The sequence below is a fragment of the Modestobacter sp. VKM Ac-2985 genome (assembly GCF_026967925.1).
In the GTDB taxonomy this organism is placed as follows: domain Bacteria; phylum Actinomycetota; class Actinomycetes; order Mycobacteriales; family Geodermatophilaceae; genus Modestobacter.
In genome coordinates this window covers 629,289-684,605 of record NZ_JAPVBI010000001.1, presented here as the reverse complement: position 1 = coordinate 684,605, position 55,317 = coordinate 629,289, and the positions used below count along the sequence as shown (strand labels likewise).

General features: G+C 74.2%; 60 protein-coding genes and 3 tRNA genes (2 of these 63 running past the window's edge). 21 read left to right on the top strand and 42 right to left on the bottom strand.

Annotated elements, in window-relative coordinates; genetic code table 11:
- The 9 genes from glmU to O2V61_RS03115 form a co-directional block, all read right to left on the bottom strand.
- A protein-coding gene (gene glmU / locus O2V61_RS03155) for a bifunctional UDP-N-acetylglucosamine diphosphorylase/glucosamine-1-phosphate N-acetyltransferase GlmU (protein WP_269181878.1) crosses the window boundary here: on the bottom strand, positions 1 to 54 show its 5' end (the start). The gene continues 1,479 nt to the left of window position 1, outside the view; the window shows 54 of its 1,533 coding nt (coding positions 1-54); the start codon lies at positions 52 to 54; the stop codon falls past the left edge of the window.
- Positions 55 to 105: 51 nt separating this feature from the next.
- Positions 106 to 181 (bottom strand) — tRNA-Gln (locus O2V61_RS03150).
- Between the two features lie 115 nt (positions 182 to 296).
- Positions 297 to 1,265, bottom strand: a complete 969-nt coding sequence (locus O2V61_RS03145; protein ID WP_269181877.1) for a 4-(cytidine 5'-diphospho)-2-C-methyl-D-erythritol kinase — start codon at positions 1,263 to 1,265, stop codon at positions 297 to 299.
- 67 nt (positions 1,266 to 1,332) lie between these two features.
- Entirely contained in the window at positions 1,333 to 2,187 is an 855-nt protein-coding gene (rsmA, locus tag O2V61_RS03140) for a 16S rRNA (adenine(1518)-N(6)/adenine(1519)-N(6))-dimethyltransferase RsmA (RefSeq protein ID WP_269181876.1), read from the bottom strand.
- A 61-nt stretch (positions 2,188 to 2,248) separates the two neighbouring features.
- Positions 2,249 to 3,349, bottom strand: a complete 1,101-nt coding sequence (locus O2V61_RS03135) for a resuscitation-promoting factor (RefSeq protein ID WP_269181875.1) — start codon at positions 3,347 to 3,349, stop codon at positions 2,249 to 2,251.
- A 345-nt stretch (positions 3,350 to 3,694) separates the two neighbouring features.
- The gene (locus O2V61_RS03130) at positions 3,695 to 4,528 is read right to left on the bottom strand and encodes a hypothetical protein (protein ID WP_269181874.1); all 834 of its coding nucleotides are present in this window, start codon (positions 4,526 to 4,528) and stop codon (positions 3,695 to 3,697) included.
- An 87-nt stretch (positions 4,529 to 4,615) separates the two neighbouring features.
- Positions 4,616 to 5,485, bottom strand: a complete 870-nt coding sequence (locus O2V61_RS03125; RefSeq protein ID WP_269181873.1) for a TatD family hydrolase — start codon at positions 5,483 to 5,485, stop codon at positions 4,616 to 4,618.
- 37 nt (positions 5,486 to 5,522) lie between these two features.
- Positions 5,523 to 7,343, bottom strand: a complete 1,821-nt coding sequence (gene metG / locus O2V61_RS03120; protein ID WP_269181872.1) for a methionine--tRNA ligase — start codon at positions 7,341 to 7,343, stop codon at positions 5,523 to 5,525.
- Between the two features lie 46 nt (positions 7,344 to 7,389).
- Complete coding sequence (locus O2V61_RS03115) at positions 7,390 to 8,034, bottom strand: hypothetical protein (RefSeq protein WP_269181871.1); 645 nt, start codon at positions 8,032 to 8,034, stop codon at positions 7,390 to 7,392.
- A gap of 153 nt (positions 8,035 to 8,187) precedes the next feature.
- Between O2V61_RS03115 and O2V61_RS03110 the strand changes: the two genes are divergently transcribed.
- Positions 8,188 to 9,297, top strand: a complete 1,110-nt coding sequence (locus tag O2V61_RS03110) for a magnesium and cobalt transport protein CorA (protein ID WP_269181870.1) — start codon at positions 8,188 to 8,190, stop codon at positions 9,295 to 9,297.
- Between the two features lie 64 nt (positions 9,298 to 9,361).
- Entirely contained in the window at positions 9,362 to 10,396 is a 1,035-nt protein-coding gene (locus tag O2V61_RS03105; protein WP_269181869.1) for a DUF559 domain-containing protein, read from the top strand.
- 108 nt (positions 10,397 to 10,504) lie between these two features.
- Here O2V61_RS03105 and rsmI read toward each other — a convergent pair whose 3' ends face one another.
- Positions 10,505 to 11,344: a 16S rRNA (cytidine(1402)-2'-O)-methyltransferase gene (gene rsmI, locus O2V61_RS03100; protein ID WP_269181868.1), complete on the bottom strand. Its 840-nt coding sequence runs from the start codon at positions 11,342 to 11,344 to the stop codon at positions 10,505 to 10,507.
- Positions 11,345 to 11,398: 54 nt separating this feature from the next.
- On the opposite strand from rsmI, the gene O2V61_RS03095 reads away from it, so the two are divergent.
- A complete protein-coding gene (locus tag O2V61_RS03095; protein WP_269181867.1) occupies positions 11,399 to 12,922 on the top strand; it encodes a dolichyl-phosphate-mannose--protein mannosyltransferase in 1,524 nt (507 codons plus the stop codon).
- Between the two features lie 30 nt (positions 12,923 to 12,952).
- Here O2V61_RS03095 and O2V61_RS03090 read toward each other — a convergent pair whose 3' ends face one another.
- The 6 genes from O2V61_RS03090 to O2V61_RS03065 form a co-directional block, all read right to left on the bottom strand.
- Positions 12,953 to 15,769, bottom strand: a complete 2,817-nt coding sequence (locus O2V61_RS03090) for a PQQ-dependent sugar dehydrogenase (protein WP_269181866.1) — start codon at positions 15,767 to 15,769, stop codon at positions 12,953 to 12,955.
- A 202-nt stretch (positions 15,770 to 15,971) separates the two neighbouring features.
- Positions 15,972 to 16,045: transfer RNA gene (locus tag O2V61_RS03085), tRNA-Ala, on the bottom strand.
- 74 nt (positions 16,046 to 16,119) lie between these two features.
- A complete protein-coding gene (sepX, locus tag O2V61_RS03080) occupies positions 16,120 to 16,824 on the bottom strand; it encodes a divisome protein SepX/GlpR (protein WP_269181865.1) in 705 nt (234 codons plus the stop codon).
- A gap of 179 nt (positions 16,825 to 17,003) precedes the next feature.
- Complete coding sequence (locus tag O2V61_RS03075) at positions 17,004 to 17,555, bottom strand: GNAT family N-acetyltransferase (RefSeq protein WP_269182987.1); 552 nt, start codon at positions 17,553 to 17,555, stop codon at positions 17,004 to 17,006.
- Between the two features lie 67 nt (positions 17,556 to 17,622).
- Positions 17,623 to 19,110, bottom strand: a complete 1,488-nt coding sequence (gene glp, locus O2V61_RS03070) for a molybdotransferase-like divisome protein Glp (RefSeq protein WP_269181864.1) — start codon at positions 19,108 to 19,110, stop codon at positions 17,623 to 17,625.
- A gap of 106 nt (positions 19,111 to 19,216) precedes the next feature.
- Positions 19,217 to 20,161 carry a UTP--glucose-1-phosphate uridylyltransferase gene (locus O2V61_RS03065; protein ID WP_269181863.1) on the bottom strand — a complete coding sequence of 315 codons (945 nt, stop codon included), beginning with the start codon at positions 20,159 to 20,161 and terminating at the stop codon, positions 19,217 to 19,219.
- A 27-nt stretch (positions 20,162 to 20,188) separates the two neighbouring features.
- Here O2V61_RS03065 and O2V61_RS03060 point away from each other — a divergent pair, with 27 nt between their 5' ends.
- The 4 genes from O2V61_RS03060 to O2V61_RS03045 all read left to right on the top strand — a co-directional run bounded on the left by O2V61_RS03060 (position 20,189) and on the right by O2V61_RS03045 (position 24,449).
- Positions 20,189 to 20,764 (top strand): 5-formyltetrahydrofolate cyclo-ligase, encoded by a 576-nt coding sequence (locus tag O2V61_RS03060; protein ID WP_269181862.1) that lies wholly within the window; start codon positions 20,189 to 20,191, stop codon positions 20,762 to 20,764.
- Positions 20,765 to 20,832: 68 nt separating this feature from the next.
- The gene (locus O2V61_RS03055; RefSeq protein ID WP_269181861.1) at positions 20,833 to 22,074 is read left to right on the top strand and encodes a CaiB/BaiF CoA transferase family protein; all 1,242 of its coding nucleotides are present in this window, start codon (positions 20,833 to 20,835) and stop codon (positions 22,072 to 22,074) included.
- Positions 22,071 to 23,588, top strand: a complete 1,518-nt coding sequence (locus O2V61_RS03050; protein WP_269181860.1) for a carboxyl transferase domain-containing protein — start codon at positions 22,071 to 22,073, stop codon at positions 23,586 to 23,588. Before O2V61_RS03055 ends, O2V61_RS03050 begins: the two co-directional genes overlap by 4 nt.
- 138 nt (positions 23,589 to 23,726) lie before the next feature.
- Positions 23,727 to 24,449 (top strand): AAA family ATPase, encoded by a 723-nt coding sequence (locus O2V61_RS03045; protein WP_269181859.1) that lies wholly within the window; start codon positions 23,727 to 23,729, stop codon positions 24,447 to 24,449.
- A 24-nt stretch (positions 24,450 to 24,473) separates the two neighbouring features.
- Here O2V61_RS03045 and O2V61_RS03040 read toward each other — a convergent pair whose 3' ends face one another.
- Complete coding sequence (locus tag O2V61_RS03040; RefSeq protein WP_269181858.1) at positions 24,474 to 25,502, bottom strand: LLM class flavin-dependent oxidoreductase; 1,029 nt, start codon at positions 25,500 to 25,502, stop codon at positions 24,474 to 24,476.
- A 42-nt stretch (positions 25,503 to 25,544) separates the two neighbouring features.
- Complete coding sequence (locus tag O2V61_RS03035) at positions 25,545 to 26,027, bottom strand: MarR family winged helix-turn-helix transcriptional regulator (protein WP_269181857.1); 483 nt, start codon at positions 26,025 to 26,027, stop codon at positions 25,545 to 25,547.
- 177 nt (positions 26,028 to 26,204) lie between these two features.
- On the opposite strand from O2V61_RS03035, the gene O2V61_RS03030 reads away from it, so the two are divergent.
- From O2V61_RS03030 to mscL, 3 genes are all read left to right on the top strand, one after another.
- A complete protein-coding gene (locus O2V61_RS03030; RefSeq protein ID WP_269181856.1) occupies positions 26,205 to 26,603 on the top strand; it encodes an FmdB family zinc ribbon protein in 399 nt (132 codons plus the stop codon).
- A gap of 110 nt (positions 26,604 to 26,713) precedes the next feature.
- Positions 26,714 to 27,370, top strand: coding sequence for a Flp pilus assembly protein CpaB (gene cpaB, locus O2V61_RS03025; RefSeq protein ID WP_269181855.1), 657 nt, complete (start codon positions 26,714 to 26,716; stop codon positions 27,368 to 27,370).
- A 46-nt stretch (positions 27,371 to 27,416) separates the two neighbouring features.
- Complete coding sequence (mscL, locus tag O2V61_RS03020) at positions 27,417 to 27,836, top strand: large conductance mechanosensitive channel protein MscL (RefSeq protein WP_269181854.1); 420 nt, start codon at positions 27,417 to 27,419, stop codon at positions 27,834 to 27,836.
- Between the two features lie 7 nt (positions 27,837 to 27,843).
- Here mscL and O2V61_RS03015 read toward each other — a convergent pair whose 3' ends face one another.
- Together O2V61_RS03015 and O2V61_RS03010 are read right to left on the bottom strand one after the other, a co-directional pair.
- Positions 27,844 to 27,993, bottom strand: coding sequence for a hypothetical protein (locus O2V61_RS03015; RefSeq protein ID WP_269181853.1), 150 nt, complete (start codon positions 27,991 to 27,993; stop codon positions 27,844 to 27,846).
- A gap of 20 nt (positions 27,994 to 28,013) precedes the next feature.
- Positions 28,014 to 28,571: a YbaK/EbsC family protein gene (locus tag O2V61_RS03010; protein WP_269181852.1), complete on the bottom strand. Its 558-nt coding sequence runs from the start codon at positions 28,569 to 28,571 to the stop codon at positions 28,014 to 28,016.
- Between the two features lie 103 nt (positions 28,572 to 28,674).
- Here O2V61_RS03010 and O2V61_RS03005 point away from each other — a divergent pair, with 103 nt between their 5' ends.
- Genes O2V61_RS03005 through O2V61_RS02995 form a run of 3 tightly spaced genes read left to right on the top strand, consistent with a single transcriptional unit; the run spans position 28,675 to position 30,301 of the window.
- On the top strand, positions 28,675 to 29,034 hold the full coding sequence (locus O2V61_RS03005) for a VOC family protein (protein WP_269181851.1): 360 nt from the start codon (positions 28,675 to 28,677) through the stop codon (positions 29,032 to 29,034).
- Positions 29,031 to 29,432, top strand: a complete 402-nt coding sequence (locus O2V61_RS03000; protein WP_269181850.1) for a PaaI family thioesterase — start codon at positions 29,031 to 29,033, stop codon at positions 29,430 to 29,432. The genes O2V61_RS03005 and O2V61_RS03000 overlap by 4 nt, the downstream gene beginning before the upstream one ends.
- Complete coding sequence (locus tag O2V61_RS02995; RefSeq protein WP_269181849.1) at positions 29,429 to 30,301, top strand: phosphotransferase; 873 nt, start codon at positions 29,429 to 29,431, stop codon at positions 30,299 to 30,301. Before O2V61_RS03000 ends, O2V61_RS02995 begins: the two co-directional genes overlap by 4 nt.
- Before the next feature lie 8 nt (positions 30,302 to 30,309).
- Here the strand turns inward: O2V61_RS02995 and O2V61_RS02990 are convergent, their stop codons facing one another.
- Genes O2V61_RS02990 through O2V61_RS02970 form a run of 5 tightly spaced genes read right to left on the bottom strand, consistent with a single transcriptional unit; the run spans position 30,310 to position 33,165 of the window.
- Positions 30,310 to 30,699 carry a VOC family protein gene (locus O2V61_RS02990; RefSeq protein WP_269181848.1) on the bottom strand — a complete coding sequence of 130 codons (390 nt, stop codon included), beginning with the start codon at positions 30,697 to 30,699 and terminating at the stop codon, positions 30,310 to 30,312.
- Positions 30,696 to 30,983, bottom strand: a complete 288-nt coding sequence (locus O2V61_RS02985; protein ID WP_269181847.1) for an ArsR/SmtB family transcription factor — start codon at positions 30,981 to 30,983, stop codon at positions 30,696 to 30,698. The genes O2V61_RS02990 and O2V61_RS02985 overlap by 4 nt, the downstream gene beginning before the upstream one ends.
- 11 nt (positions 30,984 to 30,994) lie before the next feature.
- The gene (locus O2V61_RS02980; protein WP_269181846.1) at positions 30,995 to 31,966 is read right to left on the bottom strand and encodes an MSMEG_6728 family protein; all 972 of its coding nucleotides are present in this window, start codon (positions 31,964 to 31,966) and stop codon (positions 30,995 to 30,997) included.
- A 57-nt stretch (positions 31,967 to 32,023) separates the two neighbouring features.
- Positions 32,024 to 32,323, bottom strand: a complete 300-nt coding sequence (locus tag O2V61_RS02975; RefSeq protein ID WP_269181845.1) for a biopolymer transporter Tol — start codon at positions 32,321 to 32,323, stop codon at positions 32,024 to 32,026.
- Entirely contained in the window at positions 32,320 to 33,165 is an 846-nt protein-coding gene (locus tag O2V61_RS02970) for an NAD-dependent protein deacetylase (protein ID WP_269181844.1), read from the bottom strand. The genes O2V61_RS02975 and O2V61_RS02970 overlap by 4 nt, the downstream gene beginning before the upstream one ends.
- A gap of 186 nt (positions 33,166 to 33,351) precedes the next feature.
- On the opposite strand from O2V61_RS02970, the gene O2V61_RS02965 reads away from it, so the two are divergent.
- Entirely contained in the window at positions 33,352 to 34,359 is a 1,008-nt protein-coding gene (locus tag O2V61_RS02965) for a potassium channel family protein (RefSeq protein WP_269181843.1), read from the top strand.
- Between the two features lie 13 nt (positions 34,360 to 34,372).
- Here the strand turns inward: O2V61_RS02965 and O2V61_RS02960 are convergent, their stop codons facing one another.
- The 10 genes from O2V61_RS02960 to O2V61_RS02915 all read right to left on the bottom strand — a co-directional run bounded on the left by O2V61_RS02960 (position 34,373) and on the right by O2V61_RS02915 (position 40,855).
- Positions 34,373 to 34,819 carry an SRPBCC family protein gene (locus O2V61_RS02960; RefSeq protein ID WP_269181842.1) on the bottom strand — a complete coding sequence of 149 codons (447 nt, stop codon included), beginning with the start codon at positions 34,817 to 34,819 and terminating at the stop codon, positions 34,373 to 34,375.
- Between the two features lie 23 nt (positions 34,820 to 34,842).
- Positions 34,843 to 35,223, bottom strand: coding sequence for a hypothetical protein (locus tag O2V61_RS02955; RefSeq protein WP_269181841.1), 381 nt, complete (start codon positions 35,221 to 35,223; stop codon positions 34,843 to 34,845).
- Positions 35,224 to 35,308: 85 nt separating this feature from the next.
- Positions 35,309 to 36,019: a response regulator transcription factor gene (locus tag O2V61_RS02950; RefSeq protein WP_269181840.1), complete on the bottom strand. Its 711-nt coding sequence runs from the start codon at positions 36,017 to 36,019 to the stop codon at positions 35,309 to 35,311.
- A gap of 110 nt (positions 36,020 to 36,129) precedes the next feature.
- Positions 36,130 to 36,945 carry an ABC transporter ATP-binding protein gene (locus O2V61_RS02945; RefSeq protein WP_269181839.1) on the bottom strand — a complete coding sequence of 272 codons (816 nt, stop codon included), beginning with the start codon at positions 36,943 to 36,945 and terminating at the stop codon, positions 36,130 to 36,132.
- Positions 36,942 to 37,940 (bottom strand): FecCD family ABC transporter permease, encoded by a 999-nt coding sequence (locus O2V61_RS02940; protein WP_269181838.1) that lies wholly within the window; start codon positions 37,938 to 37,940, stop codon positions 36,942 to 36,944. The genes O2V61_RS02945 and O2V61_RS02940 overlap by 4 nt, the downstream gene beginning before the upstream one ends.
- Before the next feature lie 74 nt (positions 37,941 to 38,014).
- On the bottom strand, positions 38,015 to 39,064 hold the full coding sequence (locus O2V61_RS02935) for an ABC transporter substrate-binding protein (RefSeq protein ID WP_269181837.1): 1,050 nt from the start codon (positions 39,062 to 39,064) through the stop codon (positions 38,015 to 38,017).
- Positions 39,065 to 39,198: 134 nt separating this feature from the next.
- Positions 39,199 to 39,681 (bottom strand): SRPBCC family protein, encoded by a 483-nt coding sequence (locus tag O2V61_RS02930; RefSeq protein WP_269181836.1) that lies wholly within the window; start codon positions 39,679 to 39,681, stop codon positions 39,199 to 39,201.
- Positions 39,678 to 40,016: an ArsR/SmtB family transcription factor gene (locus tag O2V61_RS02925; protein WP_269181835.1), complete on the bottom strand. Its 339-nt coding sequence runs from the start codon at positions 40,014 to 40,016 to the stop codon at positions 39,678 to 39,680. Before O2V61_RS02925 ends, O2V61_RS02930 begins: the two co-directional genes overlap by 4 nt.
- A gap of 44 nt (positions 40,017 to 40,060) precedes the next feature.
- Positions 40,061 to 40,357 carry a hypothetical protein gene (locus tag O2V61_RS02920; protein WP_269181834.1) on the bottom strand — a complete coding sequence of 99 codons (297 nt, stop codon included), beginning with the start codon at positions 40,355 to 40,357 and terminating at the stop codon, positions 40,061 to 40,063.
- A gap of 54 nt (positions 40,358 to 40,411) precedes the next feature.
- Positions 40,412 to 40,855 (bottom strand): hypothetical protein, encoded by a 444-nt coding sequence (locus tag O2V61_RS02915; protein ID WP_269181833.1) that lies wholly within the window; start codon positions 40,853 to 40,855, stop codon positions 40,412 to 40,414.
- Between the two features lie 142 nt (positions 40,856 to 40,997).
- Between O2V61_RS02915 and O2V61_RS02910 the strand changes: the two genes are divergently transcribed.
- Both O2V61_RS02910 and O2V61_RS02905 read left to right on the top strand, forming a co-directional pair.
- Positions 40,998 to 42,368, top strand: a complete 1,371-nt coding sequence (locus tag O2V61_RS02910; protein ID WP_269181832.1) for a TrkH family potassium uptake protein — start codon at positions 40,998 to 41,000, stop codon at positions 42,366 to 42,368.
- Positions 42,361 to 43,023 (top strand): potassium channel family protein, encoded by a 663-nt coding sequence (locus O2V61_RS02905; protein WP_269181831.1) that lies wholly within the window; start codon positions 42,361 to 42,363, stop codon positions 43,021 to 43,023. The genes O2V61_RS02910 and O2V61_RS02905 overlap by 8 nt, the downstream gene beginning before the upstream one ends.
- 229 nt (positions 43,024 to 43,252) lie before the next feature.
- Here O2V61_RS02905 and O2V61_RS02900 read toward each other — a convergent pair whose 3' ends face one another.
- The 5 genes from O2V61_RS02900 to O2V61_RS02880 form a co-directional block, all read right to left on the bottom strand.
- A complete protein-coding gene (locus O2V61_RS02900) occupies positions 43,253 to 43,585 on the bottom strand; it encodes a DF family (seleno)protein (protein WP_269181830.1) in 333 nt (110 codons plus the stop codon).
- 176 nt (positions 43,586 to 43,761) lie between these two features.
- Positions 43,762 to 43,837: transfer RNA gene (locus O2V61_RS02895), tRNA-Arg, on the bottom strand.
- Positions 43,838 to 43,987: 150 nt separating this feature from the next.
- Complete coding sequence (locus O2V61_RS02890) at positions 43,988 to 44,914, bottom strand: glycine betaine ABC transporter substrate-binding protein (protein WP_269181829.1); 927 nt, start codon at positions 44,912 to 44,914, stop codon at positions 43,988 to 43,990.
- A 99-nt stretch (positions 44,915 to 45,013) separates the two neighbouring features.
- The gene (locus O2V61_RS02885) at positions 45,014 to 46,012 is read right to left on the bottom strand and encodes an ABC transporter permease (RefSeq protein ID WP_269181828.1); all 999 of its coding nucleotides are present in this window, start codon (positions 46,010 to 46,012) and stop codon (positions 45,014 to 45,016) included.
- Complete coding sequence (locus O2V61_RS02880) at positions 46,005 to 47,264, bottom strand: quaternary amine ABC transporter ATP-binding protein (protein ID WP_269181827.1); 1,260 nt, start codon at positions 47,262 to 47,264, stop codon at positions 46,005 to 46,007. Before O2V61_RS02880 ends, O2V61_RS02885 begins: the two co-directional genes overlap by 8 nt.
- A 681-nt stretch (positions 47,265 to 47,945) precedes the next feature.
- On the opposite strand from O2V61_RS02880, the gene O2V61_RS02875 reads away from it, so the two are divergent.
- From O2V61_RS02875 to O2V61_RS02865, 3 genes are all read left to right on the top strand, one after another.
- Positions 47,946 to 48,266: a GNAT family N-acetyltransferase gene (locus tag O2V61_RS02875; RefSeq protein WP_269181826.1), complete on the top strand. Its 321-nt coding sequence runs from the start codon at positions 47,946 to 47,948 to the stop codon at positions 48,264 to 48,266.
- A gap of 42 nt (positions 48,267 to 48,308) precedes the next feature.
- Complete coding sequence (locus O2V61_RS02870) at positions 48,309 to 49,676, top strand: cryptochrome/photolyase family protein (protein WP_269181825.1); 1,368 nt, start codon at positions 48,309 to 48,311, stop codon at positions 49,674 to 49,676.
- A 106-nt stretch (positions 49,677 to 49,782) separates the two neighbouring features.
- The gene (locus O2V61_RS02865) at positions 49,783 to 50,592 is read left to right on the top strand and encodes an Fpg/Nei family DNA glycosylase (protein ID WP_269181824.1); all 810 of its coding nucleotides are present in this window, start codon (positions 49,783 to 49,785) and stop codon (positions 50,590 to 50,592) included.
- A 71-nt stretch (positions 50,593 to 50,663) separates the two neighbouring features.
- Here O2V61_RS02865 and O2V61_RS02860 read toward each other — a convergent pair whose 3' ends face one another.
- Complete coding sequence (locus tag O2V61_RS02860) at positions 50,664 to 50,975, bottom strand: putative quinol monooxygenase (RefSeq protein ID WP_269181823.1); 312 nt, start codon at positions 50,973 to 50,975, stop codon at positions 50,664 to 50,666.
- Positions 50,976 to 51,057: 82 nt separating this feature from the next.
- On the opposite strand from O2V61_RS02860, the gene O2V61_RS02855 reads away from it, so the two are divergent.
- Together O2V61_RS02855 and O2V61_RS02850 are read left to right on the top strand one after the other, a co-directional pair.
- Positions 51,058 to 52,455 carry an FAD-dependent oxidoreductase gene (locus tag O2V61_RS02855; protein ID WP_269181822.1) on the top strand — a complete coding sequence of 466 codons (1,398 nt, stop codon included), beginning with the start codon at positions 51,058 to 51,060 and terminating at the stop codon, positions 52,453 to 52,455.
- A gap of 34 nt (positions 52,456 to 52,489) precedes the next feature.
- A complete protein-coding gene (locus O2V61_RS02850; RefSeq protein ID WP_269181821.1) occupies positions 52,490 to 53,620 on the top strand; it encodes an aminotransferase-like domain-containing protein in 1,131 nt (376 codons plus the stop codon).
- A gap of 95 nt (positions 53,621 to 53,715) precedes the next feature.
- Here the strand turns inward: O2V61_RS02850 and ppc are convergent, their stop codons facing one another.
- On the bottom strand, positions 53,716 to 55,317 hold the 3' portion of the coding sequence (gene ppc, locus O2V61_RS02845) for a phosphoenolpyruvate carboxylase (protein ID WP_269181820.1). It continues 1,203 nt past the right edge of the window; only the last 1,602 of its 2,805 coding nucleotides appear in the window; the start codon falls outside the window, past its right edge; the stop codon is at positions 53,716 to 53,718.

The following is a 55,317-nucleotide window of genomic DNA, read 5'->3' as shown; positions in this document are numbered from 1 at the left end:
GACGACGACGGCGCCGACGGCGCCCTCCGTGGCGGCGGTGTCCTGCAGGGTCACGAACGAGCTCCTCGCGGTGGCGACGGGATGGCGGCGCGCGTCGGCGCCGACTGGCTGGGGGACTCGGACTCGAACCGAGACTGCACGGCTCCAAAGGCCGGCGGGCTGCCGATTACCCCATCCCCCATCGCGGTCCGCCGGGGAGAACCGCGACGGCCGCACGCCAGCCTAGGGCCGCCGCCGGAGGTGGGCATCCAGGGTCACCCCGGCCGGGTCGGGGGCAGGGCGTCCGCCCGACTGCCTCAGCCCACCAGGCGAGCGCCGTGGACCGGCCCGTGCACGACCTGGACGGCCCGGAACACCCCGGACCCGGCGAGCTCGGCGGCCAGCCGGACGGCGCCGTCCTCGTCCTCGGCCAGCGCGGCCACCGTCGGACCGGAGCCGCTGACCAGCGCCGCCCGGGCCCCGGCCTCGGTCGCGGCCTGCAGCGCCCGGTCGAGCTCCGGACGCAGCAGCACCGCCGGCGCCTGGAGGTCGTTGCTCAACGCGGCCGCCAGCGCCGACGCCGGCCCGCTGCGCAGGGCGGCGAGCACCGGCTCGGTGGAGGTCATCCGTTCGCCGTCCGGGAGCACCCCGGCCGCCCGCTGGGCGTCCAGCTCGCCGTACACCGTGGGGGTCGACAGCCCCTCCCCGGCGATGCCGAGCACCCAGTCCCAGCGCCGGCGGGCCAGCACGGGCGAGAGCCGCTCACCGCGCCCGGTGCCCAGTGCCACCCCGCCGAGCAGGCTGAAGGGCACGTCACTGCCCAGCTGGGCAGCGAGCGTGGCCAGGTCGCCACGGGTGGCGCGGGTCCCCCACAACGCGTCGAGCGCGACCAGCGTCGCCGCGGCGTCCGCACTGCCCCCGGCCAGCCCGGCCGCGGCCGGGATCGACTTGTCGACCTCCAGGTGGGCGTCGGGGCGTACCCCGGCGTGCCGGGCGAGCAGCTCGGCGGCCTGCCAGACCAGGTTGCGCTGGTCGGTGGGCACGCTCCCCGGGCCGGCGGCGTCCCCGGCACCCTCGCCGCGGACGGTGAGCGACAGGCCCTCGGCGCGGCGCACGGTGACCGTGTCGAACAGCGACACGGCGAGGAAGACGGTCTCCAGCTCGTGGAAGCCGTCGGCCCGCAGCGGCCCGACCGCGAGGTGCACGTTCACCTTCGCCGGGGCCCGCGCCGTGACGGCGCCGTTGCCGGCGAGCCGGCCGGGGCCGCCTGCGGTCGCGTTGCTCACCCGGTCATCCTGCCCGCCGGTCCACCGTCGTCCACCGGCTCAGCCTGCCTGCCGGGCGCGTCGCGCGCTACCGCCCCTCCGGGTCGACCGGGTCGGTGGCGGCGAGCCGGGCGAAGTCGGTGACCGACAGCTGCTCCCCCCGCGTGGTCGGGTCGATGCCGGCCGCGCGCAGCCGGACCTCGGCGGCGGCGGGGCTGCCGGCCCAGCGGGCCAGCGCGGCACGCAGGCCCTTGCGCCGGGTGGCGAAGGCCGCGTCGATGACGGCGAAGGTGGCCGCCCGGTCCCCGGCCGGGGCCGGACGGCGGGTCAGCGCGACCAGCCCCGAGTCGACGTTGGGGACCGGCCAGAAGACCGGCCGCGGGACGTTGCCGGCCCGGCGGACGTCGGCGTACCAGGCGGCCTTGGCGCTGGGCACCCCGTAGGCGGAGGTGCCCGGTGCGGCGGCGAGCCGGTCGGCGACCTCGGCCTGCACCAGCACCAGCGAGGTGCGGATCGTGGGCACCAGCTCCAGCAGGTGCAGCAGCACGGGGACGGCGATGTTGTAGGGCAGGTTGGCCACCAGCGCCGTGGGCGGCGGCCCGGGCAGCTCCCGCACCCGCAGGGCGTCCGCGGTCACGACGGTGAGCCGATCGGCCACGTCCGGGGCCCGCTGGGCCACGGTCACCGGCAGCTGGTCGGCGAGCCGGGGATCGATCTCCACGGCCGTGACGTGCGCACAGGCCGGGAGCAGCCCCAGCGTCAGCGACCCCAGGCCCGGGCCGACCTCGCAGACGACGTCGTCGTCCCGCAGGTCGGCCGTCCGGACGATCTTGCGGATCGTGTTGGCGTCGTGCAGGAAGTTCTGCCCGAGGGTCTTGGTCGGTCGCAGGTCGAGCTGTTGGGCCAGCTCGCGGATCGCGGACGCACCGAGCAGGGCCGTCATCTCCGGCCTCGCTGCAGGGACCCACCGCGAGCCTGCGCGTGGCGGGGCCCTCCCCCCGCCATCAGCCGAACAGGCGGGGGCCGCAGTGCGGCCACTGCCCCGCACCGGAACGGGCGTACAGCATCTGCGCCCGCATGGTCTGCTCCTCCGCCGACGCGGCGGCCGGGTCACCGCTGCCCCCGACGGCGGCCCAGGTGCTCGTGGAGAACTGGTACATGCCGCGGTACTTGCCGGTGCCGCTCACCGCGGTGGGCCGGCCGCCGGACTCGCAGGCCGCCAGGGCCGCCCAGTTCAGTCCGTCGGCGCTGACCACGGCCGCCGGTGCAGCCGGCTTCTCCTTGGTGCCGACCGCCACCTGCTGGTCGACCGGGGGCGTGCTGACCACGACGCCCAGCTGTTCGCGCGCGGTCTCCACGCCGTCGGTGACGGTGACCCGCCAGGTGATCGTCTGCGCTCCCTCGACCCCCTGCTGGGTGACGGTGCGCTCGCCCTGGAAGGCGTTCGGGTCCGGGGTCTCGACCGTCGCGTGGTCCAGCGGCTGCACCTCGGTCACGTCGGTGACGGCGACCCGGGTCACCCGCAGCACCATCGCGTCCAGCAGGGGCTGCGCCGGGTAGACCGAGGTGCGGTCGGTGGCCGACAGGGCGATGCCCTGCTCGGCCAGCAGGTCACCGGCGGTGGCCGCGGTGGTGGTCACCACGCGCTGCTGGCCGTCCGCGATCAGCGTGACGTCCTTGTTGGTCGTGATGGCGAGGTCCATGCCGTCCAGCGGCAGCCGCTGGCTGCGGCTGGCCGAGAGCACCAGCCCGTCGGTGCGGTACCCGAGCTCGTCGAGCGCGTCGTCGACCGAGAGGGCCGTCGTGTAGACGTCGGTGCGCACCCCGTCGACGGTCAGGGCCAGCGGCCGGGCGCGGTTGAGCACGATGGTGGCGCCGTCACCGATGGCGTCCTCCGGGTCGGGCAGGACGACGTCCTGCGACGCCGGACGCAACCCCTCGTCGGCCAGCACCTCGGCGGCCGTGCCGGCGTAGGTGCGCACCTCCCGCGACTGGCCGTCGACGGTCAGGGTCACCGTCTTCTGGGCAGCGAAGTAGGCAGCAGAACCGCCCACCAGGCCCAGCAGGACCAGGGTGAAGAGAATCGACTTCAGCGATCGGTGCACAACACATCCACGGGTCACGGGGCCCGGGCAGGGGAACGTGGGCGACAGCCGACGGACCCCACCCGGAGGGCGGCGTCCGTCATCGCGCGGCCCGACGAGCTCCGGCCCGGGAACTCTCACCCGGTCTGGAACGAGCGCCCGGGTGTTCCCCACCCCGGCTTGTCGGTCACGGCACGATAACGAACGCCTGACGGAAGAGAACGGTGCGAGAGCAGAGAATCACCATGTCGACCCAGCCCTCCGCAGGCGCGCCGACACGGTCCGTGAACAACGCGCCGCGCGTCAGGCGGATGGCTCGCTCAGCTCTGGTGGGCAACGACACAGGGCCACCGGGGCCGGACGCCGTCAGGCCAGGGCGTGCGAGGTCTGCCGCACCGGGCGCAGCCAGGTCATCAGGAAGCCGGCCACCACCAGCCCCGCGATGATCGCGGAGAAGCCACCCGCGACCAGCGCCACCGGGAGCAGGCCGGCGCCGTCGGAGCTCACCTGGTCACCGAGGTCGATCGCGGCGCGGAGCAGCAGCGCCCCCAGCGGGAGCAGTGCCAGCACGCTGGCCGCGGCGACCGCCAGGTGCGCCGTCCACGTGCGCTGCGCCTCGTCGACCGGCACGTCGGCGCCCGCGGCGGGCAGCGGGCGCAGCAGCACTCGCAGCAGCGCCACCTCGGCCAGCAGCCAGCCGGCCAGCGGCACCGCCGTCGCGACGGAGACGACCGGGGACGTCAGGTCCTCGAGCTGCAGCAGTGCGGTGAGCAGCACCCCGGCGACCGCGGCGCGCATGGTCCACAGCAGCCCGAGTGAGATCTGCTCGCTCCGCCGGGGCCGGCGAGGCGGGCTGGTCGTCGCCCAGCGTGGCCGCGGCCGGGTCGCCTCGGCCAGCAGCACCCCGCCCAGCAGGCCCACGGCGAGCGCCGGGACCCAGAGGAAGACCGAGGCCTCGGCGAACAGCACCACCGTGGTGACCACCAGCGCCACCCCGAGCAGCAGCCCGAGGAGACGCACCCGGTGGGCATGAGTGGCCTGGCGGGCCAGCTGCGCGGTCGCCTCGGGCGTCGCCGGGACGAACTCGACACCGGCGGAGGCGACGGCCCGGCGACCGGACGCCAGAGACCAGCCCCGGGCCAGCATGGCGGCCGGGACCATCAAGGCGATGAAGAGGACGATGGCGATGAGGCGGCCCACGCAGTCGATTGTCGTCCTCTCCGCCGACAACGCCACCACGAGCGGTCCCCCACTTCCTGTGAGTCGCTCCCCGCGTCGGGCGGGTGGTCAGCCCCAGGGGCCGAAGACGCGCTCCGCGGTGGCGGTGAGGACGCCGCACAGCTGGTCGAGGTCGGTGCCGGTGACCTCGGCCAGCGCCCGGACGGTGTGCGGCACCAGCCGGGCGGAGTTGGGCCGGCCACGCAGCGGGACCGGGGTCAGGAAGGGGGCGTCGGTCTCCACCAGCAGCTGGTCCAGCGGCGTCAGCGCCGCCGCCTCGCGCAGCGCCCCGGCGCTGGAGAAGGTCACCGTGCCGGCGAAGGACAGCGTGTGGCCGCGCTCGATGCAGGCCCGGGCGAACCCGGCGTCGCCGGAGAAGCAGTGGAAGACGGTGTGCTCGGGGGCGCCCTCGTCGTCCAGCACGCGGAGCACCTCGTCGTGGGCGTCGCGATCGTGGATGACCAGCGCGATCCCGTGCCGCTTGGCGATGTCGATGTGCGCCCGGAAGGACGCCTCCTGGGCGGCCCAGCCCTCGGGGCCGGTGCGGTAGCGGTCCAGGCCGGTCTCCCCCACCGCCCGCACCCGGGGCAGCGCGGCGAGCCGGTCGATCTCCGCCAGCGCCGCCTCGGTCGCCGCGCCGGCGCCCGCCTCGTTCGGGTGCAGCGCCACCGCCGCCAGCACGTTCGGGTGCCGGGCGGCGAGCGCGGCCGACCAACGCGAGGACGCCACGTCCACGCCGACCTGCACCAGCCGCGGGACGCCGACGGCGACGGCGGCCGTGATCGCCTCGTCGACCTCCGCGTCGGTGGGCTCCCGGTCCTCACCACCGACGGCGATGTCGAAGTGCGTGTGGCTGTCGACGGCCGGGGACGGCAGCGGCTCCGGGGACGGCGGCGGCTCGCCCCGCCGGTTGGCCCGCGAGGACGCCGACCGGCTCACGCCTCCACCGAGATGGCCATTTTGGTGGTCCGGGAGGTCACGCCTCGCCGTCCGACCCGCTCGTCCCCTTCTCCTCCAGCCGGGCCAGCTCCTCCTCCACGATCGACTCGTCCAGCTTGGTGAAGACCGGCTTCGGCGCGGCCAGCGGCGTGCCGGACGGCGGCAGCGGGGTGGACGCCCAGATCGCCTGGCCGCTCGCGTAGTCGCCGGTGATGATCGGGTACGGCGAGCCGTCGTCCAGGTCCTCGGTCTCGACGACCTGCGGGGCGACCGACCAGACGCCGGTGCCACCGAGCAGCTCGTGCACCTGCTGGGAGGAGTGCGGGAGGAACGGCGTCAGCAGGGCGTTGCAGTCCTTGATCGCCTGCAGCGCGGTGTGCAGCACGGTGTCCCGGCGGGCCGGGTCCTCCTTGAGCTTCCACGGCGCCTGGTCCGACAGGTACTTGTTCGCCTCGCCGACGACCCGCATCGCCTCGGTGGCGGCCGCCTTCTGCCGGTTGCGCCCCAGCAGGTCACCGATCGGGGCGAACGCGCCCGACGTGGTGGCCAGCAGCGCCCGGTCGGCGTCGGTCAGCTCACCCGCCGTCGGGACGGCGCCGACGTTCTTCGCCGCCATCGACACGGTGCGGTTGACCAGGTTGCCCCAGCCGGCGACCAGCTCGTCGTTGTTGCGGCGCAGGAACTCCGCCCAGGTGAAGTCGGTGTCCTGGTTCTCCGGGCCGGCCACGGCGATGAAGTAGCGCAGCGCGTCGGGGTCGTAGCGGGCGAGGAAGTCGCGGACGTAGATGACGACGTTGCGCGAGGAGGAGAACTTCCGCCCCTCCATGGTCAGGAACTCGCTCGACACCACCTCGGTGGGCAGGTTGAGCCGGCCGTAGGAGCCCGGCGTCCCGCCCTTGTCGCCCGCTCCGTTGTAGCCGAGCAGCTGGGCGGGCCAGATCTCGGAGTGGAAGACGATGTTGTCCTTGCCCATGAAGTAGTAGGCGTCGGAGTCCGGCGTCTGCCACCACTGCCGCCAGGCCTCGGGGTCACCGGAGCGGCGGGCCCACTCGATCGACGCCGACAGGTAGCCCACGACCGCGTCGAACCATACGTAGATGCGCTTGTCCGGCCGGTCCCGCCAGCCGTCCAGCGGCACCGGCACACCCCAGTCGATGTCCCGGGTGTAGCTGCGCGGCTTGAGGTCGGCGAGCAGGTTGACGCTGAAGTTCAGGACGTTGGGCCGCCAGTTCCCCCGGGTGCCCAGCCAGTCGCCGAGCGCCCGGGTGAACGCCGGCAGGTCCAGGAAGTAGTGCTCCTCCTCGACGAACTTCGGCGTCTCGCCGTTGATCCGGCTGACCGGGTTCACCAGGTCGATCGGGTCCAGCTGGTTGCCGCAGTTGTCGCACTGGTCGCCGCGGGCGCCGTCGTAGCCGCAGATCGGGCAGGTGCCCTCGATGTAGCGGTCGGGCAGCGTGCGGCCGGTCGAGGGGCTGATCGCGCCGAGCGTGGTCTGCGGGAAGACGTAGCCGTTCTTCAGCAGCCCCAGGAAGATCTCCTGGCTCACCGCGCGGTGGTTGGCCGTCGTCGTCCGGGTGAAGAGGTCGTAGCTCAGCCCGAGGCTGGCCAGGTCGTCGACGATGACCCGGTTGTTGCGGTCGGCGATCTGCCGCGGGGTGATGCCCTCGGCGTCGGCGGCGACCGTGATCGGCGTCCCGTGCTCGTCGGTGCCGCTCACCATCAGCACCTGGTCGCCGGACATCCGGTGGAACCGGCTGAAGACGTCGGAGGGGACGCCGAACCCGGAGACGTGTCCGATGTGCCGCGGGCCGTTGGCGTAGGGCCAGGCGACGGCGGTGAGGATGTGCCGATCTGTCACGGCCTGAGGGTAGTGACCGGCGTCGACCCGGGTGACCGGCGCGTCCTCAGGGGGCGTCGGTGACCGCGACCGTGCTCGGTGTGGGGACGTCGCCGGCGGGCACGCCCACGAGCGCGACGGCGGTGAGCGCCAGCCCGATGCCGGCCACGGTGACGCCCCGCAGCGCGCGGTGCTCGACCACGGCGACCCGGCGGGCCGGACGGGGGCGCCCACCGGCAGCCACCCAGGCCACCGCGGAGGGCGCGCTGGCCAGCAGGAGCTTCCCGGTGGGGACGGCGAGGGCAAGCAGCGCCAGCGCGGGCACCGGCAGACCGCCGAGCGGACCGATCGCCACCAGCCAGATGCCGTCCGCACCGACCAGCCCGACCGCGCACAGCACGACGAGCAGGGCGATCTCCCCGCTGGCGACGGCGACCAGCAGCAGCCGACCGGCGCCGTCCACCAGCCCGGCTCCACCGCCGGCGCACAGCACGACCCAGCCGGCGAGCAGCAGCAGGGTGCCGGCCACGAGCCAGCCGGAGGGGCGCACCCCGGAGCCGAAGACGCCCTCCAGGCTGGTCAGCCCGAAGGCGAGCAGGCCGAGCGCCTCCAGCACGGAGAGCCCACCGGCTGCGACCACCGTCGCCGGCAGCCGCACCGGGCGGGCAGCGGCGGGGGTGGTGCGGGGGGCGTCGAGGACGGCGCTGGGCACGGGGGTCTCCTGACCGGGAACGGGTGTCCCTGATCAGGTCGGGCGTCCCGGCGGCCGGCCGCAGGGGCCGCCGGCCGGGTCTCACCCGCCAGGGTGAGAGCCGCGCCGGAGGGGGCGGGGATGCTGGACCCCGACAGACCCGAGGGAGGACCGGTGACCGACACCGACAGCAGGACCAGCAAGCACGCCCCCGGGACGCCCGCCGAGCTCCCGCAGACGCTGCGCCCCCGCCCGGCGGGCGCCCCCCGGGAGAAGCAGCCCGAACGGGACAGCGGCGACCCGGTCGTCGACTGCGCCGTCTACGTCCGCGGCGAGCGGCTGGACGTGGCGCCGTCGGAGGCGCTGCAGGTGGCCCGCGATCAGGGCGGCTTCGTCTGGCTGGGGCTCTACGAGCCCTCCGAGGCCGAGCTCACCGCGATCGGGGAGCACTACGGCCTGCACCCGCTCGCCGTCGAGGACGCCGTCTACGCCCACCAGCGGCCCAAGCTGGAGCGCTACGACGACGCGATGTTCATGGTGCTCAAGACGGCCAGCTACCTGGAGCACGACCAGCTGACCGCCACCAGCGAGGTGCTGATCACCGGCGAGATCATGGTCTTCGTCGGCCGCGACCACGTGATCACGGTCCGGCACGGCACGCACGGTGAGCTCGGGCGGCTGCGCACCCAGCTGGAGGGGCAGCCGGACCTGCTGTGCCACGGGCCCTCCGCCGTCCTCTACGCGATCGCCGACCACGTCGTCGACGACTTCCTGGAGGTCGCCGGTGAGGTGGAGCAGGACGTCGAGGAGGTGGAGACCTCGGTGTTCAGCCCGAGCCGCACGGACGACAGCGGCCGCATCTACCAGCTCAAGCGGGAGCTGATGCAGCTGCGCCGGGCGGTGCTGCCGCTGGAGCTCCCCCTGGCCACGCTGGTCGACCGGCCCAACGAGCTGGTGCCCGAGGCGATGCGCTCCTACTTCCGGGACGTCCAGGACCACGCGCTGCGGGTGCGTGACCAGGTGACCGGCCTGGACGAGCTGCTGACCTCGATCCTGCAGGCCTCGCTGGCCCGCACCTCGCTGGCCGACAACGAGGACATGCGCAAGATCTCGGCGTGGGCCGGCATCATCGCGCTGCCCACCGCCATCGCGGGGATCTACGGGATGAACTTCGAGTACATGCCCGAGCTGGACGAGCCCTGGGCCTACCCCGCCGCCCTGCTGCTGATGGGAGGCTCCTGCGTCGCCTTGTTCCGCGGCTTCAAGCGCACCGGCTGGCTGTAGCCCCGCTGCCCCGCTCCGCCGTTGGTCCCGCCCCCGCCCAGGCATAGGAAGCTATCCACCCGGTTTGCCCGTCCATACCGGGTGGACAGCTTCCTATGCCTGGCGGCATGTGGGTGAGGACGGCGAGTCCACAGATCCCGGTCAGCGCAGTTGTCCGGCGCCGTTGCTCGGCAGCCTCTCCACCATGGGCTGGACAGCGGTGATCGATCAGGAACTCAGGTCGACCGGTGGGGTCGCCACCCGCGCCCAGCTCCTGCGCTCGGTCCCTGCGACGGTCCTCGACGGGCAGGTGGGCCGAGGACAGCTCCAGCGTGTCTTCCCCCACGTCTACGCCCGACGGGGTCCGACCACGAGCGGACCGACCCTGCTGCGCGCGGCTCTGATGCACGTCGGCGATGCCTCTGCCCTGAGCCACCTGACCGCGCTGCACATCTGGGGAGCACATCCGCTGGTCCATCCCCTGCACGTCACGATCGACCAGCAGCGCAGGCGAGCTGGCACCCAGGGTCTGGTGGTCCACCGGCGGAACGGCTTCCGGATCGAGGAGCACACCACCGAGATCCGTGGTCTTCGAGTGACCGCGCTGCCGCGGTCATTGGTCGACGCCTGGCCACTCCTGCCTGTGGCCAGCCGCCGTCCGCGGCTGCTGGACCTGGTGCGCGCGGGGTCCATCGCGGCGCATGACGTCCGCGGCGCCCTTGCCGAGCGCCCAAACGTGGGGGGCCACCGACTCCTGGCGCAGGCGATCGACCTGGCGGACGACGGCTGCCAGAGCGAACTCGAGGCGATGGGCGTCCTGTCGGTCTTCCGACACCGGTCACTGCCGCCCAGTGTCGGTCAGTTCCCCGTCCTGGTGGGGGGACGACGTCTCCGCCTGGACCGCGCGTGGCCCGAGGTCAAGGTCGCCGTCGAGTTGGACGGCGCGCGCTTCCACACCGATCCGGACGCCCGCCGCCGAGACCTCGCGCGGGACGCGATGTTGGCCGGCATGGGCTGGGTCGTCCTCCGCTTCACCTACGCCGACGTCCTGCGCGATCCAGCCGGCGTCCGGGCCCGAGTTCTGGCCGTGTACGCCACGCGTTCCGCGCAGCTCCGGTAGCGCCCCCTCGGCGCAGCTGCCCAAGCAAAGGAACCTCTTCACCCGGTCTCGTGTCGCCAACCGGGTGAAAAGCTTCCTATGCCTGTCCGCTAGCGCAACGGCAGGGGGTCAGGGGGTCTTGGCGGCCACCACGGCGTCGTAGACCTGTCTTCTCGGGAGGCCGGTTCGGGCCACGACGGTGCGGATCGCCTCCTTGCGGTCGGCGCCGGCGGCCTCCTCGGCGGCGACGTCGGCGGCCAGCTCGGACGGCGTCAGGGTGGCCGGGCCGGCGACGGCGCCGGCGACGACCAGGGTGATCTCGCCGCGCACCCCTTCGGCAGCCCACTCGGCCAGCGAGGCCAGAGAACCGCGGCGGACCTCCTCGTGGGTCTTGGTCAGCTCCCGGCAGACCGCGGCGGGCCGGTCGGCGCCGAGGGCCCCGGCCGCGTCGGTCAGGGCGTCGGCCAACCGGTGCGGCGACTCGTAGAACACCATCGTGCGCGGCTCGGCCGCCAGCGCCGCGAGCGCCGACCGCCGCTCCCCGCCCTTGCGCGGCAGGAACCCCTCGAAGGTGAACCGGTCGCACGGCAGACCGGAGACGGCCAGCGCCGTGACGACGGCGGACGGCCCGGGCACCGAGGTCACCTCGATGCCCGCCTCGATCGCCGCCCGCACCAGCGTGTAGCCGGGGTCGGACACCGACGGCATGCCCGCGTCGGTGATCAGCAGCACGGTGCGGCCCTCGGTCATCGCCGCGACCAGCCCGGGCAGCCGCGACCGCTCGACGGTCTCGTGGAAGGTGACCACCTTGCCGGTGAGGGTGACCTCGAGGTCCTTCGCCAGCCGGTGCAGCCGCCGGGTGTCCTCCACCGCCAGGACGTCGGCGTCGGCCATCGCCTGCCGCAGCCGCGGGCCGACGTCGCCGGGTTGTCCCAGCGGCGCGCCGCCCAGCACGAGTCGTCCGGTCATGCGGCCGAGCCTGTCACGCCGGGCCTGCCAGCTCCGCCACATACCCTGACCGGCATGGCGGTGCTGGTCCCCGAACGCACGGGGTCGGGAGTCCAGGCACCCCCTCCCCGCCGGTTCCCGCCGCTCCCGCCGCGCCGCCGGCAGGGCACCCCGCCGCTGCCGACCGACCGGGTGCTGGCCGCGGTGCTCACCGCCGTGCTCGGCCTGGTGACCCTGGCGGCCCGGCTCTGGGACATCGGCTACCCGACCGAGCTGGTGTTCGACGAGGCGTACTACCCGCCCGAGGGGGCCGAGCTGGTGGAGCTCGGCTACGAGTACAACCGCGGCTACACCTTCATCGTCCACCCCCCGCTGGGCAAGTGGCTGATCGCGGCGGGCGTGCAGCTGTTCGGGTACGGGCCCCTGGGCTGGCGGGTGCCGAGCGCGGTGGCCGGGACGGTGGCGGTCGTCGTCCTCACCCGGCTGACGCGCCGGCTGACCGGCTCGACGCTGCTGGGCCTGCTCGCCGGCCTGCTCCTGGCGGTGGACGGGTTCTCCTTCACCCTCGGCCGGATCGGGCTGCTGGACGTCTTCCTGCAGGCCTTCGTCATCAGCGCGGTCGCCTGCCTGGTGGTCGATCGGGACCGGGTGCGACAACGTGTGCGGGACGGTGCCGACCAGGTCACCGCGGCCGGGTTCCGGCTCGGCCCGCGGGGCTGGCGGATCGCCGCCGGTGTGCTGTTCGGCTGCGCCTGCGCGGTGAAGTGGAGCGGGGTCTGGTTCCTGGCCGCCTTCGCGGTGCTCTCGCTCTTCTGGGACCGGGCTGCCTGGCGGGAGGCGGGGGTCGCCCGGCCCACCTGGACGACGGTGCGCCGCGGCCTGCCCGGGGCGACCTGGGCGCTCGCCGTCGTCCCGGTGCTGACCTACCTGGCCTCGTTCACCGGCTGGTTCCGCGGGGAGAACGCCCAGGGCCGGCACTGGGCGTCGGAGAACCCGGACACCTCCTTCGGATTCGTGCCCGATGCGTTGCGGTCGCTGTGGCACATGCACGGGGAGTGGCTGGAGTTCCACAGCGGGCTGTCCAGCCCGCACCCGTGGGAGTCCGGGCCGTGGTCGTGGCTGGTGACCGGCCGGCCGATCCTGCTGTGGAACCCGCAGGACCTCACCGATGCCGCGGGCGACCAGGTCGTCCGGTACATGATCATGCTCGGCACGCCGACGCTGTGGTTCCTCTTCGTCCCGGCGCTGCTGTGGCTGGGCTGGCGGATCGTGGCCCGCCGCGACCCCGCGGCCCTCGTCGCCGCGACCGCGATCGCCGCCGGCTGGGGCACCTGGTTCATCAACCTGGACCGGACGATGTTCCTCTTCTACATGGCCCCGGCGCTGCCGTTCTTCGTGCTGGCGGTCGTGCTCGTGCTGCAGGACGTGCTGGGCCCACCGACCGCCTCCGCGCTGCGCCGTCAGGTCGGGCTGGCCGTCGTCTGCCTGTACGTGGCGGTCGTGGTGCTGACCTTCGTCTTCTTCCACCCGGTGCTCAGCGGGCAGCCGCTGTCGCACGCGGAGTGGCTGCAGCGCATGTGGTTCCCCTCCTGGTTCTGAGACCTCACCCCGCGCCGCCGCCGGCGGCGGTCAGCCACGGGACTCCGTCACCCGGCCGGTGGCCGCGTCCCAGGTGATCGAACCGCCCTGGAAGTCCGAGCGCCGCCCGCCCGGGACCGGGTACTCGTCGCTCGTCGGGTAGCCGAGGTAGGAGGTCTCCCAACCGAGGGCCGCCCACCGCGCCCGGATCGCGCCCTCGACCTGCTGTGCCCCGGTGCCCGGCGTCCAGTAGACCGATCCGCCCTCGAAGTGGTTGTACCTGCCCACGCCGTCCGGCGTGCCGTTCTCGTCGGTGATCGGGAAGCCCAGCCGGCCGGCCTCCCAGCCGAAGCGGGCCCAGGTCAGGTAGATCGCGCCGTGGACGCTGCGCGCCCCGACGCCGGGCAGCCAGTAGACCCCGCCGTCCTGGAAGTCGTTGTAGCGCCCACGCCCGTTCGGCGTGCTCCGCTCCGAGCCACGGGGATAGCCGTGGATGCTGCGCTCCCAGCCCATCCCGGACCAGACCCCCCGGATCGCACCGCCGACCTGATGGGCGCCGGTCGCCGGCGACCAGTACACCGACGTACCCCCGGCGAAGTGGTTGTAGCGGCCGATGCCGTCCGGGGCCGTCAGCTCGTCGGTCAGCGGCTCGCCGTGCCGGAGCGCGCCGCCCTCGGCCAGGTAGGTGCCGAGGACGGCGCCGTGCACCTCGTGCGCGCCGGCCCGCGGCGACCAGTACATCCGGCCTCCGCTGTACACCTGGTGGCGGAGCTCGGCGTCCCCTGCCTCCGGGGAGAGGGGCGATCCCAGCACTGCCCGCACCCGCGGGTCAGTGGCGTACCGGCGGCCGATCGGGGTCAGGTAGTCGGCGCCGAGGACCAGGTCCTGGTCGGGCATGGTCAGGGTGCGCGCCCGGGCCGCTCCGTCGGACCACCGTTCGAAGGTGGCCACGCCGTCGGTGGCGACCGTCGGCGCGATCACCGAGACCGTCGCCCCTGCGGTGATCGGGACGCTGGCGCGGGCGACACCGTTGACGGTGATCGCGCTGGGCGTGCTGGCCTCCACCGTCAGCGTCCGGAGTCGGGGTTCGGCCACGAACGTCTGCTGGACGCGCACTCCCGAGGAGTCCTGCGCGCTGGCGACGATCTGCACCTGGGTCTGGTCACCGTGGTCGTCGAACGGCCGGGAGAACGAGCCGCCGGTGGAGGACTCACCGGGGTGGTCGTGGCAGTACCCGCCGCTGCAGTGCACCAGCACCACGCTCCAGGTGACGGGCAGGGCGCCGTCCTCCCTGTCGGTCGCGGTCGCCGTGGCGGAGACGGTCTCCCCGACCGCGAACAGCCGGTCCGCCGGGGGCGCGGTGAGACTGACGACCGGGGCGCCGTTGGACGGCACGACCTGCATCGTCCTCGTCCCGGTCGCGCCCAGCGGGTCGGTGACGGTGAGCCGGGCGGTGTAGGTCCCCTCCCCCGGCGGATAGGTGTGCACCACCCGGGCCCCGGTGGCCCGGGTGCCGTCACCGAACTCCCAGTCGTGGGTCAGCTCCTCACCGTCGAGGTCGCTGGAGGCCGTGCCGTCGAAGGTCACCGTCCCGGTGGCCGGGTCGGTGCTGAGCGTCGCCGAAGCCGTGGGGGCACGGTTGCCCGGCACGTAGACCAGCCGCTTGAGCACACTGCCGCCGATGTCGGCGTACACGACGTCCCCGTTGGGCCCGGCCTGGAAGGCGACCGGCAGGCCGTTGTCGACCCCGAAGCCGTCGGTCTCCGGCGCGCGGACCAGGTCGCCCTGGGCGTCGTAGCGCAGCGTGTAGACCCGCCCGGACGCGTAGTCACCGAAGAAGTAGGCCCCACGGTAGGCCTCGGGGTAGCTCTCGCCGGTGTAGACGATGCCCCCGCTGATGCTCGTGCCGGCCGGGCCGTGCTCGTAGGTGTACAGCGGCGAGGACTGGGTCACCCCCTGGCACGCGGCCAGGTCGGCGTACCCGGGCGTGGGGGACTCCCCCTCCCAGCAGGGCCACCCGTAGCTCGCCCCCGGGCGGACCAGGTCGACCTCCTCCCAGGTGTACCAGCCGACGTCGCCGAGGACCGGCGCCCCGCTGGTCGGGTCCAGGCTCATCCGGAAGGGGCTGCGGAAGCCGCTGGCGTAGACGCGGCTGCGCCACGAGTACGGGTCGGCCGGGTCGTAGTAGGGGTTGCTGGCCACCCCCCGGCCGTCCGGGAGGACGTGCAGCACCTTGCCGCGGCCGTCGTCGACGTCCAGGGCGACCAGCGCCCGCTCGTCGACGTACCGGAAGTCGGCGGCGTCTCCGATGCTGACCCAGAGGGAGCCGTCCGGATCCGGGACGAGCGCCGTCATGGTGTGCACGTCGGCCCAGGTCTCGAGATCCCAGATGACCCGCTCGTCGGCCAGCCCGGTCGGCTCCGGGGCACCGGTGACCGCCCACGAGCTCAACCGCATCGTCCACCGGTCGTCGACCAGCAGCGTGCGCGCGGTGAAGATCCGCCGGCTGGTGGCGTAGTCGGCCGGGACCGCCAGCCCGGTCAGGCCCAGGTCCTGCACGGTGACGACCGGGAGCTCCGCCAGGGTACGCGGCCGCCCGTCGGCCGACACCCAGGCGACCCTGCCGTTCTTGCCAGTGGTGAACCAGCTGCCGTCCGGCGCGAAGGCGAAGTCGGTCAGCGCCTCGTCCTGGCCGCTCGGCAAGTCGAGGACGACGAACCCCGGCGGCAGCGTGGCCGCCGCCGCCCGCCCGGGGAGGCCCGCCAGCGTCCCGGCCACGAGCAGCACCAGCACCAGCAGGGCGCGGCCCGAGCTCCTGGCCCACCGGGCCGACCACCGGGGCTCCGCACCGCTGCGCTCAGCGTCCACGCCGAGAGGCGTACCAGAGAGGTCCGGCGGGACAGGGGGTCCCACGGTGCTGCAGCGACGACCTGCCGAGAGTCCACCACGGTGCGTACGACGGCCGCTCACGGAGAGCTGATCAGCTGCGTACGACGGCCGCTCACGGAGAGCTGATCAGCTGCCAGGAAATGCGTCAGGCCGGGCCCTGGTGGGCCCGGCCTGACCGGGGTGGAGCTGAGGGGAATTGAACCCCTGACCCCCTCGATGCGAACGAGGTGCGCTACCGGACTGCGCCACAGCCCCTTGCCCCCACGACTTTACCGTCTGCCTGCACCGGTGCAGCCACGGGGGTGGCCCTCCTGCAGGAGGGCCCTCGCTCAGCCGTTGACGACGCGCTTCGGGGCGTAGACGTCGATGTCGGCGAAGCCGATGTCGTCGTCGTCCAGCCCGACCACGGCGCTCTGCTGCCAGCCGGCCGGGGCCGGCGTGCGGGCCGCGACCACCCGGCCGGGGCGCAGCGGGTGCACCGGGGCCAGCGGCAGGCTCGGGTGCACCGGGCCGGTCTCGGCCGCCACCGGGACCGGCGCAGGCGCCGGGTCGACAACCGCCGGGCGCGGCTGCACCGGGCGAGCCTGCGGCGCCCGCCTCGGCGGACGCTGGGCAGCCCGGGCCGCACGGCGGGCGGCGGTCCGCCGCTCCCGCTTGGCCGCAGCAGCGGTCACCATCAGGTAACCGACGACGGCGACGTCCAGCAGCACCTGCGGAGCCCACAGCCACGACCGGTAGGCCAGCGCACCGACCAGCGCCAGCACGGCCAGGGCGACGAGCCCGGCCAGCGTGCGGCGGCGCCGCGCGTGCACGTCGACCTGCAGTTCACCGCTGCTGCGCAGCTGTGCCCGGTCGATGCTCACCCGCTCGGTCTCGGCGTGCACCACCGGGTCCACCGGCCGCCGTCGTTGCAGGGTCCGTCCTGAGTTGGCTGCACCGTTCCCCGTGTGCGTGTCGCCCCGGGTGACCACCATCGGCACCAGGACCACGAACCACAGCACGACGAGAGCGGCCAGCAGTACGCCCGATCCCATCTCGAACACCCCGATCCATCCCTGGCCCAGCGGAACGACCCCATCCCTGGGGCCACACGAGTCACATCCGTCACTCGGGAGTCAAGGTAAGGGCGCGGACTGCCGATACCCGGGACGTCTCCCGGTGTGTCGGCGCGCGTCGCCGGCACATCGGCGTGTCGGCGTCCCCACCTGTCGGTTCAGCGAGGCGCGCAGGCCCGCCAGCGGGCCAGCACCCCGCCAGGGGACTCCCCGGCCAGCAGCGCGTACCCGAGGTGGTCCCGCCAGGCCCCGTCGATGTCCAGGTAGTCCCGGAAGAGCGCCTCCTCCCGGAAGCCCAGCCGCTCGACCAGTCGCCGGCTCGACCGGTTCTCCGGCCGGATGTCGGCCTGCAGCCGGTGCAGCCCCACCGGGCCGAAGGCGTGGTCGCAGACCAGCGCCACCGCCAGCGAGGCCACCCCCCGCCCCGCCACGCCCTGGTCGACCCAGTAGCCCAGGCTCCCGGAGCGCAGCGCCCCGCGGACGACGTTGTCGACGGTCACCTGGCCGGCCAGCCGCCCCTCGTACCGGAGGGCGAAGGGCAGCGACATCCCGACCCGGGCCCGCCGGGACGCCGCCCGGCGCATCGCCCGGTAGGCCGCCGGGGAGTGCCGCGCCGACCAGCTCAACCCGGTGGAGGGCTCCCAGGGCAGCAGCCAGGACTCGTTCTCGGTGCGCAGCCGGGACCACTCGCGGGCGTCCTCGCGGCGCAGCGGGTGCAGTTCGACCGGCCCCCACGCCAGCCGTGCCGGCCAGCCCGGGTGCGGTGCCGGGTCCAGCTCAGCCCCCGAGGAGCATCGGCATGACCGTCACCAGCCCACCGGCGGAGACCTCGGTGACGTCCTCGTCCACCACGATCAGGCAGTTGGCGCGGGCCATCCGGGCGAGCATGGCCTGGTCGCCGTCGCCGATCGGCTCGACGACGTAGCCGCCGTCGGGGTGGCGCATGACCTGGCCGTGCAGGTACTGCCGGTACCCCAGCGGCGAGAGGAGCTGCTGGGCGGAGACCGCCTGCACGGTGCGCCGGAAGAGCTGGCGCTTGCCGAGCATCAGCCGGATCGCCGGACGGACGAACACCTCGAAGGCGACCAGGGCGGCGACCGGCTCACCGGGCACGCAGATCACCGGGACCGCGTCGGGGCCGAGCTTGCCGAAGGCGTGCACCGGGCCGGGGTGCATGGCCACCTGGGTGAAGGTCAGCCCACCCAGCTCGTCCAGCGCCTCCTGGAGCAGGTCGTGCCCGCCGTTGGCGAAGGTGCCGGCGACCAGGACGACGTCGCTGCGGAGCATCTGACCCTCCAGCAGCTCCACCATCCGCCGCCGGTCGTTGGGCATGATCCCCGCCCGGTACGCCTCGGCGCCGGCGTCCCGCGCCGCGGCGGCGAGTGCGTAGCTGTTCACGTCGACCTGCTGGCCGGGGCCGGCCACCGCCCCGACGTCGACGAGCTCGTTGCCGGCGCACAGCACCGTGATCCGCGGGCGCGGCCGCACGGCCACGCGCTCCCGCCCGACGGCGGCCAGCAGGCTGATCTGGGCCGGCCCGATCGGGGTGCCGATCTCGACCGCGGTGTCGCCGGTCGCGACGTCGTCGCCGATCCGGCGGACGTAGCTGCCGGGCGCGAGCGCGGCGAAGACCTGCACCCGGGCGGCGCCCTGGTCGGTCCAGGCAGCCGGGACGACGACGTCGGCGCCGGCCGGCAGCATCGCGCCCACGGCGACCTTCTGCGCGAGCCCGGCGCTGATCGTGGCCTGCTCCGCCGCACCGGCGACCGTCTCCCCGACGACGGCGAGGTCGACGGGCTGCTCCACGGTCGCGGTGGCGATGTCCTCCGAGCGGACGGCGTACCCGTCGAGGCCGGCCTGGTCGAAGGCGGGCAGCGAGCGCTGGCTGGTGACCAGCTCGGCGCAGAGCAGCCCCTGGGCGTCGAGCACCGCGAGCTCGATCGGGTCGGGCTGGGGGACGGCGCCGAGGATCTCGTCCAGGTGGTGCTCGACCGGGCGCAGCCGGACCCCGGACACGTCGACCGAGCCGGTGTCGGCCATCGGGTCCGGCGACCGGTCGCCGGTGGCGATGGCCGGGGAGGGCACCCGGTCGGAGGAGAACACCGACCGGTCGACCTGCACGGTGTCGTGGGTGACCACCGGCGTCGGCCCGGAGAGCAGCTGGTTGTCCCGTGGAGACGGGACCAGCCCGCCGCTCGCCAGGTCCAGCTGCGTCGTGTCCCGACCTCCGCCGGACATCCACCCGCGTGTGCTGTCGTCGCTCATCCCCACCACCGTCGTCCCCCGTCCTCGGGCCTCCCCCGTGCCCGGGTCGCCGGCCACGGCCGCCGATGACGGACCTGGGCCCGATGGTGCCCTCTGCAGGGTCCGCTCAGGCGGGCGACGCGCCCTCGGCGGGCAGGTCGGCGACGAAGTCACGCAGCCACGGCCCGAACGTGGGGCCGAGGTCCTCGCGCTCGACGGCCAGCTGGACGACGGCCTTGAGGTAGTCCAGCTTGTCGCCGGTGTCGTACCGGCGGCCGGAGAAGACGACGCCGTGCACGGGCATGCCGTCCTGGACCAGCTTGAGCAGCGCGTCGGTCAGCTGGATCTCCCCGCCACGGCCGGGCGGGGTGTCCCGGATGGCCGCGAAGACCTCCGGGGGCAGCACGTAGCGGCCGATGATCGCCAGCGTGCTGGGGGCCTCGTCGGCCGGGGGCTTCTCCACCATGCCGGTGACCCGGAAGACCTCGTCGCCGGCGGCGTCCCCGGAGACCTTGGCCTCCTCGACGGCGACGGCGCCGTACTTGGAGATGTTGTCGGCACCCACGTCGAGCAGCGCGACCACCGCGCCGCCGTGCTCGGCCTGCACGGCCAGCATCTGCTCGAGCAGGTGGTCGCGGGCATCGATGATGTCGTCACCGAGGAGCACCGCGAACGGCTCGTCCCCGACGAAGGCCGCGGCCTGCAGGACGGCGTGGCCCAGGCCCTTCGCCTCGCCCTGGCGCACGAAGAAGACCTGCGCGACGTCGGTGGACTCGTGCACCGCGTCGAGCCGGCTCTGGTCGCCCTTGGCCTCCAGGGCGGTCTCCAGCTCCGGCGTGCGGTCGAAGAAGTCCTCGATGCTCCCCTTGTTGCGCCCGGTGACCATCAGCACCTCGCCGACGCCGGCCCGGGCGGCCTCCTCGACGATGTACTGCAGGGCCGGCCGGTCGACGACCGGCAGCAGCTCCTTGGGGACGGCCTTGGTCGCGGGGAGGAAGCGGGTGCCCATCCCGGCGACCGGGATGACGGACTTCCTGGCCGGGCGCGGACTCGGGGCGGACGGAGTCGACATGCCGGGCAGCGTAGCTAGCCTGCCGACATGGCGGACTCCCCCGAGGTGGTGAGCGCGAAGGCGACGCTGCGCGCGACCCTGCTGGCCGGGCGTGCGGACCGCTCCCCCGCGGCCCGCGCCGCGGCCGCCGACGCCCTCGCCGAGGCGCTCGCCGGCCGGCTCGCCGGGACCCCCGTGACCGCCGCCTACGTGCCCGCGGCCGAGGAGCCCGGCGCCGGCCGGCTGCCCGACGCGCTGCCCGGCCGGCTGCTGCTCCCGGTGGTGCCGGCGCGTGGGCGGGAGCTGTCCTGGGCGGAGCACGAGGGCGGGCTGGTCCCCGGCCGCTTCGGGCTGCTCGAGCCGACCGGCCCGCGCCTGCCGCCCGGTGCGCTGGCCGCGGCCGACGTGGTCGTCGTCCCGGCGCTGGCCGTGGCCGCCGACGGCACCCGGCTGGGGCGGGGCGGCGGGTACTACGACCGCGCGCTGGCGCACGCCCGCCCCGGCGCGACGATCGTGGCCGTGGTGTTCGACGAAGAGCTGGTGGCCGAGCTGCCGGCCGGGCCGCACGACCGCCGGGTGACCGCCGTCGTCACCCCGTCTGCCGGCTGGTGGCAGCTCGACTGACGCGCCAGACGGACCGGTGAGAGGGTGACCGACGTCTCCGTCGTCTCGTTGGAAGGACCTACCCCCTCGTGAGTGGCCCCCTGGACGGCGTCCTCGTCGTCGACCTGACCCGCGCCCTGGCCGGACCGCACGCCGGCATGATGCTCGGCGACCTCGGCGCCCGGGTGATCAAGGTGGAGAGCCCGGGCAGCGGTGACGACAGCCGCGGCTGGGGCCCGCCGTTCGTGCAGCCCGAGGGCGCCGGTCGGGAGTCGACGTACTTCTTCTCCGCCAACCGCAACAAGGAGTCGATCACCCTCGACCTCAAGGACGACGCGGACAAGGCGGTGCTGACGGAGCTGGTGCGCCGCGCCGACGTGCTGCTGGAGAACTTCCGGCCCGGCACGCTGGCCCGCCTCGGCTTCGGCACGGACGTGCTCGCCGAGCTCAACCCCCGGCTGGTCCAGCTGTCGATCAGCGGCTTCGGCCACGACGGCCCCGAGGGGCAGCGCGCCGGCTACGACCAGATCGCCCAGGGCGAGGCCGGGCTGATGTCGCTCACCGGCTCCGGCCCGGAGGACCCGCAGAAGGTCGGCGTCCCGATCGGTGACCTGCTGGCCGGCATGTACGGCGCCTACGGGGTGCTCGCCGCGCTCCTGGAGCGCGAGCGCACCGGACAGGGCCAGGTGGTGCGCACCTCGCTGCTGGCCGCCGTCGTCGGCGTGCACGCCTTCCAGGGGACGGCGTACACCGTGGCGGGGAAGGTCAACCGCGGGCAGGGCAACCACCACCCCTCGATCGCCCCCTACGGCCTGTTCCGCTGCGCCGGCGGGAGCGTCCAGCTCTCCTGCGGCAGCGAGGGGCTGTGGCGCCGGCTCTGCACCGAGTTCGGCTTCGACGCCGACGCACCCGGCCTGGCCACCAACGGCGAGCGGGTGGGCAACCGCGAGCGGGTGATCGAGCTGCTGGAGGGCGCGTTCGCCGAGATCCCGGCCGAGGAGCTGCTGGCCCGGCTGGCCGCCGCGGGCGTGCCGGCCGGCAAGGTGCGCACCCTGGACGAGGTCTACGCCTGGGAGCAGACGCTCTCCCAGGGGCTGGCGATCTCCGTCGACCACCCGACCGCCGGGCCGCTCACCCTGCCCGGCCCGCCGCTGCGCTTCTTCGCCCCGGGCACCGAGGGCGAGACCGAGACGACCCGCCGCGACCACACCCCGCCCCCGGTGCTGGGCGCCGACGGCGAGGCGATCCGGGCCTGGCTGTCCGGCCCGGCCGAAGGCGTGCCGCAGCCGGCGGGCGAGGGCGCCGACGTCGAGGACGGGCACGCCACGTGAGCTCCCGGCTGGACGCCCGGGCACTGCGGGACATCGTGCTCGACCCGGGGTCCTGGCGGTCCTGGGACTCCAGCGTGCCCCCGCGCGAGGTCGACGACGCCTACGCCCGAGAGCTGGCCCGCGCGGCGGAGAAGAGCGGCCAGGACGAGGCGGTCGTCACCGGCGAGGGCACGCTGCGCGGCCGGCGGGTGGCCGTCGTGGCCGGGGAGTTCGGCTTCCTGGCCGGGTCGATCGGCGTCGCCACCGCGGAACGGCTGATGTCGGCGGTCGAGCGGGCCACCGACGAGGGGCTGCCGCTGCTGGCCGCCCCGGTGTCCGGGGGAACCCGGATGCAGGAGGGCACCGTCGCCTTCCTGCAGATGATCGGGATCACCGCGGCGATCGCCCGGCACAAGGACGCCGGGCTGCCCTACCTGGTCTACCTGCGCGGCCCGACGTTCGGTGGGGTGCTGGCCTCCTGGGGCTCGCTGGGGCACGTGACGATCGCCGAGCCGGGCGCCGCGATCGGCTTCCTCGGCCCCCGGGTGTACGAGGCGCTGTACGGCGAGCCCTTCCCGCCGGGGGTCCAGACGTCGGAGAACATGGCCTCCCGCGGGCTGATCGACGGCGTCGTCCCGGTCGACGAGCTGGCCGACGTCGCCGACCGGGCACTGCGGGTGCTGGCCGCCCGGGAGACGTGGCACCGGGCCGCCTCGGTCGAGGGCCCGGTCCCCGGCGACGGCACGCAGGCCGACGACCCGGAGGACGGCCGCAGCGCCTGGGACGTGGTCACCGCGTCCCGGCGGACGGCACGCCCGGGGGCCCGCCAGCTGCTGCGGACGGCGGCGACCGACGTCGTCACGCTCAACGGCACCGGCGCCGGCGAGTCCGACCCGGGGCTGCTGCTGGCGCTGGCCCGCTTCGGTGGCGCCCCCTGCGTCGTGCTGGGCCAGGACCGGCGCGGGCAGTCGCTCTCGGCACCGCTGGGCCCGGGCGCCCTGCGCGAGGCCCGGCGCGGCATGCGGCTCGCCGCGGAGCTGCGGTTGCCGCTGCTCACGCTGATCGACACCCCCGGGGCAGCGCTCTCGGTCGACGCCGAGGAGGGCGGGCTGGCCGGGGAGATCGCCCGCTGCCTGCAGGACATGGTGGTACTGAAGGCACCGACCCTGGCCGTGCTGATGGGGCAGGGCACCGGCGGCGGCGCGCTGGCCCTCGTGCCGGCCGACCGGGTGCTGGCCGCCGCCAACGGCTGGCTGGGCCCGCTGCCCCCGGAGGGCGCCTCGGCGATCGTGCACCGCACCGTCGACCGGGCCGACGAGCTCGCCGCCTCGCAGGGCGTGCGGGCCACCGACCTCTGGCGGGCCGGCATCGTCGACCGGGTGGTGCCCGAGCGGCCCGACGCCGCCGACGAGCCGGTGGAGTTCTGCCAGCGGCTGGGCCGGGTGCTCGCCGAGGAGCTGGCCGGGCTGCTGGGCCGGGACGACGTCGAGCGGATGCGCTCCCGCACCCGCCGCTGGCGCCACCTGGGCCGCTGACGCCGCTGTCGTCGCCCACCGTGGACCAGGTCACCTGATCACCGACGGTCCCCCTGCACCAGCGTCGGTGCGGGGGGACAGCCGTTGGTGCAGGGGGACGCCGTCCGGAGCGTCGTACCCCCGGGCCACGATGTCGGCGTGGACAGCCGCCCCATCCGCCGTTTCCGGCCTGATCCCGGCCGGCCCGCACCGACCGACGACGAGCGCGCACGGTGGCCGCTGACCGTGCCCGCCGTCGCCCAGCTGCTCGACACCGGCCTCGAGCTGCCGGACGGCGCCCTGGTGCTGGTCGGGGAGAACGGGTCGGGCAAGTCGACGGTGATGGAGCTGCTCGCCGTCACGCTGGGCCTGAACCCGGAGGGCGGCACGGTGAACACCCGCTTCAGCACGCGGCCCAGCGAGCCGGAGTCGCTCGGGCTGGTCGTCGAGCGCAGCCCCGGCGCGTCCCGGTGGGGCTGCTTCCTCCGCGACGAGACCCTGCACGGCCTGTACAGCCACCTGGAGCAGATCGGCGGACCCGACCCGGAGTACCACGAGCTCTCGCACGGGGAGGCGTTCCTCGAGGTCCTGACCCGGCGGGCCGGCGGCGGGGGCGGCACCTACCTGCTCGACGAGCCCGACGCGGCGCTGTCCTTCGGCGGCAGCCTGGCACTGGTCACGGTGCTGCTGGACCTGGTGGCGTCCGGTGCGCAGGTCGTCGTCGCCACCCACTCCCCCGTCGTCGCTGCGCTGCCGGGGGCCCAGCTGGTGGAGGTCGGTGACTGGGGTCTGCGGCCGGCGCGCTGGGACGAGCTGGAGCTCACCGTCAACTGGCGGCAGTTCCTCACCGACCCGGCCGGCTACCTCCGCCACTTGCGCTGACCGACCAGGGCGCCGGCCGGCGAGTCAAGCCGCGGTGGCCCGCCCGGCCGGGGTGATCCCCCAGGCGTCGGCGAGCAGTTCCAGGCTCCGCAGCCGCTCGGCCACGCCATGGGTGGAGGCGGTGACCATCAGCTCGTCGGCGCCGGTGTCGGCGGCCAGCTGCCGCAGCTCGGCGACCGCCCGCTCCGGCCCGCCGATGATCGCGTTGCTCGGCATCCCCTCGGCGGCGGCGCGTTCCGGGTCGGTCGCCGCCTCGGCGAGGCTCGGCACCGGGCGCAGCCGGTTGGTGCGGATCGACAGCCGCATCAGCTGACCCGGCAGCGCCAGCCGCCGGGCCTCCTCGTCGGACTCGGCGACCAGGGTGTTCGCGGTGACGACGGCGTAGGGCCGGGGCAGCGCGTCCGAGGGCCGGAAGGCCTCCCGGTAGAGCTCCAGCGCCGCGACGGCGTGCGGGCTGCCGAAGTGGTGGGCGAAGGTGAACGGCAGCCCGAGCTGCCCGGCCAGCTGCGCGGAGAAGCTGCTGGAGCCCAGCAGCACGACCCGGGGCGCGGAGACGGCGGCCGGGGTGGCGGTGAACCGCTCGGCCAGCCCGCCCTCGGCCCGCCGGTCGCCGAACAGCCCGAGCAGGTCGAGCAGGTCCTGCGGGAACTGCTCGGCCGACAGCAGCGCCGGGTCGCGGCGCAGCGCGAGCGCGGTGTGCTGGTCGGTGCCCGGGGCGCGGCCGATCCCCAGGTCGATCCGCCCGGGGTGCAGCGCCTCGAGCAGGGCGAACTGCTCGGCCACCACCAGCGGCGCGTGGTTGGGCAGCATCACCCCGCCGGAGCCGATCACGATCCGGTCGGTCACCGCGGCCAGGTGCGCCATGAGCACCGGCGGGTTGGTGCTGGCCACCGCCGGCATGTTGTGGTGCTCGGCCACCCACAGCCGCCGGTAGCCGAGCCGGTCGGCGGCCTGGGCGACGGCGACGGTGTGCGCCAGCGCGTCGGCGGTGGTCTGCCCGGACCCGACGGTGGCCAGCTCGAGCACGGACAGGGGCAGCGGGGTCTCGGACATCACTGCGGCCAACACCGCCCCGGCGGGCGGGCTTCCCGACGGTCAGCCGGACCCGGGCACCCGGAGCGTGGCGTCGGGGTCGAGCCGGTCGAGGACGGCGGTGAGCGCCTCGCCGAGCGCCTGCGTCTGCGCTGGGGTCAGCGCGGCGAACAGCCCCTCCCGGACGGCGGACACGTGCCCGGGTGCGACCCGCTCCACGACCTCGCGGCCTGCATCGGTGAGCACGGCGAGGTTCCCGCGGCGGTCCTCGGCGGCCTTCTCGCGGCGGACCCACCCTCGTTCCTCCAGCCGGGCCACGGTGTGCGAGAGCCGGCTCTGCGACTGGTTGGCGGTGCGGGCCAGGTCGCTCATCCGGCGGCTCCCGCCCGGCGCCTCGGACAGCATCGCCAGCACCACGTAGGCCGCATGGGTGAGGCCGGCGTCCCGCTGGAGCTGGGAGTCGAGGGTGCGGGGCAGCAGCTCCGCGACCGCCAGCCACGCCCGCCAGGTGCGCTGCTGCTGCTCGTCGAGCCACGGGGAGGACACGCCGGGCCACGGTACCGGCCGCGCAGGCGCCACCCGGGCGCGGAGGGAGACGCTCGTCACGCGACACCCGGACACCGGCCGACCGGCGTGGACGGCGAGCAGGCCGACGGCGCATCATTGGCAGTCGCCGGGGCCGAGTGCCAGCCCGGCTCGGATCGGACGAGGAGCTCCAGCACCGTGCCCACCTACCAGTACGTCTGCACCAACCCCGAGGTCAAGCACGAGTTCGAGGTCGTGCAGTCGTTCACCGACCCCGCCGTCGCCACCTGCACCGAGTGCGAGGCGCCGGTCCGCAAGGTCTACGGCTCGGTCGGCGTGGTCTTCAAGGGCTCGGGCTTCTACCGGACCGACAGCCGCAAGAGCGAGGGTGCGTCCACCAGCTCCGGCGCCAAGGAGTCCGGCGGGACCAAGGAGTCCAGCAGCAAGAAGGACTCCGGCAGCAAGGAGTCCGGTGGGAGCAAGGACTCCGGCAGCAAGGACTCCGGCAGCAAGGACTCCGGCAGCAAGGCCAGCAGCACGGCGTCGTCGTCGAGCAACTCGTCGTCCAGTGGCAGCGGGGGCAAGGCCGCGAACTGACCGGCGCACGGACGGCGGCGGCGCGCTGCCGCCGGTCCACAACCGGGTCCGCGGTCCACAGCTCTCCGCCGCGACAGGACCGGCGCCCCCGCCGCTCCTAGCGTCGCCGTGTGCCCCGACTCCGCCGTCCGCGCTCGCCCGTGCTCCTGCTGCGTCAGGTGGCCGCGGCGGTGCTCGTGTGCCTGGCGCTGGTCCTCGCGCTGCGTCCCCCGCCGCCGGGCCCGGCCGGGCCGGTCGCGGCGACCACCCCGGTCGTCGTCGCTGCGGCTGACCTCCCGGCCGGCACGGTGCTCACCGCCGGCGACCTGGCCGCGGCCGAGCTGCCGACCGACCTGCTCCCGTCCGGCGGCACGGCCGACGCCGAGGGGTTGACCGGCCGGCTGCTGGCCGCGCCGGTGCGAGCCGGGGAACCGGTGACCGACGTCCGGCTGGTCGGGCCGGGGCTGTGGTCCGCGGTCCCCGACGGCCAGGTCGCGGCACCGGTGCGGTTGGCCGACCTCGCGGTGGCGACGCTGCTGCGCGCCGGTGACCGGGTCGACGTGCTGGCCGCCGGCGTGGCCGGCCCGACCCCATCGCCGGCGGTCGAGGTGGTCGCCACCAGCGCACTGGTGCTCACCGCCCCCACGCCGGCGGTCCCCGACGGCCCGGCCGCGGGTGCCCCGGCCGGCGGCGGGCTGCTGGTGCTGGCCGTCTCCCCCGACACCGCGGCCCGGCTGGCCGCTGCCGCGGCGACCGCGACGCTCACCGTTACGCTCGGCCGGCCGTGATCATGGGGCCACCCCGGGTGCGCCCCGCGACCGAGAGGTGCCGTTCGTGCTCAAGGGCTTCAAGGACTTCCTGCTCCGCGGGAACGTCATCGACCTCGCGGTGGCGGTGGTCATCGGGGCCGCGTTCACCGCCGTGGTCAGCTCGTTCACCGAGGCGTTCCTGCGCCCGCTGATCGGCCTGGTCGGGGGCGGTGGCGTGCAGGGCGGGACGTTCGAGGTCAACGGGCAGACCTTCGCCTGGGGCGACTTCGTCAACCAGCTGATCACCTTCGTGCTGACCGCGGCGGTCATCTACTTCGTGGTCGTGCTGCCGATGAAGGCGCTGTTCGAGCGCCGCGAGCGCGGCGAGCAGACCGGGCCGGTGCTGCCCACCCAGACCGAGCTCCTCGTCGAGATCCGCGACCTCCTGCAGGCCCAGCACGGCCAGCCGCCGACGGCCGACTCCGAGGCCCGGCACCGCGCCTGAGCAGCGGTCAGTCGCTGCCCCAGTGCGGCGGGCGGTCCTCCAGGTAGCGGCGGTCGTCGTCGTCCGGGTCGGTCGACCGGTCCCCCCAGCCGACATCGCTGTCGTCGGGTGCCCGCTCACGGCGCGGTGCGGCGGGTGGCTGTTCGTGCTCTGACACGCCACCGAGGGTAGGCAGGGTCAGCCGATCGGCTGGCCCAGCCCCTCGAGCACCTCCGCGCCCGGCAGCCCGGCGAGCACCGAACCGGGGACGGCGAGCTTGCTCCCCCGGGTGCCCGAGCCGATGACCACGAGCTCGCTGGCGGCCACCGCGGCGTCGACCAGCACCGGCCAGGACGCCGGCAGCCCGACCGGGGTGATCCCGCCGTAGGCCATCCCGCTCTCGGCGACCGCGACGTCCTGCGGGGCGAACGAGGCCTTCCGTGCCCCCAGGTGCCGCCGGACCAGGCCGTTGACGTCGGCGCGGGTGGTCGCCAGCACCAGGCAGGCGGCCAGCGTCGTCTCCCCGGACCGGCGTGCGGCGACCACCACGCAGTTGGCCGAGGCGGCCGCCGGGACGGCGTAGACGTCGTTGAACGCCGCGGTGTCGGCGGCGTCCTCGTCGATCGCCGCCACCCAGGCCGGCCCGGTCAGCGAGGGCAGCGCCGCGGCCACCGGCTGCCCGAGCAGCTCCGGGTGGTCAGCGGCGGGGAGCCAGGTCAACGTGCCGAGCTGCGGGGCGGAGTCGGGTGCGGCCATGCCCGTGATCGTGCGACACGCTCGAGGCCGGCCACCGCGCGGGGGTCGGCTGCGCCGGAGGCCTGCTGGTGAGGTGCGGCGGAGGCGGGAGAGGATGGCCGCCATGATCGGTCAGCTGCACTCCGTGGTCATCGACGCCCCTGACGCGCACGCCCTGGCGACGTTCTACGCCGGCCTGCTCGGCATGGAGGTGAACGGCGAGCCCGGCGACGACTGGGTCGTCGCCACCGGCGCCGGCTACCGGATCGCCTTCCAACAGGCCCCCGACCTGCAGCCACCCAACTGGCCGGACCCCTCTCGGCCCCAGCAGTTCCACCTCGACATCCGGGTCGCCGACGTCGACGCCGCCGAGCCGCAGGTGCTCGAGCTGGGCGCCCGCCGGCTGCCCGGCGGCGGTGGGGACTTCCGGGTCTACGCCGACCCGGTCGGGCACCCGTTCTGCCTCGTCTGGGACGCCGCGTGACCTCGGACCTGACGGCCGCCAGCGCGTTCGTCGCAGCCACCGGGTTCGAGCTGGCCGAGGTCACCGGCACCCGGGTCACCGGGCACGTCGAGGTCGGGCCGGCGCACCACACGCCCTGGGGTGTCGTGCACGGCGGCGTCTACTGCACCATCGTCGAGGGCGCCGCCAGCGTCGGGGCGAGCGCAGCGGTCGCCGAGCGCGGCCAGTTCGCAGTGGGGGTGAACAACAACACCGACTTCCTGCGCCCGATGACCGCCGGCCGGCTCGACGTGCTCGCCGAGCCGGTGCAGCAGGGGAAGACGCTGCAGCTGTGGCTGGTCACCCTCACCCGCGAGGACGGCAAGATCGTCGCCCGCGGGCAGGTTCGCCTGCAGAACGTGCCGCTGCCCGCGCAGTGACCGCGACGGTCGAGCAGGCGGTCGCCGCCGCGGTCGCCCTCGCCCGGCAACACGGCCTCCCCGTCGACGACCCGGCGCTGCTGTCCTGGGGCGTCAACGCCGTGGTGCACCTGTGCCCGGCACCGGTGGTGGCCCGGGTGGCCGTCTTCACGCCGCTGCTCCGCCCGGAGATCGGCCGGCCGTTCACCCGGGAGGTCGCGCTCGCCGCGGCGCTGACCGCGGCCGGGGCGGCGGTCGTGCCGCCGACGGACCTGCTGCCGCCCGGTCCGCACGAGCACGACGGGCTCACCGTGTCGTTCTGGCGACATGTCGACGTGTCGCCGGATCGACCGACCGCGGCGCAGGCCGGCCGGTCGCTGGCCGAGCTGCACGAGGCGCTCGACACGCTCCCGCCGTTGTGGACCGGCTCACCGCTGGACCGGCCGCTGCAGGACCTGGCGGTCTTCGTCGCCTCCGGCACCCGGCTGGGCGCGGACCCCGCGCTGCTCCACGAGGTCGGCGAGCTGGTGACCACCCTGCGGCCACGGCTCGCCGGTCCCGCGATGACGCTGCACGGCGACACCCACCCCGGCAACATCCTGGTCACCAGCGACGGGCTGCGCTGGACCGACCTCGAGGACACCAGCCGGGGCCCGCGGCACTGGGACCTGGCCAGCCTGCGCACCTCCGCGCGCCTCGACGGCCGGGCGGCGCTGGACGCGATGCCCGATCCCGTGAGCGATGCCGAGCTGGCGCCGTTCGTCTGGCTGCGGCGGCTCTACGCGAGCGCCTGGTGGTTCGTGCACGCGGCGCGGGAGCCGACCGACCTGCCCGAGGCGCGACAGCGGCTGGCCGCCGCGGTCGAGGAGGTCGGCACCGGTCTGCGGTGACGCCCGGGTCAGCCCTTCATCGCCGCGATCTGGATGAGGTTGCCGCAGGTGTCGTCGAGCACGGCCGTCGTCACCACGCCCATGTCCGTGGGTGGCTGGGTGAACTGCACGCCCAGCGCGGTCAGCCGCTCGTACTCGGCGGCCACGTCCGCGACCGCGAACGAGGTGAACGGGATGCCGTCGGCCACCAGCGCCTCCTTGAACGGCCGAGCCGCCGGGTGCTCGTCCGGTTCGAGCGACAGCTCGGTCCCGTCGGGCTCCTCGGGTGAGACGACGGTGAGCCAGGAGTGCTCCCCCAGCGGGATCTCCCGCTTCGGCACGAAGCCGAGCACCTCGGTGTAGAAGCGCAGCGCCTTGGCCTGGTCGTCGACCATCACGCTCATGACGTTGACCCTCATGGGTCCTCCTCCGGGTCCGGGACCGACCACCGGCGAGCGATCTCGCCCAGTGGCGCGGTGTCGAGGTGGTGGAACGTGTAGCGGCCCTCCCGGCGCCGGCGCACGAGCCCGGCGGACTCGAGGACGTCCACGTGCTGGGAGACCGCCTGCCTGCTCGATCCCATGCCGTGCTTCGTGGCCAGCCGGGAGCAGAGCTCGAACAGCGTCTGCCCGTCCCGGTCCGTGAGCTCGTCGAGGATCGCCCTTCGGGTGGGATCGGCGATCGCCTTGAACACGTCACCCACGGGGTGAGACGTTAGGCAAGCAGCGACTTGCCTGTCAACGGGTTGTCGCGCCGGAGCCCCGCCGGCACCGCGTCCGGATCGAGCACGACACGGAAGAGCGCCCGCGGGTCCTGCAGGGTCGCCGGCGGCCGGGCCGCCGTCCGCGGCACCACCGACTCGAACCGCGCCGGACGGCGGTGCGGCAGCAGTTCCCGTCCGGCGAACGCGTAATCGCCCACCACCTCGCCGAGCAGCAGTCCCGCGCCGTGCTCGATCGGCAGGCCGACCAGGTCGCCCGGCGCCACCTCGTCCAGGAAGGTGGACAGCTGGCGCAGGTCCTTCGCCGGACGGCGTCCGGAGAGCTCCTTGGAGAGCGCCCGCAACTCGGCCGGCGACTGTCCGGTCGCGTCGACGTCGATGCCGGACTGGGTGCCCAGCCCGACCACGCCGGTGGCCAGCGCCGCGCCGAGCTCGGGGTGCGCCCGGGGCCGCACCACCCAGACCGGCACCCCCTCGGGCTCGGGCGCCCGGCGGACGTCGTCAGCCCCGGGCCAGACGTAGGGCAGGTCGTCGGGGTCGCCGGGGAACCGCGACCGGTAGAACGCCGGGTCCTTGGCCAGCAGGTTCGACCGGTGCGAGCGGTGCAGCTCCTCGTCCCCCACCCAGCTGGGCAGCAGGCCGGCGTCGGCCGCCTCGGCCTGGGTCAGCCGGGCCGCGTCCGGGGCGAACTCGCTGATCAGCGTCTCGGTGCTGTCGGCGAACCCGCGCTCGCGCCAGACCCGCACCATCGCCAGCGAGTAGACGACCAGCCCGGCGGTGTGCCCGCGCCACATCGTGACCACCGGGTGGTTGGCCCAGCCGTAGTCGGGGAGCTCGAGGGCGCGCAGCACCTGCAGGCACTCGACCCGCTGCTTGCCCAGCCGGGGGTTGTCCAGGAGCCGGGCGGCCTCGGTGAAGTCGGCGACCGGCAGGAACGTCTGCATCGCCGGGCTTCCTGCCCGCACCGCCGAACGGTCAACCGCCCGGGCAGCTCCAGGGGCCGAAGTCGCGACGTCGGCCCCTCAGGGTCCGAGCGCCGCCAGGGCGGACTCCCAGCGGGCTCGGCGTTCGGCGTCGTCCTGGTCCCACCAGGCCGTGCCGCGCTCGCCCAGGCCGGTCTTGGCCAGCTGCACCCGGGCGCGGGCCGCGGCCACCGCGTCGTCGTCGCCCCGGTGGGTGCGCACCGCCGAGCGGGCCACCCCGAGGTGGTGCAGCAGGCGGGCCCGGACGTCGTCCGGCAGCGTGGGGTCCGCGGTCCGCCAACGACGGCCGTCGACGACGATCCAGCGGCCGTCCTCGGTGTGCTCGACCTCGCGGGTCATGCCAGCCGGCGGGCCAGTTCGGGCAGCACCGCACCCAGCGGGGCGTCGACCTTGAGCGAGGCCTTCGCGTCGCCGCGGGTGGACCCGGAGTTGACGATGGCGACCGGGATGCCGCGCTTGGCCGCATGGATGACGAACCGGTAGCCGCTCATCACGGTCAACGACGAGCCCAGCACGAGCAGCGCCCGGGCGGCGTCCACCAGTGCGAAGCAGGTGTCGACGCGGTCGCGGGGCACGGTCTCGCCGAAGAAGACCACGTCGGGCTTGAGCGGCCCCCCGCCGCAGGCCAGGCAGTCGACCATCACGAACCCGTCGAGCTCCTCCTCGGGGAGCTCCACGTCGCCGTCGGGGTTGACCTCGTCGGTCGGCTCGGGCCGGAACCCGGGGTTGACCGCCCGCAGCCGGACGTCGAGGTCGGCACGGGAGGCCACGTCACCGCAGGCCAGGCAGACGGTGCGGTCCAGCCCGCCGTGCAGCTCCAGGACCTCGCGGGCGCCACCGGCCTGGTGCAGCCCGTCGACGTTCTGGGTGATCACCTCGCCGACCGCCCCGGCCTGCTGCAGCGCGGCGACGGCGCGGTGCCCGGCGTTCGGCCGGGCCTGCTCGATCTGCCGCCAGCCGACGTAGCTGCGCGCCCAGTAGCGGTGCCGGCCGCGGGGGTCACGGGTGAAGGTCTGGTAGGTCATCGGCGTGTGCCGGCGCAGCGAGCCGGTGGCGCCGCGGTAGTCGGGGATGCCGGAGTCGGTGGACAGCCCGGCGCCGGAGAGGACGACGGCGCCACCGTCGGTGAGCAGGTCGGCGAGCTCGGAGAGGCCCTCGACGGTGGGGGTCGCTGCGGTCACTGCTCCATCGTCCCTGCCCGACGGCGGTTGCGCCGTCAGCCCGCGGAACGCTCCCGTGTGTAGCCGGCGACCTGCGAGGTCACCCCCAGTGGCACACCCGTCCGCTGCCCCCACGGGCCCGTCCGAGGAGGCGACCGTCCTGGCTCCCCTTCACGACCGCGCCAACGACCGTCGGCCGGGTCCCTGGTGACCGGGTGGTGGTGGGACGTCATCGGCCTGACCATCGTCGCGTTCGCCGTGGTCGACGAGGCGCGGACCACGCTGGCGGTGGCCAGCGGTCCCGGCCCGCTGACCCGGCTGATCACCCGGGCGATGTGGCGGATCGCCCGGCGGCCCGCCGTGGCGGACTCCGCGCCGGTGCGCGTGGTGGGCGGCCCCGGCGTGGTGCTCGTCGCCGCGACCGTCAGTGCCTGGTTCGCCCTGCTCTGGTTGGGCTGGTCGCTGGTCCTCCTCGGCGACGAGGAGGCGGTGGTCAGCTCGTCCAGTGGCGCACCGGCCTCGGTCTGGGAGCGGTTCTACTTCGCCGGGTACAGCATCGTGACCCTGGGAAACGGTGCGTACCAGCCGTCCGGTGCGGGCTTCCAGCTGGTCACCGTGGCCGCCGCGCTCAGCGGGATGCTGCTGATCACCCTGGGGGTCTCCTACCTGACCTCGGTGATCTCCGCGGTGGTCGCCAAGCGGAGCTTCGCCTCCCAGGTCACCGGCTTCGGCAGCACCGGCGCCGAGATGGCCGCGGGCCTGGCCGCGCCGGGGACCACGGTCCCGGCCGTGGTGTCGCTGTCGTCGCTCTCCTCGGCTCTCACGACGTTGGGGCAGCAGCACCGGGCCTATCCCCTGCTGCACGCCTACCGGCCACAGACACCCGAGCTCGGCACCGCACCCGCGGTCGCCGTGCTGCTCGACGCGGTGCTGGTGCTGTCGTCGGCGGCCGACCCGGCCGACCGGCTGCCGTCCGGGGTGCGCCGATCGGTGCTGTCCGCCGTGCAGCAGTACGTGACCCACGCCCCCACGGCCGGGGGTGAGCAGGCTCCGCCGGCGCCGGAGCTGGAGGCCGGCGAGACCGGTCGACAGGGCCTGGCGGTGGACGCGGCGCAGCTCGCCGAGCAGACCGGGGCGTGCGCCGAGCTGCGCGACGAGCTGTCCCGGCGGATCGCGGCGGCCAGCTACGACTGGCCCGGCACGCGCTCGGCCTGAGGCCGCCGGCTGCTCAGCGGGCGGCGAGCTCCTGCTCCAGCCGCTCCAGCATCGCGCCCTGGATGCGGGCCAGCCCCTTCGGCGCGAAGGTGCGCTCGAAGAAGCCGCCGATGCCGCTCGCGCCGGTCCAGGTGGTGCGGGCTCGCACGGTGCTCGCGCCGGCGTCGTCCGGGTGCACGGTCCAGGTGGTGACCATGGAGGAGTTCGTGTCGCTCTCCACCAGGGCGCCGTCGGGCCCGGCGGTGACGACGACGTCCTGCTCGCGCACCCGCTTGGAGGTGGCCTGCAGGCGCCAGTGCACCTTGGTGCCGGCACCCTGCCCGCCGGCGTCGACGCGGTACTGGCTGAACTGCTCCGGCAGCACCTTCGGCCGGGTGACCTCGTAGTCGGCGAGCGCCGCGCGGACGACGTCCGCCGGTGCGTGTACGACGTGCTCTGCGGTGGCGACGACCTGACCCATGACCCCATCCTCCGCCCCGGGCGCTACGGCTGCTCCGGGTGCCCCTCCTCGGCGTTGAGGTAGCGGCAGCGGAACCGGGCGTTGGCCATCGCCTCGGTGAAGCGCGCCTCCCACAGCGGGTCGTGGGCCGGGAAGCTGTCGAACAGCCGTTCCTCCAGCACGTCCGGCCGGCCGTCCAGGCCGATGCAGGTGCGTTGCAGGAGCACGCGGGTGACACCGTCGACCTCGTCGTGGCCGGCCGTCCAGCGCGCTGCGGCGATCGCCGTCTGCTGGCGTGCCCGGTCGCGCACGGGCAGCCGCCAGCCGTCCGGGCCGGTCACCGCGGTCTGCGGCACCGACATCGCCCAGGCCACGAGCCCGGCCAGCACGAGGACCAGCAGCACAGCCGCCAGGATCCCGACCATGCCGCAACGGTAGTCCCGGATCCGCCCGCCGGCCGGGCTCCGCGGACGGTGCCCGGCCGCTGCCCGACCCGTCGCGCGACTGCGGTCAAACCTCGGCGGTGGCCTCGGTGAGCCGGTGGGCCCCGCAGGAGCAGCCGGGGTTGCGCGCCGACAGCACCAGGGAGACCGCGTGCGCCCGGTCGCGGGCACCCAGCTTGCGCAGGATCGCCTTCACGTGGGACTTCACCGTGTCCTCGGAGATGAACAGGTTCTTCCCGATCGCCCGGTTCGACTGCCCCTGGATCAGCTCGTCGAGCACGTCGGACTCCCGGCGGGTCAACGGCACCTCCGGGGTCAGCTCCCGCGACACCGGCACCTCGGCCCCCTCACCACGACGGATCTGCGGGTCCACCACGGTGCGCCCGGCCCGGGCAGCGAGCACCGCCCAGCCCAGCAGGGTCGGGGAGGTGTTCATCAGCAGGTAGCTGCGCACCCCGGCGGCCAGCGCCTCGTTCACCACACCCGGGTCCTCCGACGTGGCCAGGGCGACGACGGCCAGCTGCGGGAACCGGCGACGCAGGTCCCGCACCGCGTTCAGGGTGGCCGCCCGGCCGGTGCCCAGCTCCACCACCACGGCATCGGGGCGGGCGGACTCCGCCAGGGTCAGCGCACGACGCGGCTCCCCCGGGGTGCCCACCGCCTGCATGCCGGCGGTCTCGTTGATCATGCCGACCAGCCCACGGCGCAGGACCGGGGCGTCGGCGAGGATCAGGACGCGGGTGACGCCGCGGGGGGTGCTGGCCATCGGGGTGGACACGTTCGGTCTCCGCTCACTGTGGGTCATCGACTGACGAGCAGTAGATCGACCGGGTGAACGGACTGCTTGAGCACTTCTGCAGAGGAGACTTCCCGGGCGGTGACGCGGGGTCACCAGGGCCGGGGCGCGTCCTCCGGGGTCAGCTCGGCCGACTCGTCGAGCGGGCCGGGCTCGAACAGCACGGTGAGCCGACCCCGCTCGTCCACGCCCACCCGGGCGCGCACGCCGTACACCCGGGCGATGAGCTCCGCGGTGAGCACCTCCCTCGGCGTCCCGCCGGCCACCGCCCGGCCACGCTCCAGGACGATCACCTCGTCGCAGAAGGTGGCCGCCAGGTTGAGGTCGTGCAGGGCGATCACGCTGGTGACCGGCAGCCGCGAGACCAGCGATAGCAGCTCGAGCTGGTGGCGGATGTCCAGGTGGTTGGTCGGCTCGTCCAGCAGCAGCTCGCGGGGCTCCTGCGCCAGCGCACGGGCGATGTGGGCGCGCTGACGCTCTCCCCCGGAGAGGGTGTCCCAACGCTGGTCGGCCTTGTCGGTCAGCCCGGCGTGCCGCAACGCGTCGGCGACGGCCTCCTCGTCGCGGGTCGCGGAGGCGGTGCCGAAGGAGCCGCGGTGCGGGATCCGGCCGAGCCGCACGACGTCCCGCACGCGGATGTCGACGTCGGTGTCGGCGTGCTGGCTCACCACGGCCACGGCCCGGGCGATGTCGCGCCGGGTGAGGGAGCGGAGCTCGGCGCCGTCGAGGGTGACCACCCCGGAGTCCGGCTTGGCGGTGCCGCCCAGCAGCCGCAGCAGCGAGGACTTCCCCGAGCCGTTCGGCCCCAGCAGGCCGATCGTCGTCCCGGGGGCCGGGCGCAGGGTCACCTGGTCGACGACGAGCGCCCCACCGCGGTGCCACACGACCCGGTCGGCCTCCAGCGTCACGCCGCCCGCCGCTTCCGCACCAGGATCAGCACGAAGGCCGGCACCCCGACCAGCGCCGTCCCCACCCCGACCGGCAGCGGCGTCGGCTGGAACGCCACCCGCGAGACGGCGTCGACCCACACCATGAAGACGGCGCCGATCAGCGCCGTGGCCGGGATCAGCGCGGCGTGCCGGGGTCCGAAGAGGAACCGGGCGGCGTGCGGGAGCACCAGGCCGACGAAGCCGATGGCGCCGGTCACGCTCACCAGCGTCGCGGTGATCAGCGCGGTGAGCACCAGCAGGCCCAGCCGCACCCGGGACACGGCGATGCCCAGCGAGGCGGCGATCTCGTCGCCGAAGGAGAAGGCGTCCAGCGCGTGGGCGTAGGTCAGGCACAGCGCGATGCCCACGCCGACGACGACGGCGCACAGCGCCACGTCGTCCCAGCGCACGCCCTCCAGCGAGCCCAGCAGCCAGAACATCACGCCGCGGGTCTCGTCGGCGTCGGCGAAGGCGAAGATCACGAACGAGGTCAGCGCGGAGAACAGCTGGGTGCTCGCCACCCCCGCCAGGATCACCCGGTCGGTGCCGCCGCCGGCCAGCCGGGCCAGCAGCATGACCAGGGCGAAGGCCAGGAGCGCGCCGATGAAGGCCCCGCCGGAGAGGCCGAGCACGGACCCGCCGACCCCCAGGACGCCGATCACCACCGCGCCGGTGGAGGCGCCGGAGGAGATCCCCAGCAGGAACGGGTCGGCCAGCGGGTTGCGCAGCAGGGACTGCATCACCGCACCGCAGATCCCCAGGCCGGCGCCGGCCGCCGCCGCGGTGAGCGCCCGGGGCAGCCGCTCCTCCCAGACGATCGCGTCCTTCACCACCCGGACCGGGATGTCGGCCAGCCCGAGGTGGTTGAGCAGCACGTCGCGGACGTTCACCAACGAGACGTCCGCCGGCCCGAGCGTGATCGCGGCACCCACCGAGAGGGCCACCGCGACGATCCCGCCGGCGAGCAGCAGCACCGCCCGGAGCGCGCTCCGGCGCGACGTCCCGGACTCGCTCCCGAGCCCCTCCGTGACGGGGGTGGTCGCGGTGGTCAGGGTGCCTGCCCGATCTCGTCCAGGCCGTCGGCCAGCTTCTCCAGCGCGTCCACGAAGCGGATCGAGGGGTTCATCTCGGCACCGTGCAGCGCGACGTAGGCCTCGTCCTGGACCGCCCGCATCGTGCTGGTCAGCGGGTCGGCGGCCAGGAAGGCCTCCTTGTCCGCCAGCCGGTCGCCGGGGAACCGGTCGCGCTGCAGGTCGCCCAGGACCAGCACGTCCGGGTCCCGCTCGACCACGGTCTCCCAGCCCACCGCCGGCCAGTCGTCGTCGAGGTCGGCGAAGACGTTCTCCGCGCCCACGGTGGTCGCCAGCAGGTTCGCCGAGCCGAGGCCGCCGGCCACGTAGGGGGTCTTCGTGTCGGCGAACCAGAAGGCCATCGTGAGGTCACTGGCCTCGATCCGGTCGGTCGCGGCGTCGGCCCGCTCCTGCAGCTGCGTGATGAGCTCTTCCCCACGGGAGGAGACGTCGAAGACCTCGGCCAGCTCCCGGATCTCCCGGTACAGGGAGTCGACCTCCAGCGGAGTGGTGCGGGTGCCGCCGCCGTTGATGACCAGGTCGCCCTCGCAGTCGGTCGGCGACAGGTAGGAGGCGATCCCGGTCTCGGCCAGCCGAGGCCGCTCGACGACGCCGCCCTGCCGGAAGTGCCGGCCGAAGGAGGCGGTGACGAAGTCCGGGTCGGCGCCCAGGACGGCCTCGTAGCTGGGGGCGTTGTCGGCCAGCCGTGGCACCGAGGCGTTGGCGTCGGCGAGCTCGGGCAGGACCGGGTCGGTCCAGGACGCGGTGCCGACCACCCGGTCGCCCAGGCCGAGCGCGAGGAGGATCTCCGTCGAACCCTGGTCGAGCGAGAGGACCCGCTGCGGAGCGGCCTCGAAGGTCATCGACTCGCCGCAGTTGTCGACCACCAGCGGGTAGTCGGTGGCGCTCTCGCCCCCGCTCGCCGCCTCGGCCTCGGGGACCGACTCGGAGGCACCGCAGGCGGCGAGGGCCAGGACAGCGGCGATGGCGGTGGCGGTGCGGCCCACCCGGCCGGAGGACGTGCGCATGCTGGAGGTCCCTGTCGATGGGTCCGGGTGCGCGGCCCTGCCTGACGTGGCGTCAGGAGGCCGGGCACGCACCGGAGGCGTGCTGAGGCTTGCCTAAGCTACCTGCGACCCATCGGAGCCCTGGACCCGGCTCGTCAGCTCCCCCGGGAGACCAGGTCGGCGTACCTCGCCAGGTACAGCGGCCAGCCGGCGTCGTCGGCGACCCCGTCACGGACGGCCTCCCAGCCGTCGCCGTGGCGATCGAGGTGGCGGTGCTCCAGCTCCACCCGCGTGCGCTCCGGGCCCTCGGCGAGGAAACGGACCTCCACCTCGCTGGTGTGCTCGGGATCCGTCTCCACCTGCCACTGCGGGCTGATGTCCCAGCTGAAGACGACCCGGTCGGGTGGCTCGAAGGCCAGGACGCGCGCCCAGCTGCACTCGCTGCCGTCGATGCCCCGGTCGGTGACGTGGCCACCGACGACCGGGTCGAACACGGTCTCGGCGATCGGGACGCCGAGCAGGTTGTGCTCTGGTGGCTTGAAGTCGCCGAGCCGCTCGGTGAACGTCGCGAAGGCCCGGTCGATCGGGGCCTGGACGACGATCTGCCTGCGGACCACGAGGGCGGCTGTCTCGGTCATGAGTCCTCCTGTGTCGGGTGTCCATCGGGGTCGTGCACGACGACGTCCTGATAGCCGTCCAGTGCGCGGCGCCAGAACGTGTCGAGCTGGTCCCGCAGGGCGCCGAGGCCCTCGGGGCTGAGCCGGTAGACCCGGCGCGTGCCGGCGGCGCGGTCGATGACGAGTCCGGCGTCCTTGAGGACCTTCAGGTGCTGGGAGACCGCCGGACGGCTGATCGGCAGCTCGTCGGCGAGCTCCCCCACGGCCTGCGGTCGCTCGGCCAGCGAGGCGACGATGGCGCGCCGGGTGGGGTCCCCCAGCGCCTCCCACCCGTCGCGTCCTTGGTAAGTGACCACGAACGTAAGCTAGGACTTACGGTCGGCTCGGTCAAGGCCTCCGCTCAGGGACGGGGGTCGGTCCGGGTCCAGCCGCGATCGTCCCGGCGCGCGCCCTGGGCCGCGCGGCAGCGCCGGCAGACGGTCTGCACGCCCTCCGCGTGCCGACCGGACTCGGGCTGCACGTCGGCCCAGGTGACGTGCGGGAACCGGGTCAGCCGCGACCGGCTCAGCGACAGGCCGCAGACCGTCTCGTTGCGCCCCGGCGTCCAGGCGTGCACCTCCCCGGCCGGGTACCGGACGGCGTCGTCGGGGTCGGTCCACTGGTCGGAGGCGGCGACCGCCGCGCTGCGTGCTGACACCCACCGCGTGGTACCCGCCGGGGTGCGGTCGGATGCGGCCGGGCCGCCGTGTCCTCAGTCCGATCGGCCCCGCCGGAACCGGGCGGGCCGGCGCACCGTGTCCGCACCCGCCCAGCGGGTGGGGCCCCAGGTGACCCGGTCCGGGGAGGGCAGCGGGAGCGGGTCACCGTGGGAGGTGACGTCCAGGCGGCTCAGCCGACCGTCCTCGACGAACAGCAGGACTCCGCCCACGGGCGCCCCGTCGGCGCCGACGACCGTCCCCTCGACCGGTGCCGGCCCGCTCGCCGGCGCGGCCGGGACGTCGTCGGGCACGTGCAGGTCGAGGGTCCCGCACCCGCAGCGGCAGCCTGTCGTGGCGGCAGCCCGCGGCACCTGGGCGCGCAGCTCGGCGACGCCGAGGAAGTCGTGGGCGAGCAGCGCGTCGAGCAGGTCCCGCGCGTCGTCGCTCAGGGGCCTGGGGCTCTGGCCGGCCCGCGGCCCGGGATCAGCAGCGGTCATGCTCCCCAGTGTCGCCGGTGCCGTGGCGAGCGATGCGACCGGCGGGTCGGCGTGGCCGCGCGGTACGGGGCTGCCGGGACGGCGGGGTGTGGCACGGTGTCGCGGTGCCCGCCCGCGCCTGCGTCCGCCCGACGGGCCTGCGATGACACAGGGAATCCGCAACCCGGCCGGCCCCTCGACCCCCGCTCGCGGATTCCACCACCCGGGGCGGGTGATCGCCGGCGCCTTCGCCGTGGCGGTCGCCATCGGCACCGCGCTGCTGTCGCTGCCCGTCGCCGTCGCCGGCCCCGGGCGCGCCGACCTCCTCACCGCGCTCTTCCACGCCACGTCCGCGGTCTGCGTCACCGGGCTGGTCACCGTGGACACCGGCACGTACTGGTCCGGCTTCGGCCAGGGCGTGATCCTGCTGCTCATCCAGGCCGGCGGGCTCGGGATCATGACGCTGGCCACCCTGGTCGCGCTCGTGCTGTCGCGCCGGCTGGGGCTGCGGGCCCGGCTGATCGCCCAGGCGGAGACCAAGGCGCTGTCCGCCGCGGACGTCCGCCGGGTCATCCGCCGGGTGGTGCTCTTCAGCCTCGGCATCGAGGCCGTGGTCGCCGTCGTGCTCGGGATCCGGTTCGCGACCGGCTACGACCAGCCGCCGGCGACGGCCGCCTACCAGGGCGTGTTCCACGCCATCTCGGCGTTCAACAACGCCGGGTTCGGGCTCCACCCCGCCAACCTGATCCCGTACGTGGCCGACCCGTGGATCAGCGTGACGATCTGCGTCGCCGTCATCACCGGCGGCCTGGGCTTCCCGGTGGTCTTCGAGCTGGTCCGCGAGTGGCGGACGCCGAAGAACTGGTCGGTGCTCACCCGGATCACCGTCATCGTCACCGTCGTCCTGCTCGTCGGCGGGACCCTGCTGTTCCTGCTCGCCGAGGCCGACAACCCGGGCACCCTGGGCCCGCTGAGCGCCGGGGCGACCGTGCTGGCTGCGTTCACCGCGGCGGTGATGCCGCGCACGGCCGGGTTCAACAACCTCGACATCGCCGCCTACCAGCCCGAGACGCTGCTGCTCACCGACGCGCTGATGTTCATCGGCGGCGGCAGCGCCGGCACGGCCGGCGGCATCAAGGTGACCACCTTCGGCCTGCTGGCCTACGTCCTCTGGGCGGAGATGCGCGGTGACCCTGATGTCGAGGTGGGCCGTCGCCGGGTGCCGAGCACCAACCAGCGCCAGGCGCTGGCGATCGCACTGCTCGGCATCGGCGTGGTGGCCGTCTCCACCTTCGTGCTGGAGGCGCTGACCGACTTCACCTTCGACCAGGTGCTGTTCGAGGTCGTCTCCGCGTTCTCCACCGTCGGCCTGTCCACCGGCATCACCGCCGACGTCCCCGCAGCCGGGCAGCTCCTGCTCGTGCTGCTCATGTACGTCGGCCGGATCGGGCCGCTCACCCTGGCCTCCGGGCTCGCGCTCCGCGACCGCGCCCGCCGGCACCAACTCCCCGAGGAGAGGACCATCGTTGGCTAGCCACAAGGACCCCGTCGCCGTGCTCGGCCTGGGCCGGTTCGGCACCGCACTCGCCCTGGAGCTGGCCCGAGGCGGCACCGAGGTGCTCGCCGTGGACAACCGGCCCGACATCGTCCAGCGGCTGTCGGGGCAGCTGGGCCAGGTCGTCATCGCCGACACCACCGACGCGGACGCGCTGACCGAGATCGGCATCGCCGACTTCAGCCGCGTCGTCGTGGCCATCGGCGGCCACCTCGAGGCGAGCATCCTCACCACCGCGCTGCTGTCCGAGCTCGAGATCCCCACCATCTGGGCCAAGGCCGTCACCCGACAGCAGGCGACCATCCTGAGCCGCATCGGCGCCCATCACGTGGTCTTCCCCGAGCAGGAGATGGGCGAGCGGATCGCGCACCTGGTCGCCGGCCGCCTGCTGGACTGGGTGGAGCTGGACCCGCAGTGGGTGTTCGCCAAGACCAAGCCGCCGCGGGAGATCGTCGGCGTCCCGCTGGGCCAGACCGGTCTGCGGAAGCGGCACCACGTCACGGTGGTGTCCGTGAAGCCGGAGAACACGGCGAGCTACACCCACGCCGACTACGACACCGTGCTCACGTACGGCGCGGAGATCGTCATCGCCGGCCGGCCGGCCCACGTGGAGCGCTTCGTCGAACTGCAGTGACCACCGGGTGGGTGCCGGCAGGATCCGAACCTGCGGCACACGGTTGAGGCCCCCGGGGGAGTCGCCACCGAGCAGAAGCGGCTAGCGGAGCGTCCGCCTAACGCGCAGCGTCCTCCCGACGACCCAAGCCGCGCAGGTCCGGCAGATGTACACACCGGGCGTGCCACCGAGCTCATGGGCTGCCCTCGACGGGCGCTCCCGTTCACAGCAGCCGCAGGTCACCGTTTCGTCAGTCGCGGGAGTCGAGCGACGGCCCAGCAGCTTCACGGAGCACTCCGATCAGTTGGCGGACGGTCGGTGAGCCAGCGAGGCCGTCCGCTGTCCGGTACACCCGGCAGGACAGCCCCACGGGGCTGTCCTGGTCCAGGAAGGGATCCTGCCCGTTCACCAGCACGGTCGGAGAGCCTCGGAACTCCGCCGCTTCCGCTTCTTCGGGCGTGCTGACGGCGCGGTGCTCGACCCGGACATCGCCGCATCCGATCTCCGCGAGTGCGTCGCGGAGGCGCGCGTCCGCCACCTCCCAGTTGGGGCAGCCGTCGAAGTAGAGAAGGGCGACGTCCATACGGCGGACCCAGCCCGGGCTTCGGCGGCGATGACGCTCGACCTGTACGAGCACCTTCTTCGGAGACGAGCTGGACGCCGACCGCATCGATGCCGCCGCCCGTGTCCATCGCGTGCCCAGATCCGACTCTCGTCCCGATCACTCGGTATCGACAACAGGCCTGAGCTGGTGTTTCTTGGTGCCCCCGGCAGGATTCGAACCTGCGGCACACGGTTTAGGAAACCGATGCTCTATCCCCTGAGCTACGGGGGCTGCGGCGGTGCGGCGCACCACCACCGAGCCGCTGGGCGCGGACCCGGTTGCCGACGAGAGGGTATCGGACGGCCGAGGGGCCCGACGGCATGCGCCGTCGGGCCCCTCGCGTCCTGCGTGCCGGCGCCCGGGAGGCGGCGGCACCGTGGATCAGGCCTGCAGGGACTCCATGAAGTCCGGGTTCTCCTCGAGCCAGGCCTCGACGGCCTCGGCGTACCGGCCCTCGCCGTACTCGTTGACGACCAGGTTCTCCAGCGAGCCGTACTGCTCGTCGGTGAGGGTCGCGTTCTCCATCATCGCAGCCACGTCGGCACAGTCGGCCGCGAAGCCCTCACGCGCGAGCGTGTGCAGGCCCTCGGCGTCGCCCAGGGCGCCTTCCGGGTCGGCGAGGTCCTTGACCGGGAACTCGCTGTTGGCCCAGAACGGGCGCCACAGGGTGACGACGATGTCCTCGTTGGCGTCGGTCGCCGCCTGCAGCTCGGCCAGCATCGCGGTCGTGGAGGACTCGACCAGCGTGTAGTCCCCCTCCAGCCCGTAGGTCGGCATGACGCTGTCCTTGGTGGTGGCGGTGAGGCCCGCACCCGGCTCGATCCCGACGATCCGGCCGTCGAACATCTCGGCGTTGCCAGCCAGGTCGGCGATCGACTCGATGTCGGTGTACTCCGGGACGGCGAAGGTCAGCTTGGCGCCCTCGTACCACGCACCGAGGTCCTCGAGCTGGTCGCCGTACTCCTCCATGTAGGCCGCGTGGGTGACCTCGGACCAGGCGGACGGGTAGACGTCGACGTCGCCCCCGGCCAGGCCGGCGTACAGCGGAGCCGCCTCGGAGATCTCGGTCATCTCGACCTCGATGCCCTGCTCGCCGAGGACGCCGTCCCACAGGTGGGCCATGCTCAGGCCGTCGGTCCAGGACGGGATGAAGCCCAGGTTGACGGTCTCGCAGTCGCTGCCGGACGACGTCCCGCCGGCGGCGGTGGTGTCCTCCTCGGCGTCCCCACCGCAGGCGGTGGCGGTGAGTGCGACGGCGGCGAGGCCGGCGGCCAGGCGTGCGCCTCGGGTGGTCAGGTGCTTGTTCATGCGGTCGTTCCTCTCCTACATCTGGTGGCGGTCGACTGCCCCGCGCACCGTTGGTGCTCCGGCTCCGCGGCGACGGCCCGGGAGGGCCGCGCCGGTCGGCTACCGGGCAGGTCGGTTCGGTGAGTTCTGGTCGGTCCCGACGGGCGTGACCGCATCGGCGGACCGGCTGCTGGCGGCGAGGCCGCCCTTGCCGACCGAGCCACCGCGGCTGAGGAAGCTCGGGATCGCGCCGAGGCGACCGCGCTGCTGGCCGAACGCGCTGGTCAACCGGTCGAGGTAGATGGCGAGGATGACCACCGAGAGGCCGCCCTCGAAGCCGAGTCCGATGTCGAGCCGGGAGATGCTGGTGACCACGACGCCACCCAGGCCGGCCGCGCCGATCAGCCCGGCGATGACCGCCATGGAGAGCGCCAGCATGATCACCTGGTTGACCCCGGCCATGATCGTCGGCAGGGCCAGCGGCAGCTGGATGCCGCGCAGGATCCGGCCCGGCGGGCTGCCGAAGGCGTGCCCGGCCTCCACCAGCTCCTGGTCGACCTGCCGGATGCCCAGCTCGGTCAGCCGGACGCCGGGCGGCATGGCGAAGATGATCGTGGTGACCACCCCGGGGACGAGACCGATCCCGAAGAACGTCACCGCGGGCACGAGGTAGACGAAGGCCGGCATGGTCTGCATGAAGTCGAGAACCGGCCGGAGAGCGGAGCTGACCCGGTCGCTCTTGGCCGCCGCGATCCCGATCGGGATGCCGATCGCCACCGCGATCAACGCGGACACCAGGACCAGGGCCAGCGTGGCCATGGCCGGCTCCCACATCCGCATGCTGATGAGCAGCAGCAGGCCCAGCAGCGAGACGACGCCGAAGCGCACCGATCGCACCACGCCGCCGAGCACGGCCAGCAGGACGGCCAGCAGGATCGACGGGGGGAACAGCAACGCGTCGCGCAGCCCCTCCACACCGGCCTCGGTGACGTCGCTGATCACGTCGAAGACCGGGGAGAAGTTCTCGGTCACCCAGTCGAAGCCGGTGTCGATCCAGTCGCCCACCGGGATCTGCGGCAGGGCGCCGTCCTCGGCGGCCCGGAACACGGTGTCAGCCACGGGTGGTCTCCTTCGTCGCCATGGCGGTGGCGCCCACCGGGTCGGCCGATGCCGGCGCGGCGGACGGCGCGGGGCGCGGGACGCCCCCGAGGGCAGCCAGGACCGCCCCGCGGGGCACGACCCCCAGCAGCCGGCCGTCGTCGTCCACGACGGTCACCGGCACCTCGTCCTGGGCGGCCGGGGCGAGCAGGTCGCTCAGCGTGGTGGTCGCCCGGACGTCGACCGGGGGCAGCAGGGCGAGGCCGGCCAGCGACGGTGCGCCGGTCGCGACGGCGGCCCGGACGGCGTCCTCGGTGGCCACCCCGGCCACCCGGCCGTCGCCGTCACCCACGAGCACGGAACCGGAGCGGTGCTCCTGCATCGTCCGGAGCACGTGTGCGGGCGCGGCCGCCGGCGCGACCAGGGTGGGCGCCTCCACCATCACGTGCCGCGCGGTGAACACCCGCCCACGGTCGACGTCGGCGAGGAACTGCTTGACGTAGTCGTCGGCCGGGGTCTCGAGGATCTGGTCCGGCGTGCCGATCTGCACGACCCGGCCGTCGCGCATGATCGCGATCCGGTCACCGAGGCGCATGGCCTCGTTCAGGTCGTGGGTGATGAAGACGATCGTCTTGCCCAGCGAGGCCTGCAGCTCCAGCAGCTGGTCTTGCATCTCGCGGCGGATCAACGGGTCCAGCGCGCTGAACGCCTCGTCCATCAGCAGCAGGTCGGTGTCGGCGGCGAGCGCGCGGGCCAGGCCGACCCGCTGCTTCATGCCGCCGGAGAGCTGCCCCGGCTTCTGGTCTGCCCACTGGTCGAGCCCGACGAGTGCGAGGGCCTCCTGCGCCCTGGCCCGGCGGGTGGCGCGGTCGACGCCGCGCACCTCGAGGGCATAGGCGGCGTTGTCCAGCACACTGCGGTGCGGGAAGAGGGCGAAGTGCTGGAACACCATGCTCATCTGCTCCTGCCGGAGCCGGCGCAGCGCCTTCTCGTCCAGCGCGGTCAGCTCGGCCTCACCCACGTGCACGGTGCCGGCAGTGACCTCCAGCAGCCCGTTGAGCATCCGCAGCAGCGTCGACTTGCCCGAGCCGGACAGCCCCATGACCACGAAGATCTCGCCCGGCTCGACGGTGAAGCTGACGTCGATGACGGCCGGGGTCGCGCCACGCTCCCGCACGTCGGCCACGGAGGCGCCGTCCCGGAGCCGGTCGACCGCCTCGGCGGTCCGCCGGCCGAAGACCTTGAACAACCCCTCGGCATGTACTGCGGGCACGGGCAACCTCTCGTCTGCGGACAGGACCCCGGCCCGGCGGCCCGACCAGCAGGGGCGCGCAGCTCCGCGGAGCGCTCGTCATCTGCCCGTGTCGTGCCACCCGGCGCACCACCCCTCGGGTGGGCGCCGTGAGGCGCGGGTGCGGCTCGCCGGCCACGACGCCGGTGGCGTCGGCGCGCACGTCTCGGTGCGCCGGTCAGAGAGCCGGGGTGGGGCAGGCAGGGCCCGCCCCATCTCGGAACAGGACGCTAACAGCAAATGGCGAATGCAAATGGCGCTTTCCACCTATCGGGGAAATCCGTTATGCGGTCGTGACGCACATGGGGGTGTCGAAGACCACAATGACAAATCCATGGCGCGGTCGAGATCGGTTCCGTCGGGCAGGTGTTGCCGATCTGAGCTGGGGGTATCAGGTGTGGATCATGCCGTGAGGGCAACCGAAAAATGTGTTGCCGCGTCGTCATGGAATCGTCATCAGATCTCCATGTGGCACAACTGGACAGCAATTCCAGCCCGGTCGATCGCCGAATCGACGACCGCGATGGGCGCGGGTCGGGGAACCTCCGGGGTGGCCGACGCGTGGAAGGAGATGCGGGCGGCACCGTGTCGCAACCGTTACCTTGTGTCAGCACGTACGAGCCCCGGCAACGGCGCCGGAGGCGCGGGAGGTGGAGAGCACAGATGGAGATCACGGTCGTCGACGTCCCCGAGCGGGGCCGCTTCGAGATCCGGGACGGCGAGCGCGTCGTCGGCCTGGCCAGCTACCACGTCGACCAGGGCCTGATGACCCTGCCGCACACCGAGATCGACCCGGCGATGGGCGGCAGAGGCCTCGGGACGCAGCTGGTCGGCACCGTCCTCACCGCCGCGCGCGAGCGCGGCCTGCACGTGCTCCCCTACTGCTCGTTCATCCGGAAGTACCTGGTCGACCACCCCGAGCAGCTGGACCTCGTGGCCGAGGCCGACCGGCCCACCTTCGGCCTCGCCCCCGCCCACAGCTGATCCACCCAGCGGCACCGGCGGGGTCTTCCTAGGCTCAGCCGGGTGCCCACCGCCCTGCTCTGGTTCCGCCGCGACCTGCGTCTGGACGACCACCCGGCCCTCCTCGCCGCCGTCGACGCCGCCGGGCCCGGGGGCGCCGTCGTCCCGGTCTTCGTCTTCGACGACCGGCTCTACGGCCCCTCCGGCGAGCCGCGCCGGCGGTTCCTGCTCGACTGCCTGGCCGAGCTCGGCGCCTCGACCGGCGGCGCCCTGGTCACGCGCACCGGCGACCCGGCCGCCGTCCTCCCCCGGCTGGTCGCCGAGCTGGAGGCGGTGAGCGTGCACGTCACCGCCGACGCCGGCCCGTACGGACGGCGGCGCGACCAGGCGGTGGAGCGGGCGCTGGGCGACGTCCCGCTGGTGCGCACCGGCTCGCCGTACGCGGTGGCGCCCGGCCGGGTGGTCAAGCGGGACGGGACGCCGTTCCGGGTCTTCACCCCGTTCGCCCGCGCCTGGCGGGAGCACGGCTGGCACTCCCCCGCCGTCCGCCCCGACCCGGTCCCGTGGCAGCACGACGTGCGCTCCGACGAGCCCCCGCCGCGGCCCGACCTGGACGACGTCCAGCTCCCTCCGGCCGGCGAGGCCGCGGCCCGGGAGGCCTGGCACCGGTTCCGGGACGAACGGCTGCTCGGGTACGACGAGGGCCGCGACCGCCCCGGCACCAACGGGACCAGCCGGCTGTCGGCGTACCTGAAGTACGGCTGCATCCACCCGCGGACGCTGCTCGCCGACCTGGCCGCCGAGCAGGGCTCGGAGTCGGTGCGCCGCTACACCGACGAGCTGGCCTGGCGCGACTTCTACGCCGACGTCCTGTGGCACCGGCCCGACTCCGCCCGGGAGTACCTCAACCCGCAGCTGCAGGGCATGGGCTACGACTCCGGGCCGGACGCCGAGGAGCTGGTGCGCGCCTGGGAGACCGGCCGCACCGGTTTCCCGATCGTCGACGCCGGAATGCGGCAGCTGCTCGGTGAGGCCTACGTGCACAACCGGGTGCGGATGATCGTCGCCTCGTTCCTGGTCAAGGACCTGCACCAGGAGTGGACCCGCGGCGCGCGGTGGTTCATGCAGCACCTGGTCGACGGTGACCTGGCCAGCAACAACCACGGCTGGCAGTGGGTCGCCGGCACCGGCACCGACGCCTCGCCGTACTACCGGGTGTTCAACCCGATCACCCAGGGCAAGAAGTTCGACCCGGACGGCGCCTACGTGAAGCGCTGGGTGCCCGAGCTGCGCGACCTGGACCCGAAGCACGTGCACGAGCCGTGGACGGCGCCCGGCGGCGTCCCGGCCGGCTACCCCGAGCCGGTCGTCGACCACGCCCACGAGCGGCAGGTGTCCCTGGACCGCTACGCCGCCGTCCGCGCCCGTTGACCCGAGGGCAGAAATGGCCATTTCTGCCCTCGGGTGTCGGGTGGGTCACGGGGGCCGTCGTGGCGGAGGCGGCCGGCGCGGGTGAAGCTGGACGGCGTGATCGTCCGTGCCTGAGGGCCACACCCTGTTCCGACTGGCCCGCGAGCAGCAGGCCGCGTTCGCCGGCCGCGAGGTGCACGTGACCAGCCCGCAGGGCCGTTTCGCCGGTCCGGCCGAGCTGCTCGACGGCCGGGTGCTCGACGAGGTGACCTCCTACGGCAAGCACCTGTTCGCCTTCTTCGGCCCAGACGTCGTCCACGTCCACCTGGGCCTCTACGGGAAGTTCACCTCCGGCACCGGCCTGCCGCCCGCGCCCCGTGGTGCCCTGCGGATGCGCTGGGAGGGACCGGGCGAGGACGGCGAGGGCGTGTGGACCGACCTGCGCGGCGCCACCGCCTGCGACCTGATCACCGACGGCGAGGTGCAGTTGATCCTCGACCGGCTGGGCCCGGACCCGCTGCGCCGGCGGTCGGACCCGGCGAAGGCGTTCACCCGCATCTCCCGCAGCCGGACCACCATCGGCGCGCTGCTGATGGACCAGGCCGTGCTGGCCGGCGTCGGGAACGTCTACCGGGCCGAGGTGCTGTTCCGGCAGCGGCTGAGCCCCTTCCGGCTCGGCCGGGACGTCGACGCCGCCACCTGGGACGCGATGTGGGCCGACCTCGTGACGCTGATGAAGGCCGGGGTCAAGGCCGGCCGGATCGTCACCACCGAGCGCGAGGACCGCGAACGCCGGCGCGGCCCGGCGCTGCGCGAGGACGCGCACTACGTCTACCGGCGCTCCGGGCTGCCCTGCCGCATCTGCGGCACCGAGGTGCGCACCGAGCTCATGGTCGGCCGCAACCTCTTCTGGTGCCCCACCTGCCAAGCGGTCTGAGGGCCGAGGCATAGGAGGCTTTCCACCCGGTCTACGGCGCCATACCGGGTGGAGAGCCTCCTATGCCCCCTTCAGCGGAGGGCGCCCTTGGCTTCGTCGCCCGCCGGGACGGCCTGCAGCAGCCGGACGCCGATCGGCTCGGTCAGGTCGTCCTTGACGCTCTCGGTGAGCTGGTTGAACGTGTCCCCCGCCCCGTGGGCCTTGACGTCGTCCTGGGTGGCCCAGCGCTCGATCATCACGAAGCCGTAGCCGTCCTCGTGCAGGGCGTACAGCTCGCAGCCGGACTCCTCGTGCACCTTCGGGATGGCGGCGGTGAACGCCTCCCGGACGGCATCGGCGCGGCCGGGCTTGGGCGAGATGGTGGCGACGATCGTGATGGACACGCAGGACTCCTCAGCGGTGGTCGGGCTCGACTGCCCGGGGTTCACCCTGGCGCCTACCCGTCATCGGGACGACGATGCGGGCGTGGCCCAACCCACTGTGCCCGACCGATCGCTGCCCGGACGCCCGCTGCGCGTCGCCGTCGTCGGCGCCGGGCCGGCGGGCATCTATGCCGCCGACGCCCTCGCCGGGCAGGACGACGTCCCGGTCGCCGTCGACCTGATCGACCGGCTGCCCACCCCGTTCGGCCTGGTGCGGCACGGCATCGCCCCCGACCACCTGAAGATGCGGGCGCTGCGGGAGACGCTGCACCACACGCTGGACCACGAGCGGGTGCGCTTCGTCGGCAACGTGGAGATCGGCACCGACCTCGCCCTGGACGAGCTGCGCCGGCACGTCGACGCCGTCGTCTACACCTACGGCGCGGCCGGTGACCGCGCGCTGGGCATCCCCGGCGAGGAGCTGCCCGGCAGCCTGGCCGCCACCGACGTCGTCGCCTGGTACTGCGGGCACCCCGACGCCGACCGGGCGCGGGTCGAGGAGCTGGTGTCCCGGGCCCGGGACGTCGTGGTGGTCGGCGTGGGCAACGTGGCCCTCGACGTGGCCCGCGTGCTCGCCCGCTCCGCCGCCGAGCTGCACCCCACCGACATGCCGCACCACGTGCTGGACACGCTGGCCGACGCCCCGGTCGAGCGGATCACCGTGCTCGGCCGCCGCGGCCCGGCACAGGCCAGCTTCACCACCCAGGAGCTGCGCGAGCTGGGCCACCTGGCCGCCGCGACGGTGCTGGTCGACCCGGCCGACCTCACCGACGCCGGGGACGCGGCGCTGGCCGCCGAGGACCGGCACGTCGCCCGCAACCTCGCCGCACTCGCCGACTACGCCGGACACGAAGCCGCCCCCGGCACGGTCAGCGTCCGGCTGCGCTTCCACGCCCGCCCGGTCCGGCTGCTCGGCACCGACCGGGTCATCGGGGTGGAGGTGGAGCGCACCCGGGTCGACACCGACGGCCGCGCGGTCGGCACCGGGGAGCTCGACGTCGTCCCGGCCGACCTGGTGGTGCGCTCGGTCGGCTACCGCGGGCACGCGCTGCCGGGGCTGCCGCTGGACGGCGGCACGGTGCCGCACGACGCCGGCCGGGTGCTCCGCGACGGCGGGGTGAGCCGGGGCGAGTACGTGGCCGGGTGGATCAAGCGGGGGCCGACCGGCGTCGTCGGCACCAACAAGCACGACGCCCGGGAGACCGTCGCCTCGCTGCTGGCCGACGTGGCCGCCGGGGTGCTGGCGCCCGGCGGGGACGACGACTGGGTCGACACCCTGCTCGCCCGCGGCGGGCACCCCGTGCTGCTCTCCGACTGGCGGGCCATCGACGCCGCCGAGATCGCCCTCGGCGCGGTGCACGGCCGGGCCCGCACCACCCTCCACGACCGGCAGCAGCTGCTGGACGCCGTCCGAGCCGCCGCAGCGGCGCAGGAGGGCTGAGCCGGGGGTGGCGCGGTACGGCAGACTCGGTCGCGTGACCGGCTCAGCACAGACCTCGCCCGCCACCACGATGATCTCCTTCGCCCGCGGGGCCCCGTCGACCGACATCGTCGACGTCGAGGGCCTCAAGCAGGCCGCGGTCGCCGCGTTCGACTCCGACCCGGCCGGGATGACCGGCTACGGGACGGCGGTCGGCTACGTGCCGCTGCGAAAGTGGATCGCCGAGAAGCACGGCGTCCCGGTCGAGCACGTGCTGGTGACCAACGGCTCGATGCAGGCCGACGCCTTCCTCTTCGACGAGCTGGCCACCCCGGGCGCTGCGGTGATCACCGAGCGACCGACCTACGACCGCACCCTGCTCGGGCTGCGCTCGCGCGGCGCCGACGTGCACCTGGTGACGCTGGAGGAGGACGGCATCTCCGTCGACGAGCTCGCCGCCCTGCTGGACGGTGGGCTGCGGCCGACGCTGGCGCACGTCATCCCCAACTTCCAGAACCCGGCCGGCTACACGCTCTCGCTGGCCAAGCGCGAGCGGCTGCTGGAGCTGGCCCGCGAGCACGGGTTCGTGCTGTTCGAGGACGACCCGTACGTCGACATCCGGTTCAGCGGGGAGCCGCTGCCGCGGATGCTGGAGCTGGACGGCGGCGCGGCCAGCGAGCACGTCGTCTACGCCTCGTCGTTCTCCAAGACCGTCTGCCCGGGCATCCGGGTGGGCTACCTGGTCGGGCCGCCGGCGATCATCGAGAAGATCCGGGTGCGGGCCACCAACACCTACATCGCACCGAACATGGTCGCCCAGGGCACCGTGCACGCCTACCTGCAGGGCGACCGGTTCCCGGCCGCGCTGGAGCGGGTGAAGTCGGCGCTGGCCGAGCGGGTCGGGCTGCTGGACGACGCGCTGCGCACGCACCTGCCGCAGGCGACCTTCCGCCGTCCCGAGGGCGGTTACTTCCTGTGGGTGTCCCTGCCCGAGGGCGAGGGCCACGACGTCACCCGGATCACCACCGAGGCCGCTGCCCGCGGGGTCGCGATCGTGCCCGGCACCGACTTCCTGCTCGAGGGCGGGCACACCAGCTTCCGGCTGGCCTACTCGGCGGTACAGCCCGGCGACGTCGACGAGGGCGTGCGCCGGCTGGCCGCCGCCATCGAGGCCGCCCGCAGCTGAGCGGGCCCGCACCCCTCGGCGCGGGCCTGCCCCGGTCGGGACGCTTGTGCTCTGCTCACCACCAGTGAGCAGAGCACAAGCGTGCCCGGACCACCTCAGCCGCTGTTGCGCAGGGCGGTGGCGACGCCGTTGACCGACAGCTGGATGCAGCGGCGCACCAGCTCGTCGTCGTCCCCCTCGCGGCGGCGGCGCAGCATCTCCACCTGCAGGTGGTGCAGCGGCTCCAGGTAGGGGAACCGGTTGCGGATCGACCGGGCCAGCGACGGGTTGTCGGCCAGCAGCTGCTCGTCGCCGGTGACCGCCAGCAGCATCCGCACCGTCCGCTCGTGCTCGGCGGTGATCTGGCTGAACACCCGGTCGCGCAGCTCGGGGTCGGGCACCAGCTCGGCGTACCGGGCGGCCAGCTCCAGGTCGGTCTTGGCCAGCACCATCCCCATGTTGGACAGCACGGTGCGGAAGAACGGCCACCGCCGGTGCAGGTCCCGCAACTGGGCGAGCCGCTCCGGTGAGCCGTCGACCCAGGACTCCAGCGCCGTCCCGGTGCCGTACCAGCCGGGCAGCATGATCCGGGCCTGCGACCAACTGAACACCCACGGGATAGCCCGCAGGTCGGCGATCTTGTCCCCGGCCTTGCGGGACGGCGGCCGGCTGCCGATGTTCAGCTCAGCCAGCTCCCGGATCGGGGTCGCGGCGCGGAACCACTCGACGAAGCCCGGCGTCTCGTGCACCAGCGCCCGGTAGGCGCCCTGGGCCCGCGCCGCCAGGTCGTCCAGCAGCGCGTAGACCTCCTCGGCGTCCGCGCCCAGGCCCTCGATGTCCAGCAGCGTCGACTCCAGCGTGGCCGCGACCAGCGCCTCCAGGTTGCGGCGGGCCAGGTCGGGTGAGGCGTACTTGGCCGCGATCACCTCGCCCTGCTCGGTGATCCGCAGCGCCCCGGCCACCGAACCCGGCGGCTGCGCCCGGATCGCCTCGTAGCTGGGGCCGCCGCCCCGGCCGACGGTGCCGCCGCGGCCGTGGAACAGCCGCAGCCGGATGCCGTTGGCGCGGGCGACCTCGACCAGCGCCAGCTCGGCCCGGTACAGCGCCCAGTTGGCGGCCAGGTAGCCGCCGTCCTTGTTGCTGTCGCTGTAGCCGAGCATCACCTCCTGGTCGTCGCCGCGGTTGGCCACCAGCGCCCGGTACAGCGGCTGGTCCAGCATCGCGGCCAGGATCGTGCCGGCGGCCTGCAGGTCGCCGATCGTCTCGAACAGCGGGGAGATGCCCACCGAGCAGCGCGGGCCTCCCTCGGCGCCCGGGTCGAGCAGCCCGACCTCCTTGAGCAGGACGGCGACCTCCAGCACGTCGCTGACCGACTCGCACATGCTGATCACGTAGTTCGGGATCGCGCGCGGGCCGAGCAGCGCCACCTGCTCGGCGGCCGCCACCAGCAGGTCCAGTTCGCCACGGGCCAGCTCGGAGAGCTCGGCGCCCGGGCGCACCAGCGGCCGGCGCAGCCGCAGCTCCCCGGTGAGCAGCTCGACCCGGGCCGCCTCGTCGAGTGCGGCGTAGTCCTCGCACACCCCGGCCCAGGCCAGCAGCTCGCCCAGCACCTCCTCGTGCACCGCGGAGTTCTGCCGCATGTCCAGCCCGCACAGGTGGAAGCCGAAGACCTCCACCGCGTCGCGCAGCCGGGCCAGCCGGTCGTCGGCCAGCGCACC

Bases quoted from the DNA above. Each gene is read 5' to 3' on its own strand.
- O2V61_RS02960 (WP_269181842.1), bottom strand. From the start codon at position 34,819: ATGGGTCAGGTCGTCGCCACCGCAGAGCACGTCGTACACGCACCGGCG.
- O2V61_RS02890 (WP_269181829.1), bottom strand. From the start codon at position 44,914: ATGAACAAGCACCTGACCACCCGAGGCGCACGCCTGGCCGCCGGCCTC.
- O2V61_RS03040 (WP_269181858.1), bottom strand. From the start codon at position 25,502: ATGTCCGAGACCCCGCTGCCCCTGTCCGTGCTCGAGCTGGCCACCGTC.
- O2V61_RS02990 (WP_269181848.1), bottom strand. From the start codon at position 30,699: ATGAGGGTCAACGTCATGAGCGTGATGGTCGACGACCAGGCCAAGGCG.
- O2V61_RS03095 (WP_269181867.1), top strand. From the start codon at position 11,399: ATGGCGGTGCTGGTCCCCGAACGCACGGGGTCGGGAGTCCAGGCACCC.
- O2V61_RS02930 (WP_269181836.1), bottom strand. From the start codon at position 39,681: ATGACCGAGACAGCCGCCCTCGTGGTCCGCAGGCAGATCGTCGTCCAG.
- O2V61_RS02955 (WP_269181841.1), bottom strand. From the start codon at position 35,223: ATGGTCGGGATCCTGGCGGCTGTGCTGCTGGTCCTCGTGCTGGCCGGG.
- O2V61_RS02875 (WP_269181826.1), top strand. From the start codon at position 47,946: ATGGAGATCACGGTCGTCGACGTCCCCGAGCGGGGCCGCTTCGAGATC.
- O2V61_RS02910 (WP_269181832.1), top strand. From the start codon at position 40,998: ATGACACAGGGAATCCGCAACCCGGCCGGCCCCTCGACCCCCGCTCGC.
- O2V61_RS03065 (WP_269181863.1), bottom strand. From the start codon at position 20,161: ATGTCGACTCCGTCCGCCCCGAGTCCGCGCCCGGCCAGGAAGTCCGTC.
- sepX (WP_269181865.1), bottom strand. From the start codon at position 16,824: ATGGGATCGGGCGTACTGCTGGCCGCTCTCGTCGTGCTGTGGTTCGTG.
- O2V61_RS03005 (WP_269181851.1), top strand. From the start codon at position 28,675: ATGATCGGTCAGCTGCACTCCGTGGTCATCGACGCCCCTGACGCGCAC.
- O2V61_RS02975 (WP_269181845.1), bottom strand. From the start codon at position 32,323: ATGACCCGCGAGGTCGAGCACACCGAGGACGGCCGCTGGATCGTCGTC.
- O2V61_RS03060 (WP_269181862.1), top strand. From the start codon at position 20,189: ATGGCGGACTCCCCCGAGGTGGTGAGCGCGAAGGCGACGCTGCGCGCG.
- O2V61_RS02935 (WP_269181837.1), bottom strand. From the start codon at position 39,064: ATGCGCACGTCCTCCGGCCGGGTGGGCCGCACCGCCACCGCCATCGCC.
- O2V61_RS03010 (WP_269181852.1), bottom strand. From the start codon at position 28,571: ATGGCCGCACCCGACTCCGCCCCGCAGCTCGGCACGTTGACCTGGCTC.
- rsmA (WP_269181876.1), bottom strand. From the start codon at position 2,187: ATGACGGCCCTGCTCGGTGCGTCCGCGATCCGCGAGCTGGCCCAACAG.
- rsmI (WP_269181868.1), bottom strand. From the start codon at position 11,344: ATGACCGGACGACTCGTGCTGGGCGGCGCGCCGCTGGGACAACCCGGC.
- O2V61_RS02900 (WP_269181830.1), bottom strand. From the start codon at position 43,585: ATGGACGTCGCCCTTCTCTACTTCGACGGCTGCCCCAACTGGGAGGTG.
- glp (WP_269181864.1), bottom strand. From the start codon at position 19,110: ATGAGCGACGACAGCACACGCGGGTGGATGTCCGGCGGAGGTCGGGAC.
- O2V61_RS02915 (WP_269181833.1), bottom strand. From the start codon at position 40,855: ATGACCGCTGCTGATCCCGGGCCGCGGGCCGGCCAGAGCCCCAGGCCC.